This is a genomic window from Streptomyces sp. NPDC058685, from assembly GCF_042714725.1.
Classification (GTDB): domain Bacteria; phylum Actinomycetota; class Actinomycetes; order Streptomycetales; family Streptomycetaceae; genus Streptomyces.
In genome coordinates this window covers 1-57671 of record NZ_JBHXSL010000005.1, presented here as the reverse complement: position 1 = coordinate 57671, position 57671 = coordinate 1, and the positions used below count along the sequence as shown (strand labels likewise).

Below are 57671 nucleotides of genomic sequence, written 5' to 3'. Positions count from 1 at the left end.
CCGTGGAGCACTGCCCGCAGGGTCTTCCACAAGATCACTGTGTCCAGGGCGAGGGACCAGTCCTCCACGTAGCGCAGGTCGAGGCGGACCGCCTCCTCCCACGGCAGGTCGCTGCGTCCGCTGATCTGCCACAGCCCGGTGAGTCCGGGCTTGACCAGCAGCCGCCGCCGGATGTCCGGTCCGTACGCGGCGCACTCCTCCGGCAGCGGAGGCCGCGGGCCGACGAGCGACATCGAGCCCGTGAGCACGTTGAAGAGTTGCGGGAGCTCGTCGATCGAGTACCGGCGCAGTACCGCTCCCACCCGGGTCACCCGCGGATCACGGCGGAGTTTGAACAGCAGCCCCGCCCCCTCATTGCGGCCGGCCAGCTCGGCTCGTGCCCCGTGGGCTCCGGAGACCATCGTGCGGAATTTCAGGATGGTGAACTCGCGGCCGTCCTTGCCGACCCGGCGCTGGCGGTAGACCGCCCCGCCCCGGCTGTCCACCATGACGAGCAGCGCGACGAACACCATCAGCGGCGCGAACAGCATCACCAGGACCGCCGCTGCCAAGCGGTCGACAACCCCCTTGACCGCCCGGCGGCCTCCGGTGAAGGTCGGCATGCTGACCCTCAGGAGGGGGATTCCGAGCACCGCGTCGACGTGCAACCGCGGGCCGGCCACCTCCATGAGCACGGGGGCCACGACCATCTCGGCATCGCTGCCCTCGAGGTTCCAGGCCAGCCGCTGCAGCCGGTCCGGTGACCAGTGTGGGTCCGGGGTGACCGCGACGACTCGGTAGCCGTCGCGGCGGACGTGGCCCGCGACGTCCGACAGCAGTCCGACGACCGGCACACCGTCCAGTTGGTCACCGTCGATGCCGAGACCGTCCGTCGTGCACACCGCGTCCACCCGCCAGCCGAGGTGCGGGAACTTTCGGGTCCGGGTGATCAGGTCGCGCACGGTGGCCGGGCTCCCGGCAGCGAGCACCGGTCTCAAACACCGTCCCTCGTAACGCTGTTTGTGCAGCCCGAGGCGGAGCAGATAGCGCGTGGTCATCGTGACGAGCGCGATCGCGGGGATCGCGACGAAGATCCACAGCTTGATGTTGCGTGAGGTGAGGGCGATCCCGCCGAGCGCCAGTACGACGGTCGCCGTGAACAAAGAGCGTCCGAGCCGGCGGAACTCCTCGGCGCCCTGTCCGAGCACGGCCGGGGCCCACGACCGGTTCACCGCAAGTGCTGCCAACACCAGCAGTTCGGTGCCGAATGCGAGAATGCCCCACTTCTCGTGCCAGTTGGCCGCGTCTCGGGATCCGAAGAAGTTGCCGATCGCCGCCACCACCGATGAGGTGGCCACGGTATCGCTGATGATCACGGTACGGCGGTATCGCTGTTCCCAGCCGTTCACAGGCCGGCCGATGACCCCATCCGCCAGACGCCCTCGCGTCGACGGAACAGGGCCGACTAGTCCTCCCTGCTGCACAGAACCCCCCCAGGCTCCCAGTGGTTCGACGTGCTCGCCTAACACCGTTCCTCCCCCCGGGAGGCCCCCGCCCCCCCGCACGCATCCACCCCTCGGGAGGCACATCGCCCCCCGCGCCGCGCTGTTCCTGACTGTGGGAGGGCCCCCGCCCGCCCCTTGCACGACATCACGGCTGCTTCAGGGCACGGCGAACAAGCCGCCCTGGCAGCAGTGGACTTGCATGTCTTGCCGAACTCTCGCGGTGCACTCGAGCCCGTCGAAACCTCGGGTGCTCCCCGCACCCGAACCCCCCTGACGGGACCCGAGATCGATCATCCCCACGTCTGACACCGGGGACATGACTGCATGCTGTGCGTAGTGCCGGACTTTCAGATCATTGTTGGCTGCCTCGTGCCCGAGCGGTTGAAGCACGGTCAATCTAGACCAACTGGGGCCAGTATGTAGAGAGAACGTGTGCAATTTGTGCTCAAGCTTTGAGGCTGAACCGATCGGCAGGTGTTCACGGGGGTCTTGACGCCGTCGGGTACCTGTGGAGCGGGAGGTGAGGGCGCTGGTGTCCGGCGACATGGTCGTTGCCGCTTGTCCGGCAGCGCGCGGAGACCCCTTTGGCCTGCCTCGTAGGGCACCTGGCCTGGGGCTGCGGGGTGTTGGCCCCGTAGCCGGCCGCCCTGCGGGCTTCGGTCGCGGCTCCCCGACGTGCGGCAGGCGCAGTGAGCGCCCCGTGGTGCTCCGTGAATGACAAGTTCCCCCCGGTCTGTGCAGCGGCCCGTCGGGCGATCAGTGACGGACACCGAGGGGCATCGTCCTCGGCCGGAGACAGGGCCGCCATACCGCAAACCCGTACAAGGGGCGCATGGACGTGCTCCGGGCGCACAATGACCGAAATCCGCCTGCGCGAGGGGGAGTTGGAGATGCGGGCCGACGAGGACGTAGGCGATGAGCGCGCTGCGGGTGCGCCCCGCGGCCGCGGGAGTGAAGACCGCCACGGGCGTCACGCCGACCGGTGCGGGCTGCGGGGCATCCGGCACGGGGATTTCACGGTCGACTTTGAGCTAGGCAAGGCGATTTCTGATCGTGTATTTCCCTTCGGCTCAACCTGTTGAGGTGCCCGAAGTGTCGTGCCAATCTAATGGGTTGACGGATGTCAAAGGTTGGCATGGCCCTTCGTCATGGCGAAGGGCCGCGGATGAATTCGGGGAGCCGGCGGTCATTCCGAAGCATCCGGCCGTTCTCTCGGGAGGAGTTCCTATCGTGGCGACACACATAGGCAGCTGGGAACAACTGATCAACGTGGACGAGCAGCAGGAGCCTCTGCTGCACAGGATGGACGGCAAGGACGCCGGCGCTGGAGCGAGTAACCGCATCGTGCTCCACAGTGCAGAACCCATCGAGAAGTTCGTCGCCTACCTGACCACCTATGAGCCGACGTTCCGGTTGGTCAACATGTACCCCGGCTCGAGAATCTACCTGTCCTACGGGAGCTACCTCAAAGCCGTTGGTGGTGAGACCAAGCAGGCGAGCGCCCTGAATCCCATCGACATGGGTTGGGCGCAGAACACCATCAGCCCGGAACTTGCGGTGCCCAACAAGAGCGGCAAGACGAAGATCAAGGCGTTCAACTTGTTCATGAAGGGGAGCACTGCGGTTCTTTCCCCACCGAGCGCCGCAGCGATGGCCATCGAAAAGGTTGTTCTGAAGCGCGACTACTACGTCATGATCTCCGGCAGGCAGGACATCATCGGCCTGAAGGGGGAGGTGACCCGCATTGTCCTGCACGAGTGGTCGCCGGACAGCAAAGACGATCAGGTGACCTTGACGTTCAAGGACATCGGTGACGCGCTCAAGGAGCATGAGGAAGAGGTGGAGGAACTCAACGAGAGTGCGGTGCAGGCGTTTCTGCGAAAGATCAAGGAACACTCCGATCATCACCACCACCATGAATTCTTCCACGGCCTCTTCCATCACAAGTAGGGAGGGTTGTAGAAGGCCTTTGCGGGCATCGCCTGTGCCTCAGGAGGCTGTGGGCATCGAGCGGCCATGGTCGACGTCACCTCGCGGCGCTCGCGCAAGGCCGGCGAGGCAATTGGGCTCTCGACCGGCCGGAGCGGGATGCTGATCCGCTGTTTCGCGCCGGCGCAGCTGAACCACCCTGGTACCTGATGCGCCGGATGGCGGCGATGCGGCAGGTGTCGGTGAAGAGAGCTTCCTCTTCTCGCGAAGGCCGCCGAGCCTCTGCTGCGTCTTCGACGCCATCCCGAGCCTCGCGGTGGCGCGGTCCCTCGCGCCCCGCTGGTGCACCGGGGGAACGCCATTCACTTGCCCCTTGCCCGTGTGCGTGGTGACCTGCCCAGCTGAGAATTCCCTGCCGGTTCCGGAGTCTTGAACGGTGCCGGGCCGCCCGCATCACACCACACGGGCCATGTCCCGGGCTGCGCCGTGGCGCATCTGCCCGTCGGCGAACGGAGATGCACACCACGGGGGTGCCGGATCCGTCGCTCCATACCGGATTCCTCATTGCCGCAGGTGATCGTCCCGTTACGGGCGGCGATCCGCTGCGTCGAATACGAATGGCCTATACCGTGGGAATCGGCGGCTTTGCAGTCCCGCTCGACGATCGCTTCTCCGCAGCAGGCCGCCGCAAGGGATCGAGAACGAGTGCCTTCGGTGACCACGTCCCTTGGCCGACTTCCCATGTCCCGCGTCGCAACCGCTGGCCCGATCGGCCGGCTGTGCCTCGTCCGTTCGACCGCCCGCGGATCGTGGGCGCAGGCACGGTCGCCATTCCAGCCGTTCTTCAATCGAGACATGACATCTTCCGCGGGTGTCGAAAGCTCCCTCCCACGCGATGAGGTCTGACCATGACTGAGATTTCCGGGACGCGCGTCCTGGTCACCGGAGGGCAGAGAGGGCTCGGAAAGGCTCTCGTCGACGCGTTCCTCGATGAGGGTGCGTCGACGGTCTACGTCACTGCGCGAGAACCGAGGCCCACGAACGACCCGCGGCTGGTTTCCCTGCCGCTGGAAGTCACCAACGACGCGTCCGTCGCCGCACTGACCAATGCCGTCCCCGATGTGAACATCGTAGTCAACAACGCAGGCGCAACGGTCGCACGCGGCCTGCTCACCAACCGCATCGACGACGTAGCGGCACTCTTCGACACCAACGTTCTCGGGCCACTGCGCATGGCGCAGGCTTTCGCCCCCGCTCTGAGAAGGAACGGAGGCGGGGCCCTCGTCAACGTGCATTCTGTGATGTCCTGGGTGGCCGGCGCGGGCGCCTACGGGGTGAGCAAGGCGGCCCTGTGGTCCTTGACGAACTCCCTCCGCCTGGAGCTCAAGGACCAGCACACTCAAGTCCTCGGAGTCCATCTCGGTTACACGGACACTGACATGATCAAGGCGCTGGACGTACCCAAGAGCGACCCGAACGACGTGGCGGCGAAGGTGATGGTCGCTCTGCTGGACGGAGAGTCCGAGGTCTTGGCCGACGATGTATCGGTGCGGTACAAGCAGGCTCTGTCGGGGCATGTCGACGGCCTGTCCATTGCATTCTGAACAACGTCGGGCTTCGTCATGGCCGGCGGCCGCGCCGGAATGCCGCTCGAGGACAGCGGGATCCACCTGCCTCGTGGAGAACCGGAACTCCGCCAACCACGACCCCTTCTACGGCAAGGACGGCGACCTGACCGGCTCCGAGTAGGAGTCCCAGGAGGTCAGGTCTCCATGCTCGCCCTGCACCTGCTTCAGTTCTCTCTGGTGCACGTCAACACCCTGTTGCTTCAGGACATCCTGAGCGAAGAGAAGTGGCAGAAGCGGCTCACCGACGCCGACCGGCGGGCTCTGTCCCCGGACCTACGTGAGCCCTTACGGCCGGTTCGATCTCGACATGAATCCCACTTCGCCCTCGTCGCCGCGGCGTCCATGGTGCCTGACCCTCGCACCGCGCCCGAGGCGGAAGCCCTCCGATCGGCGGCGGACAGTGGGTCCGGGGCGGCATCCCGAAGACCCGCCCGTCCGGCGTCGCTCCCGGTCGGCTGACTCGTCGACCAGGTGAGGCGCCGGGCCCGGGAGGGGCCCGAAGCCACCGCGCTCGCCGGCGGCTCGATTTGGCTACGCGTCGCGCCTGTGCAACAGGAGGCTGCCGATCAACAGCGCGGCCGCAGCCCACGTGGCGAGCACACCCAGCCCGGCCCGCGGGCCGATGGGCAGTTCGTGCAGATGGACGGTGGCTTGGACCGTGAGTCCGGCGGTCATGGGCGAGATCTGCTGGAGGCGGTGCTGCCACTCCGGGTCGCTGACCACCCGCGTGACGACTGGGAAGAGGTAGAGCAGCCCGAGCACGATCCCGATGGCGCTCGCCGTGTCCCGTACCGCCGCCGCCACGCCGAGGCCGATCAAGGCGATCAGGGCGAGGTAGAAGACCGTCCCCACGGCCGCCCGCAGGGTCGGGCCGTCTGACAGGGAGAGCGGGGCATAGCCGTGCGCCTCGGTGAATCCGTTGCCGGGCAGGATGTAGCGGCCGGCGAGGAGGGAGGCCAGGACGGCAGCCGTCCCGGAGGCGAGGACGACCGTGGTGAGAATCGTCGCCTTGGCGGTGAGGACGGTGATCCGGCTCGGCACTGCCATGAGCGTGGTGCGGATGATCCCGGTGGCGTACTCGCCGCTGACGGCCAGCACCGCGAAGACGGCGATGACCGCCTGTCCGACGGTGACGCCGGTCAGGGCGAGCTTGACGGCGTCCTGGCCGCACCCCGTGTCCGGGCACTTCACGGCCTTGGCGGTGCCGCAGCCGACGGCCACGGTCAGCGCGATGCTGAGCAGGAGCAACCTGCCCATTTCCCCTGCGGTGCGCAGTTTTGTCCACTCCGCACGTAGGGCGCGGCCGAAGTCCCCTCGCCACGCGCCGTCAGCCGCGCTCGTGAGTCGTGCATCGCTCAGGAGATTCATACGTCCCTCCCGCGCAGCCGCACAACGGCCAGGCCGAAGGCGAGCGCGGCGTAGCCGCACAGCATGGCGAGGCCGGCCCACGGCGTCAGCGGGTAGTAGCCGGTCGACGGCTCGTACACGCTGAGCACCTGCGTGTACTGCGGCAGGGTCTGCTGGATGGCGAAGCCCGCAGCTGGGGTCACCCGCAGCAGCCACTCCGAGACGCCCGGGGGTAGTACTCCGGAGGTGGCAAGCAGGAAGGGCAGCACGATCGACGCGATGATCAGGGCGACCGCCGTGCCGCTGCGCCGCAGCAGGGCACCGACGCCGAGAGCGAGTACGGCGGCGGCTGCGCAGAGCAGGCCGGTTCCGACCATGACGCGCACTTCGGTCGCCGACGTGACGGGGAAGACATGGAAGCCCCTGCCACGCGCGCTGCGTTCCCCGATGGGAATGGTGATCGCGGCGGCGAGCAGGCCGATGGCGAACGCGACGCCCCCGGCTACCAGCGCCTTGGCGCCAAGCACCCGGCTCCGCAGGGGAGTTGCCGCCATGGTTGTACGCAGCAGACCACGCCGATACTCGCTGGTGATGAACACCGTGCCCACGGCGATCACTACGATCAGCCCGGCGAATGTGCCGACGAGGAAGTTCTCGACGGAGAAGCCGACGCCCATGGCGGGCCCGCCGACGACCGGTGCGATGTCACCGGCCCCGGTCACGGTGAACCCGCCGCCGTCGGTCCGGGTAAAGCCGCCCTTGGTGGTGTTCGTGTAGCTGCCGGAGGTGCCCGCGTCGCCGCCCACCTGTGTGCCGCTCCACGTCCCCTGGGACCAGTCGCCGGTGAGGGCCGGGCGGCCGAAGGTGCCGGTGGCCGCGGCAGGGCTGAAGCCCGTGCCCGCCGCGGTGTCCTGCTTCGCCTCCGGTGACGTGGCGAAGAGCCCGGCCTGCACAGTGCGCGCAAGCCCAGGCAGCTTCGCATGTCCGACCTTGGTCCAGTTGGAGCCGCCGGTGGAGGTGTAACCGGTGAGGTTGTCGCCGGAGCGGACCAGGCGCAGCCAGCGCGGGGACTCCTGGGTGACCTTGTCGGAAGGGCCCGCCGTGTCGTGTGTGTAGTCGTACTGCATGCGCACGCCGTGACCGCCGGTGGCCATGACCGCCGCGTACGGGGATCCCTGTGTGAGGCTTTCCTTCACGATGATCCCTGCCTTCGCCCAGGGCTGGGCGCCCTGGGCCGTCTTGCCGATCCCGGTGTCCGCCACCCCGGTCAGGGACCGCAGGGGAACGGTGAGGGCGCCGTCGCCGGTGAGCGTCCTGTGGACGAAGTAGAAGCTGTCATTTACGGCCTCGCCGCCGGGGCCCTTCGGATACGAGGCGGAGTCGGCGCCGCGACCGCCGGGGGCGGGGGCGGCGGTGCCGAGCAGGCCGACCACGATCGTCACCAGGAGCGCCCCCGCCATGGCGAGGACCCAGCCGCGTACCGTACGGAACTTCGTCCACTCTGCGTGCAGCGTCCTGAGGAAGCCGCTCCGCTCAGCGCGCCTCGTGGCCGGGGCGCGAGGGGTGAGGGTGGCTGTCATCGCGTGACCTCCCCCGCCGGGATGCCCCGATACTCCACCGCGTCCCGGGTGAGCTCCGTGTACGCCTCTTCGAGCGTCGCCCGGTGCGCGGACACCTGGGAGAACGGCACCCCGTTTCGGGCAAGCAGGGCCACGATCTCCTCGTCGGGCAGGCCCGTGACGCCGAGGGTGTCGGGGCCGGTTGCGAGAACGGTGGCGCCCGCGCCGTGCAGGACCTGGGCGGCGCGCGGAGGCGCGGAGGTACGCAGGGTGACCCGACCGCTGGACGCCTCAGCGAGCAGCTCGGACACGCTGGTGTCCGCGACGACCCGGCCGCGACCGATCACCACGAGATGGTCCGCGGTGTCTTCGAGTTCGCTCATCAGATGACTGGAGACCAGGACGGCGCGACCCGACCGGGCCAGCTCCGCCAGGAAGCCGCGCATCCACACGATGCCGTCGGGGTCGAGGCCGTTGAACGGCTCGTCCAGCATGACCACCGGCGGGTCACCGAGCAGCGCCGCCGCGATCCCCAGGCGCTGGCGCATGCCCAGCGAGAAGCCGCCGGCCTTGCGCCGGGCCGCCGTGCCCAGGCCGGCCTGTTCAATGACCTCGTCCACACGCCGGGGCTGCACGCCCTGTGAGTGGGCCAGCCACAGCAGGTGGTTACGGGCGGTGCGGCTCGGCTGCAGCGCGGAGGCGTCGAGCAGTGCCCCCAGATGCCGAAGCGGGCGACGCAAGGTGCGGTACGGCACCCCGCCGACCAGGGCCTTTCCCTCCTCAGCCGCGTCAAGGCCCAGGATCACGCGCATGGTGGTGGACTTGCCCGCGCCGTTCGGGCCGACGAAGCCGGTCACCTGTCCGGGCCGCACGGTGAACGTCATCCCGTCCAGAGCCAGCTGTGGCCCGAAGCGCTTACGCAAACCGATGACCTCGATCGTCGCCTTCGTACTCTCATCGCTCATGGGCCCCACCCTGTGACGGAGCGAGTTACAGGGGCCGAACGGTCACTGTCATCTCGCTGTTAGGCGCCTCGGCTTAGCCTGGCCCGGTACGTGTCCTGGTGCGGTGGCGAGAGGGGAGCATGCGGATGAATTGGGGTCCGTCCCGACGGCTCGCGGGCCTGACTACCCGGCTCGCCCTGCGCCGTGGCACAGCCCGCACCCGCTTCACCGCCTTGTACGTGACTCTGTTCCTGCTGTCGGGAACGGCGCTGCTGGCCATCGCGGCCGTGGTGGCATCCGGCGGATCGCGCTCCAGCCAGACCGCCCCCGATGGCGGCACCGATCAGCCCCCCTCGGCGGCGCAGGCCCAGGGCCGCATCGACGAGTTGGAGCAGCAACTGGCCCAGGCGCACGACACCCAGTCCCGACAGATCCTGCTCGGCTCCGCCCTCGCCCTCGGCATCATGGCGGTGATCTCGGTCGGGCTCGGTTGGTTCGTCGCCGGCCGAGTGCTGCGCCCGCTGCGCGTGATGACAGCGGCAACCCGCCGGATCACCGCCGACAGCCTGCACGAACGCCTGGCCATCGGCGGCCCCGGCGACGAGGTGAAGGACCTCGCCGACACCATCGACGACCTCCTCGGCCGCCTGGAGGGCTCCTTCGACGCACAGCGCCTCTTTGTCGCCAACGCCTCCCACGAGCTGCGCACCCCGCTCACCACGATGCGGGCCTCCCTGGACGTGGCCCTCGCGAAACCGGGCCCGGTACCCGAGACCACGGCCACACTGGCCGCCCGGATGCGCGCCGAACTTGACCAGGTGGACCGGCTGCTGGAGAGTTTCCTCCTCCTGGCTCGCACCCAGCACGGCGAGTTCACCGACTCGGCGCTCCTCACCCTCGGCCAACTCGCGCTGACCGCCCTGACCGGAAGGGCAAAGGACATCGCGGCCAAGGGCCTGACCGTGCGTGAAAAGCGGATGGACGACTCCGCGTGGGTGTGGGGCAGCCAGACGCTGCTGCGCCGCGCGGTCGACAACGTGGTCGACAACGCGATCGCGCACAACGACCCCGGGGGCTGGATCAGTGTCGCGGTACGGGCCGAAGGAGACGACGCAAGAGCAGTGTCCCTCGTCGTCGAGTCCAGCGGACCGGTCCTCGACCAGCGCCGGGTCGCGGACCTCGCGCAGCCCTTCCGCCGCCTTGGCGCCGACCGGACCGGCACCGGCCAGGGCAGCGGCCTCGGCCTCTCCATCGTCGCGGCCATCACCCAGGCCCACCACGGCACCCTTGACCTGCGCGCCCGTCCCGACGGCGGCCTGCGCCTCACCATCACCCTCCCCGGTACGGACGGCGGGGCGACGGCGGAAGCTCCCAACACAGAGACAGGCCTGACGCATTGAGAGTCCTGGTGGTCGAGGACGCCCGCCCCCTCGCCGAAGTCATTGCCGAGGGACTGCGCGACCAGGGCATGGCCGTGGACGTGGCTCACGACGGGCTCGACGCCGCGGCCAAACTCGACGTCAACGCGTACGACGTCGTCGTGCTAGACCGCGACCTGCCAGGCATCCACGGCGACACCCTCTGCCAGATGATCACAGAGCGGGACGGCCGCGGGTTGGTCCTCATGCTGACCGCCGCCGACTCACCCAGCGACCGCGTCAGCGGCCTGACCTTGGGCGCCGACGACTACCTTGCCAAGCCCTTCCACTTTCCCGAACTCATCCTGCGCATCCGCGCCCTGGCCCGCCGCCGCCCCGCCGCCCGGTCCCGCACCCTGAGCACGGCGGGCATCGAACTCGACCCGATGCGCCGCACCGCCAGCCGCGACGGCCGCCAACTCGACCTCTCCGTCAGGGAATTCGCGGTACTCGAAGCCCTCCTTGATGCAAGCCCCGCCTTCCTCAGCACGGAGAACCTCCTCGAACAGGTCTGGGACGAGCACGCCGACCCGTTCACCAACACCGTCACGGTGACCATCAGCCGCCTGCGACGCAAACTCGGCGACCCCCCGGCCATCGCCACCACACCCGGCGTGGGCTATCGGATCATCGACACAGGCGCCCCACTCGACTGAGCATGGCGCCAGGGGCCGACGGCCCGCGAGCGGTGGCCGCGCTCAGTGCACCCGACTCCAGTCATCTGCGCAGCCGACTTCGCAGACTGACGCACGCGGTCACTACCGCAAACGGTCCCTTGCGCGGGCAAGATCACTTAGACGTCGTTTCTTATGGTTTGATCGTTCGTTGAGCCGTGCCTGATGGATCTCGTGGAGCGTCTGGTGCTGGACGAACTGTGGGTGCTGTTTCGGCGGGTGGTGCCGCCGACGGTGGTGATACGTCCGCAGGGTGGTGGCCGGCGCCGAGCGGGTGACCGCGAGGCACTTGCGGCGATCATCTTCGTGGCGACCTCGGGCTGCAGGTGGCGGCAGTTGCCACCTGTGTTCGGCCCCGCCTGGCCCACGGTCTAACGCCGGTTCGCTCAGTGGAGCCGGGATCGAGTCTGGGCCAGGCCCTACCTCTGATCTTGGCCAGTGCTCCGCCGTTCAGGGCGGGGGTGAAGGCCATCCTTGGCCCGGAGGCGCGGAGCGCCGGAGTGCACTTCGCGCCTTCTGCGACAGTCAGACGGGCCGCTTCTGGTTCTCGATGTACTGCTTGACCACGGTCAGCGGTGCGCCTCCGCAGCTTCCGGCGAAGTAGGAGCCGGACCAGAAGTGTCCTCCCCACAGGTACCGGCGGACGTGGCTGTCGTACTCCTTGCGCAGCATTCTGGCGGACACACCCTTGAGGGAGTTGACCAGCTTGGAAAGCTGGACCTTCGGCGGATAGTGCACGAGAAGGTGCACGTGATCGTCCTCACCGTTGAACTGCTTCAGCTCGGCCTCGAAGTCCCTGCACACCTCGCGCATGATCTCTTCGCACCGCGTCAGCATGGCGTCGGTTATGGCCTTGCGTCGATACTTGGTGACGAAAACCAAGTGGACGTGAAGGTTGTAGACGACGTGACGGCCGCTGCGCACATCGGGATTGGGGTTCCATCGTGGTGACATAAACCAAAGGGTAAGGTGATCGTCATGCAGCTTCGGTACAGCTTCCGCGTGCACCCGAGCGCCGGTCAGCGTATGGCGTTGGCGAGGGCGTTCGGGTGTGCTCGGGTTGTCTTCAACGACGCCCTCCGGGCCCGTGAGACCGCCCGAGCCGCCGGGCTTCCGTTCATCCCCTCCGGCGAGTTGTCCAAGCAGCTCACCGCCGCGAAGAAGACTCCCGAGCGAGCGTGGCTCTCCGAGGTTTCCTCGGTCGTGTTGCAGCAGTCGCTGCGGGACCTGGACATCGCCTACAAGAACTTCTTCGACGGACTCAAGGGCAAGCGGCCCAAGATGGGACCGCCACGCTGCAAGTCCCGCAAGGACACCCGGCAGTCGGTCCGCTTCACCGCCAACGCCGGATGGAAGATCACGATCGGCGGAAAGCTCCGGCTCCCCAAGATCGGTGACGTTCCGGTCAAGTGGTCCCGTTCTTTGCCGTCAGTGCCTTCCACGGTGACTCTGGTCAAGGACAGTGCGGGTCGGTACTTCGCGAGTTTCGTGGTCGAGGCCGAGCCCGAGGCGCTGCCGCAGACGGACGCCGTGGTCGGCATCGACTTGGGCCTGACCCACTTCGCGATCCTGTCCGACGGCACGAAGATCGACAGTCCCCGCTTCCTGCGCCGGGCAGAGAAGAAGCTCAAGAAGGCGCAGCAGGCTCTCAGCCGCAAGGCCAAGGGGTCGAAGAACCGGGCGAAGGCCCGGACCAATGTTGCACGCGCCCACGCACGGACCGCCGATGCGCGGCGCGAGTTCCACCACCAGCTCTCCGCGAAGATCATCCGTGAGAACCAATCGGTTGCAGTGGAAGACCTGGCAGTCAAGGGACTCGCCCGCACCCGCATGGCCAAGTCCGTGCACGACGCCGGATGGTCGGCGTTCGCCACGATGCTGGCTTACAAGGCCGCCCTGTACGGCCGGACCTTCCACCGGATCGGCCGCTTCGAGCCCACGTCCCAGGTGTGTTCGCAGTGCGGCGTCAAGGACGGCCCCAAGCCCCTACACATCCGAACGTGGACGTGCGGGGCCTGCGGGGCACACCTTGACCGGGACATCAACGCGGCGGTCAACGTCGCCAAGACCGCCGGACTGGCGGTATCAGCCTGCGGAGCGCGGGTAAGACCGGGACTCGTCCCGGCACAGCGCGAAGAAGCAGGAACCCACCCGAAGGCGAGCCGGGCATCCGGCAGCCAGGCGGGAATCTCCGTCCTTTAGGGCGGAGAGGATGTCAAGTGCCCGACAACGCATACAAGCACCTCACCGGTGACGAATGGGACCGCAGCACCCGCTACAGCTACGAGTCGTACTCCAACACAGCCGGGTGGACCGCCGCATAGGCGCCCGCAGTCGCTCCTATCCTCACCATCTGAAACGACCTCTTCAGGGCCGGGAAGGCCGTCCGGAACCCGGATCGGTTCTCAGAACCCGTTCCCCTCGGTGGCCGGCATCTACCGGGCGCTCGTCGAACACGCCAAGCGCGAGGCGTACCCAGAAGCCGTCGAGCAGGCTCACGCCGATTTCGTCACCCTCACCGGCACCGAAGTTCCAAAACCCCGTACGGAAGCCAAGGCCCTGACGACACCCTGAGTTGCTTGTCGGTCGTGGCAGCTTCGGGAGTACAGGGCCTATAGGTCGGGGCTGTGTCGGCGCGGAAGACAGGGAGACTCAGGTCGGCGCGGCTGCTGATTGCGGTGCTGCTGTCGGTGCGGAATCGTGTTCCATCGTCGGGAGGTTTCCGCCGCGCCGGGGAACACTCCGGTGTGCGGCCTCGTTTCACGTCAGGCCACATGCCGTGATCCGTGAACTGGGGGACTGCCTTGCCCGATACCTCATCCGCCGTCGTCGTGCCTCCTCTCCCTCCCCTTGCCATCCAGGCAGAGCGCCTGATCGCGCTCGGGGTGCACGAACTCGCGGGCGTACCTGCCGACGTGGTGCGCACGTTCGCCGAAGGCGCCGAGCACGGAAACGGCGGTGCGCTGCTCGCCGTCCACCCCGACCACGCGTGCGCCTCCGCCCTCGCAGGGATGGTTCGCCGCGACGACAAGCCTGGCTTCGTGGTCACCGACATGCCCGACGTCGACAGCTTCGCCCCATGCGCCGTCGAGGTGCCCGACGCTCCTCTCTACCTCGTCACAGGCCTCGATCGCGGTGACCACATGGCCAACTGGAGCCCTGAGGAGGCATTGCCCACGCTCGCCAGGGGCGGTCGCACCCCGCTGCTGCTCACCGAAGGCATCCACTGGCTTCTCCAGCAGCCGACGGTCCTCGAGCGCAACCGCTGCTTCATGACCATCGGCTCCCGGTTGCGCAAGCCCGACGGAACCCTGGACGCCCGCACGCCGGCTATCTGGATCAGCAACGGCATTGGGCGAGACGGCCGCGAGCGTCGCAACGCCCCGAAGGTCGGCTGGTGCTGGTGGGGCAACCGCCACACCTGGCTGGGTTTCGCCTCTGCCACGGCCCGCAGGGTCCATTAGTAGGTGACCGCCGAGCTGTTCGCCTTGTCCCGCACTCCGGACCGCACCGGCGGCAGCCCGGGCGGGGAGTGACACGACGGTGCGCGATCAGTGGCCCCTCGCGCGACCGTGTATGAGCCCACGTGGGGGATAAGGTGTGCACCGTGAAACAGTTCGTTGTTTCATTGTCTGGATGCGCTAGGTTGGTGCCATGGCACCCGGTCCCCGGCACATAGCTCACGAGCGCCTGTCCGCGCTGGCAGATGCCCTCCCGGCGAACAGTGATACAGACGCGGGCCGACTTGGACAGGACGCTGCCCTGGTGGGACGGCTGCTGGCGACGGCTGCCGGCGGCAGGGACGGCGTTGAGCACGCTCCCGAGGTCCTCGCGGACGACGTGGGTGCGGCGCTCGGTCTGTTCGAGGAGATGCGCGTGCAGCTCGACCGGCTGGAGACGCAGGTGGTGATTGAGGCGCGACGGCTTGGCATGGACTGGCGTCTGATCGCCCAGCATCAGGGTCTGAACTCGTCGCAGGCCGCGTCACAGCGCTATCAGCGCTTGATGACGCGGCTCGAGGAGATCCGGCAGGGCATCAGGTGAAGGAGGCATCGCAGATGACGGACCAGCCCGGTGAGCGGTTCTCTGCCGTCGACGCGCTGCTCGCCGCTGTCGACGGCGGCACGGTGCTGCCCGCGCCGGCTGAGCGGGCGCGCCTGCGGGAGGCGGCGGGCCTGACGCAGGCCGCGGTTGCTCAGGCCCTCGGGGTGCGGGTGCCGAGCATCGACGCGTGGGAGGCGGGGCGGGCCGAGCCCAAGGACGAGCGTCTGGACGCCTACCGGCGGCTGCTCGACGGTCTGGCACACCGCTACCCCGCACCGGCGAACGCCTCCGGCGACGAGGCAGATACTCTGCCCACGCCGGACGCCGCTCGCCAGGGCCCCGCCTCGGACCAGGTATCAGAGCCAGTAGGCACGACAGCGCCGACGGCGCCCGACCGTGCCGGCGGAAGGTCTGCTCCGTCGCCCTCTCGGCGATCGGGTCCGAAAGCGGCGAGGAGGGCCGCGCACTCCACTGCCGGCGTGGACGCGCGGTTCGAGAACGGGCCGCTCGCGGTCGTCGACGTCGAGGACGGGCAGGCGCTGGCGTACTGCGTCGGCGGGCTGGTGCTGGACGTGCCCGTGAAGTCGCTGCCGTCGCTGGTCGAGTGGACCCTCAACGAGGCGCACCTCGGGCAGGCCAAGCTGTCCGGGTCCGGCAAGGACGCCGACCCGCTGATCGTCCTCACGGAAGCGGCGCTGGAGCGATTCGGCCTCCCGCCGCGGCTGAGCGACGAGGAGCGTCTCTCGGGTCGCCTGCCCGAGAGCCACATGGCGGTCAAGCAGCTGGTGCGCGCCGAGTGGAAGCTGACGAAGCGCGGGTTCGGGCCATGGGCCCGGATCTACCGCCCGGCAGAGGGCGGCAGGCGGCAGTGCGTGCAGCTGTGCGTTCCGTCCTGGAACGCGCTCGACACCCGTCACTGGCTGGACGCGGCGCACCTCCCGCCGGCTGATCTCGCCCGGGTCCTGGGCACATACGCGACCCGGGTGATGACGCCGCGCGGCTCCACCGCGGTCACCGGCCTGGAGCTGATGACGGCCCTTCACCCGCCCACCCGGGCGTCGGAGCGGGACGCGGACGGTCAGCGGCACAGCGAACACAACCCCGGCTCCCTGGGCAAGGACCCGGTGGACCCGGCGCCCTGTGAAGTACCCGACGGGCACCCGCTCCTGGCCCATCTGCCGCGCTTCCATCAGCGTGGCCCGGCCGAAGTGCTCGTGGAGGAGGCCTACGACTGGGCCCGGCCGCTCACCGATGACGAGTGCATGAAGCGGCACCTGGTCGGCATCGACGTGAACATGGCTTTCGCGGCCGGCGCGAACGGCACCGTCGTCGGCCTCGGCGCCCCCACCCATGTCACCCATCCCGTGTTCGATCCGAAGCTTCCCGGCGCGTGGCTGGTCGACCTGTCCCATGTCGACCTGTCCCGCGTGAAGTCCGGCAAGGAGTGGGTCGACCTGGACGGTGACCTGCTGCCGTCTCCGTTCACGCCGAAGGGCGACCGGCCCGGCGGGCCGGCCTGGTACGCGACACCGACGGTGGCGTACGCGGTCGAGCTGGGGTACGACGTCGCCCCGACCGAGGCGTACGTCCGCTACGACAACGGCCGCTACCTGGACGGCTGGTACAACCGGCTCCGCGACGCCTACGTCGCGACGATGGCCGACCTCGGCGTCACCGCCGATCTGGCGCCGGACGCGTTCCTTGCGGCGATGGACGGCTACCGCAACAACGACCCCGACATGGCGATCGTCGTCTCCGCGATCAAGGCGACCGTCAAGGGCGGCATCGGCAAGCTCCGCGAGAGACCGCGCGGCGAGGGCTGGAAGCCCGGCCAGCCGTGGCGAGCGCTCGCCCGGCCGACGTGGCGGCCGGACATCCGCGCCGCGGTCATCTCCAAGACTCGTATCAATATGCACCGCAAGATGCTGAAGCACGCAGCGTTCACCGGCGAATACCCGGTCGCGGTCCTGTCCGACTGTGCCGTCTACGCTGCCGACGGCCCCAGCCCGCTCGACTTCCTGCCCTACCGGGAAGGCAAGCCGCTACCGGGCGGCTTCCGCCTCGGCGTCTCCCCAGGGATGGTCAAACACGAGGGCACCCAGAGCGTGCTGTGGGGCGAAGGAGTCCGCGAGGAACACGGCCCGGGACTCAACCTCGCCCGCTACATCAAGGACGGCAGCATCATCCACTCGGACACGGGGGAGTAGCCGGTCATGCCCACGTTCCAAGACGGGCTCGAGCAGGCAGTCCAGAAGGCCTTCACGCGCCCCATCCCCAAGTCGGCGGGTGCGCAGATGCGCTATCTGGTGAAGCAGTACAAGAGCACCAAGCAGGTCGCCCAGATGCTGCGTATCTCGCAGCGCACCGTCGAACGCTATGTGAAGGACCAGATCAAGAAGCCGCGGAAGGATCTGGCGCAACGGCTGGAGCGCGAGGTGAAGAAGCGCTGGCAGCCACAGATCAGGCAGAGAGCCAAGGAGACGGCTGCCACGAGTGAGGGCATCGTCATCGACTTCCGCGCCCGCCTCGGTTATACCGCCCCCATCGGCTCCACCGATCAGGACCGCATCCGCCACCTCACCGTCGCCCTCCCGCCCCAGTACGCCGCCCGCCTCTTCACCGCCCAGGAACAAGGCGCAACGGAGCGGCAGTTGCAGGAGATCGCAGCGGACGCCCTCAAGGAGGTCTACTTCCAGGACGGCGGCCGCCGCGCCGGCAGCCTGGAAGAAGTCCGCTTCACCGATGTCGAGCACATCGAGTTCGAACTCTAGGCAGCGGGCTTCACCCCTGGCGCCGCAACTGCCAACGATGTGTTCGGGTGCCCGTTCGCAGAGATGGCTCCCTTGACCAGCGGCGCTGCGGTTGCCTTGCGAAGCCGGAGCCTGGCTCTGTTCACGAGAATGGGTTCTGGCCCAACTTCTGTGGAGCGGTGACGCTCAGTGTTGGTGAAGGCCGCCGTGCAAGTGCGTGTGACGGCCCTGTGCTCCCGAAGCTTCGGCGTAGTGACAGCCTCTCTCTGTAGCAAATGACAGGTCCGCGAGCGGCCGGTCGATCAGTGGGGCAGGATGCGCATTACTGCCTCGCGTTCGCCGCTGAGCCGCAGGCCTTGCTGTACTGCGGCGCTCAGATCGAGGTCGCCGAGCAGAGTCGCGGCCAGCAGGTGCGGCGGTCCGGTCAGTGACGCGGTGGGGTGGTCGACCCGGCCGGCGTGTGTGTGCACTGAGCCGTCCTTGACTTCGATGACCAGGTCCTCGCTGCCGTCGGCGTGCAGTTGCAGGGCGATTGCCGGCTGGTCGGGGCGGTGGTCGGTCAGGGCCCGGGCGGGCATGTCCAGCCAGTGGGTGCGGAAGGTGTCGTTGCCGCCCGGCTCACGCAACAGCGGCACGCCCCACCGGCTCAGCTCCTGCAGCACCGGCTCCAGCGCGCGGCCACGCTCGGTGAGGGAGAACAGGGTGGTGGCCACCGGCGGCGGGGCGGCCTCGCGGTGGATCAGGCCGGCTTCCTCGAGTTCGCGGAGCCGGTCGACCAGCAGGTTGCTGGCGATCCCGGGCAGCCCGTTGCGCAGGTCGGTGTGCCGGCACGGACCCAGGGCGAGCAGTTCACGGACTATCAGCAGGGTCCATCGGTCGCCGATGGTGTCCAGTGCTTTCGCGATGCCGCAGTACTGCCCGTAGGTGCGCATGCCATCACCCTACATCGCGGCGTTGAGATTCAAAACTCTCTTGTTGACTTTCTCAACAACGTCGGTCTAGCGTCGCTGCCCATGACCCCCACCCTTTCCGTGCGTCGGCTGGCCTGGGCCGGCATCGAGATCCGTCTCGGCGACACCCGCCTGCTGATCGACCCGCTCGAGAACGTCGCTCCGCTGGCGCCGGTGATGGGGCCGCCGCACCGGCCGGTCGACCCGGTCGATACACCGCCCGGCACCCACGCCCTCATCACCCACCTGCACCCCGACCACTACGACCACGACCTGATCGCCCGGATCGCGGCCACCGGCACGATCGGCTGCCACACCCCCAGCGCGGCGGCGCTGCACGAGGTGGGCATCACCCCCGCCGCCCAGGACCTGGGCCAGTCACGCCGCATCGGAGAGCTGACCGTCACCCCGGTGACCTCGCTGGACTGGCGCGGCAACGACTGTGACCAGGTCGCCTGGGTCGTCGAAGGCGCCGGCCGGCGGGTCATCCACTGCGGCGACACGCAGTGGCACGGCAGCTGGTGGCAGATCGCCCGCGACCACGGCCCGTTCGACGTCGCGTTCGTCCCGGTCAACGGCGTCATCGCCCACTTCGAGGGCTACGCGGCCAACGTCCCGGCGACCATGACCCCCGAGCAGGGCGTCGAGGCCGCCGTCGCACTCGGCGCCGGCACCGTCTGCGCCATGCACTACGGCCTGTTCCACAACCCGCCGTTCTACACCGAACAACCCGACATCGAGCGGCGCTTCCAGCACGCCGCCGACGAGCGCGGCATCACCGCGGCGATCATCGCCGACGGCCAGCCCGTCCTCTGACCATCAGAAACAAGGAGCAACACATGAAGATCGTCCTGTTCGGTGCCAGCGGCAACATCGGCCGGCCCGCCACAGAGGAACTACTGCGTCGCGGCCACACCGTCACCGCGGTCACCCGAGCCGGCCACATCGACGGGCTCAAGCACAAGGCCCTGACCGTGACCACCGGTGACGTCACCGACCCCGCGGCGGTCGCAGGCCTCGCCGCCTCCCACGACGCCGTGCTCTCGGCCGTCGGCCCTCGGATCGGCCAGGAAAGCGACCGCGCCACGATCGTCGGTGCCGCCCGTGCGCTGATCGACGGACTCCGCCGAGCCGGCGTCACCCGTCTGGTCACCATCGGCGGTGCCGGTAGCCTGCGCACGCCGACCGGCGCCCGGGTCATGGACGACCCGGACTTCCCCGCGCTGTGGAAGGCCAATGCCGAGGCCCAGTCCGAAGCGCTCGACCTCTACCGCGGCGTGCACGACCTCGACTGGACGTACGTGTCGCCCGCCGCAGTCATCGGAGCGGGCGAGCGGACCGGCGCCTACCGCAGCGCCGGGGACACCCTGCTCACCGACGACGACGGCAACAGCCGCATCTCGTACGCCGACTACGCGATCGCCTTGGCCGACACGATCGAGAGCGGCACCGCGATCCGCCGTCGCATCACCGTGGCGTACTGAGCCATGAGCAACGACGCCGCCGGCCGGCAAACCCGATTCATCGTCCTGCTCGCAGCGCTCGTGGCCCTGGGGCCACTGTCCATCGACGGCTACCTGCCCGGACTGCCGGAGCTCGCCGGCGACCTGCGCGCCAGCGCCGCGGCCACCCAGCTCACCATCACCGCCTGCCTGGCCGGGCTGGCCATCGGGCAGCTGATCGCCGGGCCGCTGAGCGACACCTACGGCCGGCGGCGTCCGTTGCTGGCGGGCCTCGCCCTCTATACGATCGCCAGCGCGCTCTGCGCGGTGGCGCCCGACGTCCGGACCTTCGTCGGCCTACGCCTGGTCCAGGGCATCGGCGGGGCGTTCGGCATCGTCATCGCCAACGCCATGGTCCGCGACCGCACCTCCGGAACCCGCACCGCACGTCTCTTCTCCGCACTGACCTTGATCACCGGCCTGGCGCCGGTGTTCGCGCCGGTCCTCGGCGGCCAGCTACTGCGCGTCACGGCCTGGCCGGGGATCTTCGTGGGCCTGGCCGTACTCGGCGCCGTGATGCTGGCGGCCTCCGCCGCAGGACTGCCGGAGACCCGGTCCTCCGCGTCACGCCAGCCGCTGCTGGCTGTCGTCGGGCAGCTGCTCAGCGACCGGGTCTTCACCGGCTACGTCCTGGCCAACGGCCTGGTCTTCGCGGCGATGTTCGCCTACATCTCCGGCTCGCCGTTCGTCCTGCAGGAAATCCACGGCCTGTCACCGCAGCAGTACAGCGCCGTGTTCGCCGTCAACGCCGCCGGACTCATTGCGGCCGCCCAGATCAGCGGCCGGCTGGTGGCCCGGGCCGGCGCCCGCGTGCTGCTGCTCGCCGGTCTGCTGGGCGCGACAGCCGGTGGCACCACGGTCCTGGGCGCGGTGCTGACACGGGCACCCCTGCCCGCGCTCCTGATTGGCCTGTTCGTCCTGGTCTCCAGCGTGGGCCTCGTCATGCCGAACGCCGCGGCCCAGGCCCTGGCCGACCACGGCGGACACGCCGGGTCGGCAGCCGCTCTGCTCGGCTTCAGCCAGTTCATGATCGGCGGGGCACTTGCTCCGCTGGCCGGCGCGGGTGGCGCCACCGACGCCTTGCCGATGGGAATCATCGTCGCCGTGCTGCCGGCGCTCGCTCTGCTCACACTCGGCGTCCTCACCCGGTCGATGCCCGGTGAGCGCACTCGCAGGCCCGCTCGCCAGGGACGTGCCGGGCACCGGCGACCGCGCCGGCACAGCGATCGCAGACGCGGCAAGGTCCATTAGCAGCTGAAGGGTCGGTGGCCGAACGTCGCGAACCGCGCCTGCCTGGTACACCCTCCGCCAGGCCGAAGTTTGCCGCGCGGTGGATAGAACACCGCCGACATTCGGACTGACACTGCTGAAGAACGGTGTCGTCTGCGTTGAAGATCAGATGTCGTTCAACAGGAACGAGCCCCCAGGACCCTCAACAACTCCTTCAAAGAACCCGCCTCTTCAAGAACCTCGCAACACCCTTTGATGAGGAAATCCCGGGACAATCGGGCCGCGAAACATGACCGAGCGTCACCTCAGTTACAGAGCGCTACTTGTCACGTCGCCGTAGCTTCGGGAGGACAGGCCGTGACCACAGTCTGACGTTGGTGTCGGTGGGACGGTCGACAATGCCGGTCATGGCGGATCGCAGTCCGGTCCTCCGGATCATCACCTCGGCGGCGGGGGCGTCGCTGAAGCCGCTCTGCCTGGCCCACCTCCGGAGCCGCCAGGAAGAGCAGCTTTAACAGCCGGAGCAGTACCTCGCGCACAGCCCAGAACCATCAGCCCGGACGAGGTCGGCACTGGCAGCTTCCAGACGGTCTCGCGGGACGAGTCAGCAAGATCAGCGGCCACAGAGAGTAGGCACACCACAGGAGTTGGACCAGAACCCAAACTCGTGTACAAGGCCACGGAGCCGGTCGGCCGCTGCTTCCGCGACGCCAACGCAGTGAGGCCGGTCAGATCATCATGTTCGGGGTTCCGCGGACTGCGTACGCCGGCAGGCGTGCCTCCCGCAGACAGGCGGGTGGAAGGTTGAGCCCGAAACGCCGTTCGATGACGCTCAGGGTGCGCCGGTAGGTGACCCTGAAGTCTTCGTAGTCTTCGTCGGCGGGGTCTTCGGGAGACAGAAGCGTCTGCCCATCGGGGCTGAGTACCTGTCCGGCAGCGAGGTCGGGGATCAGTAGATCGGGCTCCTTGCCGTAGCGGTGGTTCTCCTCGTGCAGGCCGAAGCCGCACAGGACCAGTCCGTCGCGGGCGTACTCCACGGTGGCCGGAGGGTGCTCTTGCATCGGCACGTAGCGGATGGCCTCGACTCCGTCGCGAGAGATCTCCGCAAGCAGGTCCCCGCCGGTCGAGTCGCCGTACTCCAAGGCGAAGGACCAGCCGGCGCATTCACCGACTCGCACGACACCGTCCCCGTCGGCGCCCGGACGGTAGCCCTCCATCTCCAGGCTCCATGCCTGGGAGTCGGTCATCGGCTCGGTTGCCCCGTGCGGGTCGGCTCCCATGCGCACCGCGAGCTCATGGGCGGATATCCCTCGTGCGAACACCACGCTGGACATCCAGTTCTCCAGGCCGACCAGCCACTGAATTCCGTCACTCACGCGTTTCCCCCTCGCTGTCGATCGGTGATCTGGCTGTACGCACCCTAGACAGCACCGCTGACACCGACTCAGCATCACGTGTCCGTCGGGAGGTCAGGCTTGCGTGTGCCCAGCCCGCCTTGCAGGCGACGGCGCGGGCGGGGCTCTGGTTCGGCGGCCTGGCCGGGGTTTGATGCGGAACGGGCCCCTGTTGCGCAGCCCGACGGGCTCACAACCAGTCCACGCCCAGGTCGGCGAGTGCAGCCTGCTGGCGTTCGGTGAGTTTGTCGCGGCGTTGTTTCTGGTTGGCGTACCAGATGCCGAGGGCGAGTTCGTGCTCTTGGCCGTCGACGAGGATCGTCTCGCGGTGCGGCCGGCGAACCGTTGTGGTGCCCTCGCGTGCGACGTATTGCGCGAGGGCGGTCACGCCGCGCTGGAACGCCGCCGACATCGACCTCGTCGCGGGAGCCTTCGCCCGCGGCGCGGGGGAGGGCTCGATGCCCAGTCGGGTGAGGCGCTGTTGCTGCACGAGGGTGAGGTGGGTCCAGTCGCGGGACTGGCGGTTGATCCATTTGCCGAGGTCGTCGCCGTCGAAGAGGACGCCCGGTTCGATGAACGGCAGTGTGCCGTCGGCGTAGAGAAGGTCGGCGAGCACCTTGTAGTGGCGTTGCCAGTCCAGTGGCCAGGGGCAGTTCCAGTCCGGGTCGATCGCGGTCAGCTGCGTCGCGCGGCGTTCGGCGCGGTCGGTGTCTTTGCCGAGGCCGCCCTTGCGGCGGAGGTTGGCCATGTGCTGCCCGATCGGCACGAGTTCGCTCCCGCCGCTCTCGACGTCCTCCCAGACGGCGTCCTGCCGGGGGGCCAGGTGCCCGTGGGCCCGGTGGAAGGAGCGCAGCGCGGACAGCTTCTTCTCCCAGGCTTCGTCGCCCGGTTCCCACACCGTGCCGGCCTCGTCCAGCAGTTCGCGGCGGTGCTCATCGAGGAGACCCGCGCGGTAGTTGCGGCGCTGTTCGTGGATCCATGCCCCGAGGTTGAACAGCCGACCGTTCATGGTCACGGTCGTGTCGTAGGGGACCGCGTGGCGGCCGGTGATGCCGTGTTCGGAGCGCCAGGTCCGCAGGGCCTGCCAGCCTTCCAGCCACACGGTGGCGTCGGGGCGGATGACACGGGTGCGCACGAACGCGGCGATCGTGGACGGATCGCGCGGGGAGGCGAAGTTCATCATCACGCTCACCGGCTCCGGCTCCTCACCGCCCGTCTCGCCCGCGGTGACGTGGTGCTTCTTCTCCCGGGGCTGACGGGTGAGCGAGCGGGAGGCGAGTTGTTCGACGATGCGTTCGTCGTGGGAGCGCAGGCCTTGGAGGATGTCGACGAGGGGCTGGAAGCCGGCGGAGGCGACCATGTTCGTGGGGTCTTCGCCGGGCTGGAGGAAGACGGGCACGATGATGCGGCAGGTCTTGGCGGTGCCGTCCGGGTTCGGGCGCAGACCGCGGCCGATGTTCTGCACGATCTGCACCATCGACCCGCGGGCGCCGACGATGCACACGGCCTCCACGCCCCGCTCGCCGACGATGTCGACGCCCTCGCCGAGAACCCGCACGGAGGCGAGGAAGGCGCGGTGCACGCGCCGGGTGTCGGCATGGATGCCGTTCGCGAACTGGCGCAGGACCTCGCGGCGGTGGGCGATGGGGTGGTCGCCGCACAGCCAGTTGGCCCACACCCGGTCCGCCGGCACATGCCGCTCCCGCGCCAGGTCCTCCAAGCCGGTCGGCTCGGCGTGGATGGGAGATGAGGGGCGGGCGTCGGCCTCGGCCAATGCATGCTCGGACACCTGCGTCTCGTACAGGTCGGCGGCAGTGGCGGGCAGGTTCGCCGCGAAGGCCTTCGCTTCCTCGACCTGCTGGTGAAAGGTGAGCACGGTGCGCAGGTTGAGTTTCGCCGCGTGCTCCAGGAGCGCCGACTGCAGCAGCGCCAGGCGGCGGCCCCGCAGCGCGTCCTCGGACAGGCCGACCGAGAAGTCGGGGTCTTCGATCTCGAGGACGTCGATCTCGAACGGTGCGAGGATGCCGCGTTCCACCGCTTCGGACAGGCCCAGTTCATAGATCCGCTCGCCGAAGACGCCGTCGGGGTCCGAGGCCATCGTCGCCAGCGCCACCTCCTCCCCGTCGCGGCCGCGCGCGGGCCGCGCCGGTGCGAGGATCCGCGGTGTCGCCGTCAGATACAGGCGGAAGCCGGCGGGGATGCGCTCGTCGTCGTGGATGGCCGCCCACGGCTTGCCCAGGTCACCGGCGGTACCGTGCGCCTCGTCGATGACGGCGAGGTCGAACGGAGCCAGCTGCTGACCGTACAGGGCCGGGCCGCCGGCGAGAGCGGTCTCCAGCGGGCCGCGGACCCGACCGGACGGAACGTGCGGGTCCTCGCGGTCGACGAGGGAGGCGTACGTGGCGAGCACGACGACCGGCCCGGCCCCGGCCCACAGGGCCAGCTGGATCGGGTTCGTCGTCGTCCGCACCCCGAGCCGGTCGAGAACCTCGTCCTTCTCGATCGAGCACACCGCGACCATCGGCGCCGTGTGGCCGACCCGGCGCCACGACTCAGCGGTCTGCACCAGCAGCTCGAGCGTCGGCACCATCACCAGGACTCGCCCGTGCCGATGGAGGTCCAGAGCGGCGGAGGCAGCGGTGTAGGTCTTGCCGGAGCCGGTGGCGGAGACGACGGTTGCGCGAACACCCTGCTCTCGTGGGGCGAGGCGGGCAGCAGCGGCACCGGCTTTGACGATCCGCCGTTTCGCCTCCACCTGGTGCTCACGGAGCTTGATCACGAGTTGTTTCCTCTCCTGAACCAGACAGTCCAGGCTATCGGCATCGGACTGCTCGGAGCGTGCGGATCGGCTTCTCGGTGGCGGCGCGCTCGTGTGTCCATCACCGAGTCCTTCCCCTCTGCGGGGGCGTCCGAGGAGTGGTGATCTGAGAGCCATAGCGCCGTCCGGAGGACCGGTGCGGCGGTGAGATCGGGGCACAGCCGGGGTTTCGCGGGCCGGCTGCGCGGGCGGGCCACGTGCCCCGCGGCCCGGTGCGGCGGCCATGGTGCGCGGTGGAGGGCTACTGATCGGGCCTCCCCGTCGCGGAGCAAGGTGCGCGTCGGCTCGAGTAGTTCGACCTGGTGAGCGCGGGCCAGTTGGAGAGCGCACTCAACTCCTACCAGAGCGCCTTCATGGTGGTCAGCCACGATGAGGAGGTTCGACTGGCCGCTGAGCACGAGCGCAGGTGATGCGCCATCAGGTTCAGGACTCCGGACGAAGGCCGGGGCCCCCGCGCCTGTCGTCACGGCTCCGTGGTTGGCGCGGCGTTGACCGCCGCGGGCCGCGGCGTGATGGCGGTCGTCGGACGGGTTGTGGCCGGAGTCCTTGCAGGATTCGGGGGAGGGCACCCAGCTTCCCGCCTGCTGAGCCCCAGAGTAGACACTGTCTACGGAAGTGGTGTAGACAGTGTCTATGAGCGATCGGGACATGAATCTGCGTGACCGTCTGGTGGATGTCGGCGTCGGTCTTGTGGCCACGGAGGGACTGCAGGCCCTGTCACTGCGGGAGATCGCCCGTCGGGCCGGGGTCTCGCACGGCGCGCCGCGACGCCACTTTCCGACGCATCTGGCCCTGCTCTCGGCGATCGCCCGCCACGGCTTCGAGGATCTGGCGTCGCGGGCGAGAGAGGCTGTCGCCCGGGATCTGCCGGACGCGGATGCGCGGGCGCAACTCAAGGTGTTCGGGCGGATCTACCTCGACTTCGCGCGCAGTGACCGCGGCATGTACGAGCTGATGTTCCGTCATGATCTGTTGGAGAGCAACGAACTGGGTCTGCGCGAGACGAGCCTGCCGCTGTTCGCCGCCCTGGTGGACATGGTTACCCGGGCACGCTCCCGGCCGGGTGCGGAACCCGCGGTCGTCGCGGGCGCGTTGTGGGCCAATCTGCACGGCATCGCACAACTCTGGGGGTGGGGCAGCCTGCAGGTCGCGGCGGGGGTCGATGACGTCGAACCGCTCCTGTGCGCAGTCATGGACGCGCACCTCGGCCCGCAGCCCCGGTGAACCCCGCACGCGGGCAGCGCCTGACGCTCGCCGGCAGCATCACCGGCGCTGTGATCGTCGCCCTGGACGGTTCCGTGCTCACTGTCGTACAGCCCGTCCTGCAGCGTGAACTGCATGCCTCGGTGACCCAGGTCCAATGGACCAGCACCGGCTATCTGATCGCCGTGGCGAGCCTCCTCGTGTTCGCCGGCCGGCTGGGCGACCACTACGGACACAAACGGATTTTCGCCACCGGAGTCCTGGGGTTCGCCGTCACGTCGGCGGCCATCGGCCTGGCGGAGAGTATCGGCCCGGTGATCGGACTGCGCATCGCGCAGGGAGTGTTCGGAGCACTGCTCCAGCCGGCCACCCTCGGGATGCTGCGCGCCGCATACCCGCCCGGCCGACTCGCGATGCCCATCGCGCTGCGCACCAGTGCCATCGGCGTCGCGGTCGCGGCCGGCCCGATCCTCGGCGGCGCGCTCGCCGCCCACATGGGCTGGCGATCGGTCTTCTTCCTCAGCGTGGTCCCCGCAATCGCCGCGGGCGTACTGGCCCTGTACGTGCCGATACCCGAGACCCGGCGACCGGGCCCAGGGCTCCGGGGGCTCAACCTGCCGGGCGCTTTCCTTCTCGCCGCAACCCTCGGGTGCCTGGTCCACACGCTCGTGGGACTACCCGACAGCGGCTGGACGCCGGTGTCGAGTCTCGCGGCCGCCGCCGCCGTGACGGCGGGCAGCGCCTTCGTCCTGCACGAACGGCGTACCGCGAACCCTCTCGTCCCGCCCGCCGTGCTGCGCTCGGTGCCCGTCATCTCGGCGCTGGCCGTCCTGGTGTCGGCGTCGGCATCGCTGTTCGGGGTCCTATTCCTCGGTACCTACCTGCTCCAGGACGTCCTTGGTCTCGACCCTTTCACGACTGCCCTGCACATGCTGCCCATGGCCGTGATGATGGTGCTGGGTGCCCCCGCCTCCGCCGTACTGCAACGGCGTCTGGGGTACCGCGCGACCACCATGACGGGCATGTTGCTTCTCGCTCTCGGCATCCTGCTGGTATCCCGCCTGGACGAAGCCTCCGGCTTCGGACCGGTCAGTCTGTGCTTTCTCGTCATGGGCGCCGGTTTCGCGCCGGTGATGGTCACCGCGACCGCCGTGATCGTGCATCAGGCATCCGTGAACACGGCGGGGGTGTCCGGAGGGCTCCAGCAGACCGCGATGAACATCGGTCCGGCGCTGGGTGTCGCGGCGACGACGATGCTGATGGGCCTGGCGACGCCCGGAACCGCGGGAGTCGGCGGGTCCGGTGCGGCCTTCGTTCAGGCCATGGGTCCCACGCTCGTGGTTCTCGCTGCCCTCGGGGTGGCCGGCGCCGCCATGGCTGTGGGCCTCCCGGGCCGCGACCGCCAACCGGCCCGGTCCGGCTGTCGAGCCGCCCGAGCCCAAACCGGGATGCGCTACCGCACAGGACGCGAGTCTTCTTCCGGCCCACCGTCCGCACGATGATCAGGTGACCTCCCGTCGCTCCCGTGGCGCCGGTCCTCAGGCCGCGCAGAGCATCCACGCCGCCCTGACTGACCTTCTCGACTCCCAGCCGGGGGTCAACCTCCCTGACGTTGCGGAGCTACTCGCCAGCAGGGTTCTCGATACACGCGAGGCGCCGACCCGACCTCATGGCGAAGTCTGGGCGCCGGCGGTCGCGTTGACGAGGAACCGTCCACCTGCCCGGCCGACTGGTGCCCGTCGCAGGTCGATAGCACAGTCGCCGTTATATGGTGATTTGCGGAGTGATGGCAGTGTCCCAACACCAGCTTTTCCGCCGTCGAAACGCGGAGCTCTGGCGACGGTCGTAGCTTGCAGACCGACATGCCGTGAACCGCGAAGATCAGCTACAGAGAGGTCACCGATGAAGGCGATTGTGGTGACGGACGAGGCCGCCGGAACGGCTGGGATGACGTTGGCGGAGCGACCGCAGCCGGAGGCGACGGGGAACGACGTTCTTGTCGAGGTGCATGCGTCGGGATTCACCCCAGGTGAGCTGACATGGCCTGACACCTGGACCGATCGCCTTGGGCGGGACCGCACGCCGTCGATCCCAGGCCACGAGGTGGCCGGCATGGTCAGCGCGCTCGGCTATGGCACGCGAGGGCTGTCGGTGGGGCAGCGGGTGTTCGGCCTCGCGGACTGGGCTCGTGACGGCACCCTGGCGGAGTACGTGGCTGTCGAGGCGAGGAACGTCGCGCCGCTGCCGGGTGATGTCGATTTCACGGTGGCGGCGAGCTTGCCGATCTCGGGCCTGACCGCGTGGCAGGGACTGTTCGTTCATGGCCGCTTCCAGGTGGGGCAGAGTGTCCTCGTGCACGGTGCGGCCGGCGGAGTCGGTTCGATGGTGACCCAGCTTGCACGTGAGGCCGGCGCCTACGTCATCGGCACCGGCCGCGCCGCCGACCGGCAGACGGCACTCGACTTCGGCGCGCAGGAGTTCGTCGATCTCGACAGTGACGCCCTGAAAGACGTCGGCCGGGTCGATCTGGTTTTCGATGTCATCGGTGGGGGCCATCGGGAAGAGTTCCGCGGGTCTGGTTCGAGCTGGAGGAATGCTGGTGACCATCGCCGGCCCTCCCGAAGTGCAACCGGTGGACGGCCTGGCGGTTGACTTCGTCGTCGAGGCGGACCGCGCGCAGTTGGGCGAGATCGTCCAGCGGGTGAGGGACGGGCGGGTGCGGACGAACATCGGCAAGGTCGCCACCCTGGATGACGCTGTCGCCGCCTTCAACCCGACAGAGCGGACCAAGGGCAAGACCATCATCCGCGTTCGTTCCTGAGAACGCGGGCCGTAAACATCGACCCCGTTCCCTCGGTTTCCGGCCGGCGTGTCTCGCCCTGCTCCGCAGGAGGCCCCTGGGGCTGGCTCGTCGGGGTCGCGGTCCTCTGCCGCCATGGTTACGGTCCGCTCCAGGCCGAGCCCGTCCTCGCTTTCCGGTGCCCCGGCTTCTGCCTTCTGGCCGCCCTGCATGACCTGGTCCTCGCGCTGGTCGCCTCAGTTGAACCCAGCGCCGCGCCCCACCAGGCATGGCTCTGACTTCTCCTCGCTCCCGATCGGAACGCAGCCCGGACACGCGGTCGGCGACGACTCAGAGGTATGCCAACAACGCGGTGAACTCGATGGACAACCCGAGGGTCCCCCAGAGGAGGATGTCACCAACCGGCCGGACCGGACGTCCTTCGTCTTCACGCAGCACGGCCATGTGGACGGCAAGGGAGGCCGGGGCCGAAGCGGCCCAGAGCACACCCGCAAACAGCAACCCGTCCATGGCGAGTTGTCGCCACTCGTGGATCCCGCTTTGCGACATTCGGGCCATCGTGGGCAGGCCGACTGCGGGCAGAAGCCCCACTGCTGTGCCGACCGCCACCCACCACCACCTTCTCCCGTGCCCTGCGCGCCGCCCGAACCAATGCCCCAGAGCCACAGTCGGCAGGACGTATGCGGCGGTCAGCAGCGCGCTCACAGCCAACAACACCGGCAGCCCGACCACCGGCGTGAGGGGATGCAGCGCTATGCCCGCCGGGGGGCCGGCAAGCCGTCCGGTCCACGCCAGTGCCAACGCGGCGATGACCACACAGAGCACAGCCATCGATACCGACGAGGGCGCTGCCCCCACCCGGTCGGCTTCGCGTCTGCCCCACACTTGCGCCATCTCGACCCCCGCCCCTGCCCGGCCCCGCCCACGCGAGTCGCGCTACGAGCATCGGCAGGCATGCAGCCACCACCCTAGGCCCACTACTGAACGCGTTCAAAGACGGGCCGGACGCGTGTGCCCAGCATCCGGTGGAGAACCCACCGCTCAAGTCCGACCCATCGGACACGCCCTGGACCCGATGCTGTGCCGGTGGGCGATGGAGTGCGGGGCCGGCGGGGGCAGGTGCCGGCCCGCAGGGTCTGGGTGGGCTGTGCCGTCGAGGCGGGCCACGGCGTAGTCCGGTGGTCGCGAGGCCGCTTACGCGGCCGGCGTGCCGCTCTGTGCCGCCTTGTGGTGGCGGGCGGTCAGCCGCGAGCCGGACTCGCGGCGGGCGGCGCGGCGCAGGAGCGGTACCGCGAGGAGGAACCCGAGGACCGCCCAGGCCGTGAGGACGAGGGCGACCATGGGCAGTTCCCAGGAGCCGGCCGCCTCGGCGGTCCGTGCCGAGTCCGGGAGCAGCGCCGAACGCAGGCCCTGCGCCATCCACTTGAGCGGAAAGACCGCGGCCACCTGCTGGACCGGCACGGGCAGTGCGGTGATCGGGAACACCGTCCCCGAGGTGAGCAGCAGCCCCATCGTCGGCAGCATGATCAATGCCAGGGCCTCGCGGGGGTTGGGCAGTACGGCGCCTATGGCCGCGCCGAGCGGTACGACGGCGAGCAGCCCGAGTGCGGTGACCCACAGCAGCGTCAGCCAGGCGCCCGGCCCGTGCGGCAGTGGCCCGTCCGCCAGCAGCGCCCCGGCGACCAGGAGGAGCGCCAGGGTGCCGACCGCCAGGACGACCACCAGGAGGCACTTGGCGATGAGGTAGGCCGGTATCCCGCCGGGCGTGGCGCGCAGCCGCAGCAGGGTGCCCTCCTCCCGCTCGGTCACGAGGATCTGCGGGAGGTTGATCAGCCCGACCTGGAACAGCAGGTAGGCGGCGAAGCCCGCCAGCACCAGATGAGTCATCGGGGTTCGGGTCCCGGGCACGTCGTCGCTGACGTAGGCGGCGACGAGCAACGCGACGACCACGTTGGTCAGATGGCCGGACATCTCCTTGCCGTTGCGCAGGAGGTGCCGCAGCTCGATTCCGCCGCGCTGGAGCCCGGCACGCCGGCTGTTGGTCCTGTTCGTCATGTGTGCCCCCTCATGCGGCCGGAACCTCCTCGTCCGCGTCCCTGTTCGTGCCGTCGGCCCCGTCCGTGCCGTCAACTTCCCGGTGCACCATGTGCAGGTAGGTGTCCTCCAGCGTCGGGCGGCGGATCTCCAGGTCGGCGATCGGGCCGTCCGCGTGACGGTGGAGTTCCCACACCAGCCGTGAGGGGTCCTCTGTGCGTTCGCGGCGGGGCGTCCCGTCGTCGGCCATCCAGCGGACCACGGCCTGGGCGGCGGCTCGCCGGGCCAGTTCCGCGGGTGTGCCACAGGCCCGGATCCGGCCGCCGACCAGCATGGCGATCCGGTGGGCGAGGCGCTCGGCCTCCGCCAGGTCGTGGGTGGTGAGCAGGACGGTGACGCCCTCGTCGCGGGCCAGCTGTTCGACCAGGACGTGGAACTCGTGACGCGCTTGAGGGTCGAAGCCGGTGGTCGGCTCGTCGAGGAAGAGGAGTTCGGGGCGGCCGACGATGCCGAGCGCGACGTCGAGTCGCCGGCGCTGGCCGCCGGACAGCCGGTCCACCTGCCGGCCGGCCTGGTCGGTGAGGCCGACCAGGGCCAGTAGTTCGGCCGGGTCGCGCGGGTCGGGGTAGTAGGTCGCGAAGTGGTTCAGCAGCTCGGCGACCCGCCAGCGGCGGTGGTCGCGCCAGGACTGCAGGACCAGGCCGATCCGGGCCCGCCACGCGTCGCCGCCCCGTTCGGGATCCGTGCCGAGGACGCTCACCTCCCCGCCGGAGCGCTGCCGGAAGCCTTCCAGGATCTCGACGGTGGTGGTCTTCCCCGCGCCGTTGGGCCCGAGCAGTGCGAAGACCTCGCCGCGGTGGATGTCCAGATCGACGCCGCGCAAGACGTCGACAGCGCCGTACGCCATGCTCAGATCGCGGACTCGGACCACGGGCTGGACGTCGGCGCGCCCGGACGTCGTCATCGGCCCGCCTCGGCGTGGGGCTGCTGTTGTGCGGCTCCGGTCGTGGGTCCGGCGCCGTCGACGATGGCCCGGAGTGCCGCCACATGTCCCTCGAAGGCGGTGCGACCGCGGTCCGTGAGCCGTACCTTCGTACGGCGGTTACGGCCGCCGCCCTCCTTCCGGGCCTCCAGGTATCCGGCCCCCTCCAAGGTGTGCAGCTGCTTGGAGAGCGCGGAGTCGCTGAGCGAGAGGCTGTCGCGGACGAACGCGAAGTCCGCCCACTCGGTGGCGGCGAGCAGCGCGACCACCGACAGTCGGGTGGCGGGGTGGATCAGCTCGTCGAAGCCGGCGGGGGTGCTCATCGGCCCGCTTCCTCGTCGGCCGCCGGTTCGCTGCCGCTCCGCACCGAGTCGGCCGCCCAGCGGTTGGCGGGGCCGAGGGAGAGCAGGTACACGGCCACCGCGGTCGTGGCCTGGATGAGGCCGGCGTAGATCGGCTCCAGCGGCTCGGTCAGGTGGTCCGACAGCACGATCGTCCCGCCGACCAGCACCGCCACCGCACCGAACGCGGCCCAAATACGCCCGGGGTAGCGAGTGTGGTGCAGTTGCATCCGGCCCCTGCGGCTCCTCACCACGATCAGCACGCTCAACAGACCGACGTAGGCGGCCACGGACAGTCCGACGCCCCACTGGGGCAGCTCCATGCCGACGCCGGCGAGGAACACCCACATGAGCGCGGCCATGCCGTAGGTCATGCCGCGCCCGCCGGACGCCGAGCGCTCGAACTCGTCGTACACCCGCTCCTGCGGAACGCGGATGCGCTGGAGATCCTTCCATGCCTGTTCGGCATCCACCGGCATGTTCACGGCCATCCCCTCCCGTCCCCGATTACTTTCCTATGAGGAAAGCTACTCAGGACTTTCCCGATAGGCAAGTCGGGGGCTCGCCGGTACCGGGAGGCGGGAGCCACCACGGTGGCGGCGGTCAGCAGTCGCTCGCCCCGCAGCACCCGCGCCAGGACCAGGCCGAGCGCGACGGCCGCGGCCGTCGCGATCGCGCCGCCGACCACCAGGCATCCCGGACGGTCATCGACCAGGCGATCGGCGTCATCATGGCCCCGCAGTGCTGCGGCTCCGAGGGGGCCTTCATGATCCTGCGGACCGCCTGACGGCACAGCAACGTCGAGCTCCGCGATGTGTGCGCCGAACTCCTCACCAACCTCGCCGGCGAGCCGCCCACCGAACCCGAGAAGCCCCGGCCCTGACACATGCGCGGACAGTCCTCCGCCGGGACGGCCGGTGTGAGCGACTCGTATTGCCGCCTTCCTCGTCGAGCATGCGGGACGCTTCGTCAGCGCTGTTGTGACAGGGTGCGCAGCCCGTCGATGAGCAGGCGCAGGCCGAACTCGAAGTGGGTGGTGAAGTCCGTGCTGCTGAGGACGGGCAGGGTGGCCGTGAGGTGCGGGTACGCCCCGGCCGTTACGGCCTCAGCCAGGCGGCCCGGGTCCGCGGGGGCCTCTGTGTCCGGTTCCCGAGCGGCGGCTTGTTCTTCCAGGGTGTGGCCGACGGTGAAGTTGGCCACCGTCATCAGGGCGCGCGCGGCGTCCGCGTCGTCGAAGCCTGCCTCGCGCAGAACGCCGATCACGGTGTCGGCGAAGTGCAGGGTGTGCGTCCCGGTCGAGTGTGTGCCGGCGAAGACGCGGGCGCCGTCGCGGTGGGCGAGCAGCGCAGTGCGCAACGCTCTGGCCAGGCCAGTCAGCCGCTCGCCCCACTCTTCGTCGGCTGGAATCGCGGACGTGCCAACGTCGGACAGCATCCGCTCCGCCATGGCGGTCAGCAGCGCCTGCTTGGTGGCGAAGTAGCGGTACAGCGCGCCGGCTTGGACGCCCATCGCATCAGCCAGACGTCGCATGGTCAGCGCGTCGAGCCCAGCCTCGTCCAGCAGATCCAGGGCTGTCTCGACGGTGCGCGCCTGGTCCAGCCGTGGGGGGCGCCCCCGTGTGCGGGTTGACGGATTGCTCATGGGCGCCACTATAGTGAACATCGTTCACGTGAACGATGTTCACTAAATAGTGGAGGTCACATTGACGGACACTGACGTGCTGGTCGTGGGCGCTGGTCCAACCGGGTTGATGCTCGCCTGTGAGCTGGCGCTGGCGGGCGTACGGACCCGGATCGTGGAGAGGCGTACCGCGCCGCAGCGTGATTCACGAGCGCTGACCCTGCACCCGCGCAGTGTGGAACTGATGGACATGAGGGGCCTCGCGCCCCGCTTCCTCGCCCTCGGGAACCCCGTGCCCGGCTGGCACTTCGCCGGTCTGGACACCCGTCTGGACTTCGCCGAGCTCGACTCCCGCCACGGCTACACCCTCTTCCTGGCCCAGGCCCGTACCGAGGCGCTGCTGGAGGAGCGGGCGGGAGAGCTGGGCGTCCGCATCAGCCGCGGACACGAGACCATCGGGCTGCGCCAAGACGCCACGGGCGTGGAACTGGAGGTGCGCGTGCCTGACGGAGCCGTCGGCACCGTACGGGCGCAGTACGCGGTCGGCTGTGACGGCGGGCGCAGTCTGGTGCGGCACGCTGCCGGCATCGCCTTCCCGGGGACCGACGAAACACTGACAGGCATGCTCGGTGACTTCGCGGAGGTCGACGCAGATCCTGCGGTTCTTGCTGCTCTACGGGCCCGCGGCGTGCTGACCGTACCGCTGGAGGGCGGGCTCACCCGGTTCGTCTGCATCGATCCGGAGCGGATGCGGATTCCGGCCGGGCAGCCGGTGACTCTGGAGGAGTTTCGTACCTCGCTGACGAGGATCTGTGGCTCCGACTGCGGGATCGCGCAGCCGCGCTGGCTTTCGCGCTTCGGCAATGCCACCCGCCTCGCCGCCTCCTATCGGTCCGGCCGCGTCCTGCTCGCCGGGGACGCCGCTCACATCCACTTCCCCGCGGCGGGTCAGGGACTGAACACAGGCCTGCAGGACGCCATGAATCTGGGCTGGAAGCTGGCTGCCACGGTCAACGGCTGGGCTCCTCCCGGTCTCCTCGACACATACGACGCCGAACGCCGACCGGTCGGACAGGCAGTCACCGAGAACACCGAAGTGCAGACCCTGCTCGCCGAGTTGCCCCTCCTGCCGCAATATCAGCGGCCCGCCGTTGCCCTGCGCAGGCTCCTCGACGAACTCCTGTCGCTGAAGGACGTCAACCGTCTGCTCGCGGGACGGATCTCCGCGCTGAGTACCTTCTGCCCGCCCGCGACCGCCGACGCCGACCCGCTGGTGGGACAGCGGATGCCCGACATAGGTCTGGCCGTCGTCGGTTCGGAGGCGATACGTCTCTACGAACTGTTGCCGCGGGGCCGCTTCGTCCTTTTCGACCTTGCCGGCGACGCGCATCCGGCGCAGGCCCTTGGGCCCGGGTGGCGCTCACGGGTCACTGCTCATGCCGTCACGAAGTACGACGAGCGTGCGGACCTCCACGGCGTGACCGAGGTGCTCGTTCGCCCCGACGGGTACATCGCCTGGTGCACCCGTGCCACCGATGCTGCGATCCGCAGCTCTGAGCGGACCGCCGCCCTGGCCGCTTGGGCAGGTGCACCCGGGTGAGGGTGACGCCTCTTGTGCGAGACCGCTCAGCGGGCCGGGCGATGGAGTCCGCACGTGTGTTGATCTTCCGATCGGTGGCCAAGCGCCGCCACAGACGGTGCGGGCGACCCCCACGAGCCGGGGCCGCCCGGCTGGCGAACCCGTCACCACAAAAACTGGAGATCACGCAATGGCTGCTCAGGAGCCTCTCGGCTACGACGCCTTTGTGGAAGTCGCCGCTGGTTCAGCTGTCGTCGGCCTTGTCCTCAAGGGTTCCCGGGCCCACGAGGGCAGTGCGTAGACAGCGACATCGGCCGGATGGGTGTGCAGGTGGCTACCAGGGGATCCGCCCGTTGGTGTCGAAGAAGCCGCCCGTGGGACCGTCCGGGCCGATCTGGGCCATGCGGACCAGGATTGAAGCGCCCTGCTCGACCGTCTGTGTGCCGGCGTGGCGGTTGAGGTCGGTTGCGGTGAACCCGGGGTCCACGGCGTTGATCCTGACCCCGGGGTAGGCCTTGGAGTACTGGACCGTGAGCATGTTCACTGCGGCCTTGGAGGACGGATAGGCGATGTCCGGGTAGAAGTGCGCGGGCGAGTCGGGGTTCACGAGCTCGCGCATCAGCGAGGTGCCGCTGCTGACGTTGACCACGACGGGGGCTGGTGAACGCTGCAGCAGCGGGAGCAGCGCATGCAGCATCCGGACCTGGCCGAATACGTTTGTCTCGAAGACGTCTCGCATCGAATCGGCGGTCAGCTCGCCGGGAGGGACGAATCCTCCGTCTGCCGTACGGGGCTCGATTCCGGCGTTGTTGACCAGCACGTCGAGTCCGCCGTCGGCGTGGAGGGCGCGTGCCGCGGCGGTCACGGAATCGTCGTCGGTGACGTCCAGCTGGACGAAGCGTGCTCCCAACTGCTCAGCGGCGTCACGGCCGCGCTGGGTATCCCGCGCTCCGACGTAGACGGTGTGGCCTGCCGCCACCAGCTGGCGCGCGGTCTCGAACCCGAGGCCCTTGTTCGCTCCGGTGATCAGAGTCGTCGTCATGGGAGGTGTCCTCGCACTTGTGTCGGTGGACCGTCGGCGGATGCGGGAGTCAGGTGTCGATCGAGGCAGTCAGTTCCGGACGAGCGTCGGTGCCCGCCGCGGCGCGGCCCCGGGGTGGTACCCGAGAAACACCTGGCTCTGTCCAGTTCACAAGCGTGTGGACATAGGCATGCGGGCCGCTACTCGGCTTACGCCTATTGGTCTTCCGGCTTCCGTAGTCCGTGGAGTGGGGCCTCGGGTGTGTCGGTTCGGGGGCCTCGCCGTAGGGGAGGGGGCAGTGCCGTCGGTGAACCTCGCACCGGTGAAGTCTCCGCCGTCGAAGACGACGCCGGTGAAGTCGAGGTCGTGGCCTTGCCAGGAGTGGGCGTGTTCGGGGGCGCGGGGCAGGTGGTCGCGGATGAGCCGGATGACCGTGTGCCTGACCTTCCGCAGGGCCATGTAGTTGTGCCGGGCCTTCGCGCCGCCCGACGGTGGTCGGGTTCGGCGGTGCAGGGCAGGCGGAGACAGGCGCACTGCCCGGCTTTCTCATGGCCCGCCCCTACGCAGGCGACCCCACTGACCTTGCCGAGCTCCAGCTGCATGTGCCGGACCTCACGATCTCCGCATCCGCATCGCGGTGGACCGGGACGCCTCGGTACGGCTGGGAGCGGCCGTGCCCCCGTGATGAGCCACAGTGGCCGAAAGGCGGCACCGGCCCACAGGCCGCCGGAGCCCGCTCGGTTCAGGCCTGGGTCGGGTCACTGGGGATCGGGTGCACTTCCACCGGATCGTTGCTGGGCTTCCCGCCCGCTCCCGGGCACGCCGATGCCCGTGCGGCGATCTCCAGGGCCCGGTCCTCGCTCTTGACGTCGACCACCCAGTACCCGGCCAGGACGGGCCCCGCATGGGCCGGCCCGTCGGTCACCTGAGGCCGCCCGTCGCTTCCAGCCCGCACCGTCCTGACCAGGGAGGGGCCGCCGAGGCCCTGCCCCTCCACCCACTCTCCGGCGGCGGTGAGGTCTTCGTTGAGGGCGTTCATGTGGGCGAACATGGCCTCCATGTCTTCCTTGGAGTACCCCGACATGACGGCGTCCCACTGGTCGGCGGGCACGTTCATCTGGATCATGTACTTCACTTTTCCTCACCCTTCCAGGGCGGCTGATGGGCTTCTCGGGCTTGCAGAGAGTTAGACGGCCGGACGCCGCAGAACTCATCGGCGTCCCCGGCCCACCGCTGAGCCTGTGCGCTACGACCAGCGCATCCCGATCGCGGCCTGGTTCGGCGGTCGCCATGACCGGGACGCCGTCGGGGCCGGTGTTTGGACCCTGCTGATCGGCCTCTGGCCTTGAGTGGCAGGGGTTTTGCGCCATTTCCGGTCATTGGGGGGTTGTTGTCGGCTTGGGGCGGCTAGGTTGGGGGTGCAGTCTCCCCGTGCCGTTCGGGTGTGGTGGTTGGGATTGCTTTCCGCAGCAGAGCGAGCCTGCGGCGTCTGGATACGCCGGGCCCGCCTCGACTCCTGCTGAGGCTGACAGACCCGGTGCGTCCCCCGAGAGCAGGTTCGTAGCCCGGGTGTCCACGCCTCCGGGTTCCGCTCTGAGGGAGTGCTCGATCGTGATGGCACGGCATCACGCAGGGCATGCGGCCGTCGCCCGAATCGGCGGCCGCCGCCCTGTGCCCCGACTCAGGTGGTCACCGGCGGTGCGTATGACCAGCATTCAGGTATCCAGCGCGCGTACTGCAAGGCCGGCCCGGGCCAGGAACGTTCGGCATCGGAGGCCACCGCAGCCCTCACCGCCGAAGATCCCGCTGCCCTGATCGCTGCGGCTCTCTGCGCGCTGGTCCAGACGCAGCCAGTCACGCGGGGACGCGCACTGCGTCGTCGTCGGATGCGTCACGCGTCCTGATGGGTCGCGGGAGTGTCCTGCAGGGGCTCCGGTGGCCGCGCGCAGCAGCCTCTCCCGCGATGCAGCAGCAGGCGTCGACCGCATCCTCGACGACCAGCGGGGGTATCCCGGAATCCCGGAAAACACCACCTGAACCAGCTCGTTGACGTTCTTCACGACGCCATCAACGTCACTTCGCCACCCTCCGTCTCCGCCGAATGTGAGACAGAGCCGAACGTCTTACCGTCCCCTGCACGGCACCTCGACGCTGTCAGCCGCTGAGCTGGATAGAGGCCCGGCTCACGCCGACGGGGCGTCGTCGTGGTGGGCGACCGTGATGACGCGGTCGGTGCCGGGGGCCTCGAGTTCGTCGACCACGGCGACGGCCAGGTCCTCGGCGCTGATCCACGACTGACCGTCGGCGCTGGTGAGCAATGTGTCCGTACCGCGCCGATAGAGGCCGGTCCGGGTTCCGGGCTCGAGCTGGGCCGGCGGGCTCAGGTAGACCCAATCGGCACCGGCATGGGCCTGGCAGGTCCGCAGCTGGGCGATCCCGGCGGCGGCGACAGTCTTGAACTCGGCAGGCACATAGACGGGGTTGTCGGCGACCGGCAGTTCGCGGTCGTCGGGGCTGCGCAATGCACCGGCGCCGCCGACCACGAAGACGCGGATGCCGAGCTGAGCGGCGGCATCCAGCACCGTACGGGTGGCGCCGACCAAGAACTCCTGGTCGACCGGAATGGTCCGCACGGACAGTACGACGGCGTCCGCGGCTCCGTTGGAGGCGGAGCCGGCAAGGGTCTCGCGTACGGCGGTTGAGTCCTGCGCATCGACCGCGATCGGTGTCACGTTCGGGTGCTCGCTCGCCGGCTTCCGGGACAGGGCAAGCACCTGGTGTCCGCGTGCACCGGCCTCGCTGATCACCCGGCTGCCGACCATCCCGGTGGCGCCGAGTACAGCGATCGTCATGCCCCTCTTCATCGCATGCTTCTTCATCGAGTTCATCGAGTCCGTTCTCCTTGAATCCGGTCTTCGCGTACGTGATCCACTGGTGTCCTGCTTCGAGCAACACGGCCGAGCAGGTTCGGGGGACGGAGCTGAGCGGCGAGCAAGGCGGCCAGGGCGAGGACGAAGCCAAGGGTCTGCAGCAGGCTCAGGGACTCGCCGAGCATGATGCCGATGACGGCCGCCACCAGCGGGGACAGCAGCACCAGCGGTGCGGACGCGCCGACCGGCAGCTTTCCGATCCCGCGGAACCACAGGGCGTACGCGATCAGCCCGCCCACGCTGGCGAGCCACAGGTAGCCGCCGACAGCTCCGGCGTCGATCCGCCGTGGCACTCCCTCGATGGCAAGGGCGAGGGGAAGCAACAACAGACCGCCGAACGTCAGTTGCCAGCCGGCCAGCGTGAGGGGGCCGACCCCTGCGGGACGGCCCCAGCGCTTGGTGAGGACAACCCCACCCGCCATGGCGGCCGTACCGCCGAGCCCGGCGAGCACTCCAACCGTGTCCAGCCGGGCCTCCGGCCCGAGCACGACGAATCCGATGCCGACCACGCCGAGCACACCCCAGGCCCATCGCCAGGCCGTCGGCCGGTCGTGCAGCACCGCGATCGCCAACCCGGCGACCAGCAGCGGCTGGGCGGCGCTGAGTGTCGCCGCGACGCCGCCGGGGAGTCGTTCGGCCGCCAGGAACAACAGAGGGAACAGAGCGCCGATGTTGAGTACGCCGAGGACGGCAGCCTTCCACCACCAGTCCCCGCGCGGGAGCACACGGGTGATCGCCAGCGCGAGCAGCCCGGCGGGCAGGGCGCGCATCAGCCCGGCGAACAACGGATGCCCGGGCGGCAGCAGTTCCGTGGTCACGGCGTACGTGGTGCCCCAGGACGCAGGGGCGAGTGCGGTCAGTGCGACGGTCGCCGCCTGCAGCGGGGGCGAGGTACGCAGCGGGGCCGGTGACCGCTCGGTCAAGGTAGGCATGCGATGCAGTCTTGGCCCCGATTGCCATGAATCCAAAGCATGCTTGTCATGCCAGCCATGAACCATAACGATGGTTGTGTGGATCTCCAGCAGATGCGGTACGTCGTCGCCGTCGCCGAAACCCGCAACTTCACCCGCGCCGCGGAGCGCTGCTCCGTGGTGCAGTCGGCTCTCAGCCACCGGATCGCCGGGCTGGAACGGGAGCTCGGGGTCAAGCTGTTTGCCCGGTCCAGCCGCCGCACCGAGCTGACCAGCGCTGGAGCAGCGTTTCTCGTCGGCGCGCGCGAGTGTCTGGCCGCCGCCGACCGCGCGGTCGCCGACGCTGCCGCCGCGACCGGAGTAGTACGCGGCCGGCTCGCCGTCGGCATGATCGTGACCTCGGCCGCCGTCGACGTACCCGAGCTGCTGCAGCGGTACCGCTCCCAGCACCCGCACGTCCGCGTCGCCCTCCGTGCCGGTGGCAGCGACACACTGGCGGCGGCCATCCGGAACGGCGAACTGGACATCGCCTTCCTCGGCCTGCCGGAGGGCGAGCGGCCATCCGGTGTGGAAACCGTCGTTCTCGATCATGACGAGCACGTGCTGGTGGTGCCGGCCGGGCACCGTCTCGCGGGCACTTCCCGGGTCACGCTGCACGAGGTCGCCGAGGAGACGTTCGTGGACTTCATGGACGGGACGCCGGGACGGGCCCAGTCCGATCAGGCATTCGCCGCTGCGGGCCTGGTCCGTGACGTCGCGTACGAGGCCGGAGCCGCGCTGGTGATCCGGCTGATCGCGCGCGGGCTCGGCATCGCGCTGCTGCCGTCGGCGTTCATCCGGCCGCTGGCCGAGGAGGACCCCGAACTGGCGCTGGTCCCGGTGGTCGACGGCCCGCGCCGCATCGAGTATCTGGCGTGGAGCCGATTCAACCCCAGCCCGGCAACTCGGGCGATGCTCGATGTCCTCGGGGTCGGACGACAGGTGTAGGCCCCGGAGTCGTTCATGGAGAAGTCCCGCAGCCCGCCATGGAGTACGTCGCTTCGGTCCGGAGGGTCTAGTCGGGCATGATCTCCCGGACCTCTTGCGCACAGCGGCACGCAGCGGCGATCTTGGCAGCCCACTCCAGCGCCTCTTCGCGTGAGGGCACATCGATGATCGAGAACCCGCCGAGCACCGCCTTGGTCTCCGGGTACGGGCCATGCGCAACGGTCCCGTCGGTCGACACGATGCTCGCCCGCTGCCTTTCCAATCCACCACCGAAGACCCACACACCGGCGTCTTGAGCCTCGCGCACCACCTTGTGCGAGGCCTCGGCCACCTTGGGCAACTCCTCCTCCGGGAAGGTCATCGAGCCGTCATCGAACGAGATCAAATACCGCGTCATACATGGCTCCCGTGGTCGTTGGCGTATCGGCCGCCTCTCACCCTAGGAGGAGTGCCACTGACACCGCTCTCGAATCCGACCTGCCCGTGCTGCTGGGCCGGTCCCTCGTCGAGGGCGTCGCCCCCACGGCGGCTAGGGGCTCGTCCTGATCCGCCGGCGGCCGCAGCGCTCGCCATCAAGGGCATCCGCCCCAAGCGCGGAGAGCACTGGCATGCGGAGACCGTCGCCGGATGCTCACCGACACCACCGGCTGGCCGGCCACGTTGCGGAAGCGGTCGACGTATCGCCGTCCGTCCTGCACGAGGGCGGCAGGTCCCGCACGCACCGTTGGTCACTACGCGGTGGGTGTGCGTCAGGCTTCTCGTACCGTGACCGCGGCTCCGCTCCGGTGCGGGCCGTGATGGTCCGCATCGGTGTGGGCCGTGTGGCTCAGGTTCCGGGCCCTCCGGCTGGTCGGGTAAGCCCGCGAAAGTCGCCAGCCAAGGGTCAGCTGCCGCTCGGCCCGCGGCCGGGGGCGCCGGGCCCGGATCGCCGGGCTCGGACTGTTGCGTACTGCCAGGTCCGTACGGTCATCTCCGGCTCATCGCGGCCATGGTGCGCACCCCGAGCGTGGCCGCTGGTGGAGCAGGCCCCGATCCTGGGAAGAAGAGGAGACCTGACCGTACCGCCGGCACCTGATGGCGGGGCCAGCGTGTCACGCCGCGCCGACGTTACCTCCGGGGCATCCTGTGGGCACTTGCGATCGTGGGGGTGGCCGAAGCGAAGGGTCCAAACATGCGGGTGCCGTCTGAGGGCGTCACGGTCGTTGCTCTCCTGGCGGATCCCGATGCGCCCACGGAGATCGCGCAACGCATGGCCCGGATTCTTCCTGCTCGGCTCGCCGACATGTCAGGCCAGGGGCGACGGTTCGATGTCGAGGTGGTGAGCGAGCCATTCACCTCTGGGGCCGAGGACCTGTCCACCTTGATGCGCCGGATCATGGATCGCGGACGTGCCGAGAACTGGGACATCGTCATCGCCCTGACTGACCTCCCCCTGCTTTCACACGGGCGCAAGCTTGTTGTGGACCTGAGTCACGAACACGGCCTGGCGCTGCTGTCTCTGCCTCCGCTGGGGGGCTTGCGGTTGCAGACGAGAGCCAGGCGGGTCGTCGAAGCAGCCGTGCTCGGCTTGCTGGGTCCGCAGGCCACACAGGCTGAAGGACCTGCGCCGTGTCCGCCGCCTCTGCGACCCTTTGCCGGTCGTCTCACGCCAATCCACCCGAGCCCGGTCGGTGAGGAGGAGACCGCCGATCTGCGATATGTCGTCAGCGGGCTGCGCGGTTACCTGAGAGTGCTCTTCGGCATGGTCCGCGCCAACCGTCCGTGGCGATTGGTGCCAGGCCTGTCGAAAGCCCTGGCGGCCGCACTTGCCACGGGGGCCATCGCCACCCTGGACTCCACCGTCTGGAGCCTTGCCGGGGCCCTGAGCGCGCCGCGCCTCGTGATCGCCATGGTCGGGTCACTCGGGATCATGATCGGGTGGCTGATCGTAGACGGGGAGCTGTGGCACCGATCAACAGAGCTCTCGCGGGAGGCCAGGCAGAGGGCAAGGCTCTACAACGCCTCTACGGTCATGACGGTGGGTATCGGGGTGCTCGTCTGCTACGTGGGCTTGGTCGTCATCAACTTGCTGTGGGCGTTGTTCATCCTGAACGACCGAGTGTTCGCATCCACAACACGAACTTCGCTGCACGCCACGGATTACCTGACGTTGTCATGGTTCGTCGCGTCGATTGCCACAGTGGGCGGTGCGCTGGGCTCAGGCTTGGAAAGCGACGAAGCGATCCGGGCAGCGGCCTACTCCAAGCGCGAACAGGAACGTCGCACCATGCTCCAAAACGACTACAGCGGAGAACCCTCGCAGTGAAGCGATTCCCGCGCAATTGGTTCCCGGACGTGGTGTGTTGGCATTACCGCAGTGCCGCAGTGCCGCAGTGCCGCAGTGCCGCAGTGCCGCAGTGCCGCAGTGCCGCAGTGCCGCAGTGCCGAGGGGCCCGGGCAACACGCGGCGGTCCTTCGGATCAACCCGCGCCCGCTGAACCAGGCCGCGTTGCGCATCATCGGTCGGCGGCGCCAGCCCTGCACTCCGCCCCTGACATCCGTCAGCGTCCGTTCGCAGCAGGCTGTTGAGCGGGACAGTCTCCGCGACGCTCGCCCCCCTCCCTTTCTCCGCCGACTTTCCTACCCCGTCCCGGACTGAACGGGGGACGCCTGGCGCCAAGGCGCCTGTCGCGCTCGATCGTCACCTGGGAGGGCGTTACAACGGAACCTCGGGCCGAAAGGCCGCCGCGCCCACCCCGACCGGATGGAGACCGTGACAGATTCCCTGCCGGCCACTGCGGCGCACGCGGTGCGGATCGTGCTGGTCGCCGACCCCGGAGTGGCGGCGGAGGTCGCCCAGGAACTGGCCGACAAGCTGCCGCAGCTGCTGAGGCAGCGGGTCCGCCCGGACGTCGACTGGCGGGTGACGGCGCGCACGGCACCCCTGGTCGCGGACGAGCAACTGGACGTCTCCTCCGCGGTCGACGTGGTACGTCCCTTCCTCCCTGAGGGGGACTGGGAGGCCGCGGTCTTCCTCACCGATCTGCCTCGACGAGCCGGCCTGCGCCCGGTCAGCGTCGAGGTGAGCCAGGAGGACCGCCTCGCGCTGGTGTCCCTGCCGGCGCTCGGCTCCTGGCGGATGCGACGGCGCGCCCGGCATGTCGTCGCGGATGTCATCGGCAGACTCACCCGCGAGCGGGCCGATATCACTCCGGCGCCGGAGGAAGCCGGCCGGCTCGAAACTTCAGAGACCAGCGAGGATGGCCTGCAACGCTTCATCGTGCCCGGGCTGCGCGGCCATCTGAGTCTCGTCACCGGCATGGTGCGGGCCAACCGGCCCTGGCGGCTCTTCGCGACCCTCTCCCGGGCACTGGCCGGTGTCTTCGCCACCGCCGCCTTCGGCCTGGTCAACACCTCGGCCTGGACCATCTCCTCGGGCATGGACGTGGGCCGACTGCTCGGGGCCTGCGTCTTGTCCTTCCTCGCTCTCACGGCATGGATCATCATCGATCACGAGCTCTGGGAACGCCCTCACGATTCGCTCTCCCGCCCCTTCTCCCGCCTCTACAACACAGTCACCTGCGTGACGATCACCCTCGGTGTGCTGTCCCTCTATCTGGTCCTGTTCCTCGTCCTCTTCGGCGTCACCCTGCTCATCCTGAACTCGTCGGTCCTGGGCAAGGTCGTCGGGCAAGACGCGACAATCCACGACTACGCCGTGCTCGCCTGGTTCGTCAGCTCCATGGGCATGGTCGGAGGTGCGTTCGGATCCGGACTCGAAGACGACGGCGCTGTCCGCAACGCGGCGTACGGCGAGCGTCAGCGCCAGCGGTGGCAGAAGCTGCGGGAGGAGAAGAAGGAGCGGGAAGAGCAGCCGGGGGAGACATAGAGCGGTCGGCCCTGTCCATGAGAACAGACTGGCGCAATGTCCCCGCACAACTTCGTCTGTCACAGCAGTCACAGTCTCGGCGGGCGCGGGTCGAGCCCTCGCTCATGGCCGCCCTGGGGCGCATGCTCGCGACCTGAGGCGGAGCCGCCGGGGCGAGTACTCCACCGGGAGGCGGACCACCCGCGCTCACCGAAGGGCGTCGGCAGGGGCAAGCGAAGGCCCCGACTGGTTCGGGGGATCCCCAGCTGGGGCCGATCGACAGTGGGCGAGAAGGGCGGTCGCCTCGCGGCGGGGGCTCCATGAGGCTTCAGCCGAACGATCGTCCTCATGGGCGAAGGGTGAGGCACGGGGACACAGTTCCCTTTACGTCCACATACGGTCCAACGGTGAAGCACCCTCGAATGTTCCCTGGGAGCGGCTCATACCGGGACTGTCCGGATGCTCATGTGAGCGGGATCCGGTGGCGGTGCCTGTCGCGCGGTTCCCGGCGCGATCAGGTAATCAGGAACGGTGAACAAGGACGCGAGCGACCCTTTCGTGCATGTCCGGGGCGCCAGTGAGAACAACCTGCGGAACGTCGATGTCGACGTTCCGCGGGACGCGATGGTCGCCTTCACCGGCGTCTCCGGTTCGGGCAAGTCCTCGCTTGCGTTCGGCACGCTCTACGCGGAGGCGCAGCGGCGCTACTTCGAGTCCGTAGCACCGTACGCCCGAAGGCTGTTGCAACAGGTCGGCGCACCGCACGTGGAGGAAATCACCGGACTGCCACCTGCCGTGGCCCTGCAGCAGCGACGTGGGTCGCCCAGCTCGCGCTCGACGGTCGGCACCATCACCACGCTGTCCAATCTTCTGCGCATGCTGTACTCCCGCGCCGGCACCTATCCGCCCGGGGCCGCACGGCTGGAAGCCGAGTCGTTCTCACCCAACACCGCGGCCGGCGCCTGCCCGGAGTGCCACGGACTGGGCGTCGTGCACGACGTCGCCGAGGACCTGCTCGTCCCGGACCCCTCGCTCAGCATCCGCGAGGGGGCGATTGCCGCCTGGCCGGGCGCCTGGCAGGGCGCCAACCTGCGCAGTGTCGTGAGCGGCCTGGGGATCGACATCGACAGACCGTGGCGCAGGCTCAGGAAGAAGGACCGGGACTGGCTGCTGTACACGGACGAGCAGCCGTCCGTGTACATCGAGCCGGAGGAGGACCGCGTCGACTACGGCTACCAGGGCAAGTTCTGGAGCGCCCGCAAGCACGTCAGGCACGTCCTCGCCGACTCCAAGAGCGAGAAGATGCGCGAACGGGCGCTCCGGTTCGTCAGGAGTGTGCCCTGCCCCGAGTGCCACGGCAGCGGACTGCGGCCCGAGGCGCTCGCCGTCACCTTCGCCGGACGTTCCATCGCCGAGATCAACGCGTTGCCGCTCACCGAGGTCGTGGCGCTCCTGCGTCCCGTCGCGGGACGGTCCAAGGTCGACGCCACCACATCGACCGCCCGATCAGGGGAGACGACCGAGGTCGCGGTCCGGATCTGCGGCGATCTGGTCGCGCGGGTCGACGTCCTGCTCGACCTGGGCCTCGGATATCTCAGCCTCGGACGCCGCTCGACGACCCTGTCGCCCGGCGAGGCGCAGCGCCTGCGGATCGCCACCCAGCTGCGCTCGGGGCTGTTCGGCGTCGTCTACGTCCTCGACGAACCCTCCGCGGGCCTGCACCCGGCTGACGCGGAACCGCTGCTGGACGTGCTGGACCGCCTCAAGGCGGCGGGCAACTCGCTGTTCGTCGTGGAGCACGACATGGACGTCGTACGGCGGGCGGACTGGGTGGTCGACATCGGCCCCGGCGCGGGCGAGGGCGGCGGACGCGTGCTGTACAGCGGCCCGGTCGCCGGTCTTGAGCGGGTCGAGGAGTCGGCCACGAGCCAGTACCTGTTCGGGCGCGCCCAGCGGCTCGACCACCGCCCGCGCACACCGCACGGCTGGCTGCACCTGCGCGGCGTCTCCCGCCACAATCTGCACGACGTGTCCGTCGACGTACCGCTCTGCGTACTGACGGCGGTGACGGGAGTATCCGGTTCCGGAAAGTCGACGCTGGTGACGCAGGTGCTCGCCGAGGTCGTCCGCGGCCACCTCGGACTCGCGCCCGAGGAGCCCGACGAGGCGCAGCTGGAGGTCGACGTCCAGGACGCGTCGGGGGTCGAGTCGTTCGACCGGCTGGTCCGGGTCGACCAACGGCCCATCGGCCGAACTCCCCGGTCCAACCTGGCCACGTACACGGGGATGTTCGACGCGGTGCGCAAGCTGTACGCGGCGACGGACGAGGCCAGAGCGCGCGGCTACTCGGCCGGGCGGTTTTCCTTCAACGTGCCCGAAGGGCGCTGCGAGACCTGCCAGGGTGAAGGATTCGTCGCGGTGGAGCTGCTGTTCCTGCCCGGCACCTACGCGCCGTGCCCGACCTGCCAGGGCGCCCGGTACAACGCCGAAACGCTGGAAGTCACCTACCGCGGCAAGAACATCGCGGAAGTGCTGGCGCTGTCCGTCGACGCCGCCGCCAAGTTCCTGTCCGCCGTCCCGGCCGCCTCCCGCAGTCTGGAGACGTTGCGCGAAGTGGGCCTGGGGTACCTGCGGCTGGGCCAGCCCGCGACGGAACTCAGCGGTGGTGAGGCGCAACGCATCAAACTGGCCACCGAGCTGCAGCGAGCCCGCCGCGGGCACGCGCTCTACCTGCTCGACGAGCCGACGGCGGGGTTGCACCCCGCGGACATCGCGCTGCTGCTGCGACAGCTGCATCGGCTCGTCGACGCCGGCAACACGGTCGTCCTCGTCGAGCACGACCTGGACACGATCGCCACCGCCGACTGGGTCATCGACCTCGGGCCGGGCGGCGGCGACGCGGGCGGGCGGGTGGTCGCGGTGGGCCCGCCGGCCAAGGTGGCGAGGGCCCGCCGCAGCGCCACAGCGCCCTATCTCGCGGCCCGGCTCGAGCGCCCCTGACGACGGCGCGAGGGGGGGCTGAGGTCCGTACGGGAATTGGTCCTTCAGCCCGGCGGCATCACGGAGATGCACCTCGCCGGTGACACGCTGGGCGACCGGCACCTCGACGAGGTTGCCTACACCGACTATCCGAGCACCAACGTCAGCCCCTACGCCTTTCGCGTCTCGCGGATGGACGCTCATGGCGGCTGGCTTGCCACCGCGGAAGCTCTGGTGCGTTTCCTCGTGCACGTTGACGGGTTTCCGCAAGAAGGGGACATTCTCTCGCCTGCCTCCCTGGCCATCATGTCCACTCGTGCCAGCACGCCCGACTCATTGGGCACAGGAGCCAACTACGCCAAGGGGTGGCTGATCCACGCCGAGGGGAACCGTTTTCACAACGGCGACCCCGGGCACGATGGCCCTCGTGGTCACCACCGTCGACAACCGCTGCTGGGCCGTGCTCCTCAACGCCCGCGACTGTCCCAACCCAGCTCGCTTGGACGAGATGCGCGGGGTCCTCGATGCTCTGATGTGGCAGCTCGGCAATCTCACGACTGACTGGCCCATCCTCTCCGCTTTCCGCGACGAATGAAGCAAGGGCAGCTCCAACAGGCTCGCGTCGTCGCCAATAGCCGTAGTGACGTGGCTCGCAGGGCGGGTGGACGGCCGGGTTCGCCCATGGACGTGAGGTCCGGCGGGAACCGACCGCCGCAGCCCCATGCCGGCTGCCTCTCGGCGTGGCCTCGCGCTCAGTGCACCAGGCGCGCCGAGCGCCGCGGCGGCAGGAGGGGCGCGAGCGGGCTCGGGCGGTTCGGCGGAAGGGCAAGGATCAGTCCTCTTGCGCGATTCTGGTGCAAGGTGCCGGGAAGCCGCCGAGGCTCCTCGGTGGTACGGCCGCGGTCTCAGCGGCCTGGCAGAAGCTGAAGCCAGAGCGCTCTGCCACGGCTGCCCGGATGAACGAACCGAAAGGAGCCGTAGCCGCCTCCAGGTACCTGCTTGCAGGCTGTCTACCTGCGTGGATGTGGATTCCGGTACCTCGGAGTACCTTAGAGGCATGGCGGCACTCAATGTGGAATTCGATGACGACGAGCTTGAGGCGATTCGCCAGGCAGCTCGAGACGCGGGTATGACGATGAAGGCTTTCGTCCGGCGATCCACCGTGGAGGTCCTTGAGCACAACCGTGCCCTCAAGGAGGGCGCCGCCGAGTTGCGGCGCGTCTTCAACGACCCGGGTCTGGCGGACGCCATTGCCGCAGCTGGCATCGACGACGGACCGACTCCGACTGCAGCAGGACGGGCCGCCTGATCCATGGCGCCCATCGTTCACGTGGACGTCCGCTGGCTCTTGCAGCAGTACGAGCAAGTCCTCCCGCAGGAACACATGGTGTCCGACTTCTCCGCGCTCGTAGCGTGCGTCGCTCGACACCGCGTCGACCCACCTCGACTCGGGATCGACAGCGACCCCGCGTGGCGCGCCGCGGCCCTCCTGCAGACGCTGCTGCTCCTCAAACCCTTGCCGGCTTACAACGTTCGCTTTGCGTGTGCCGTGACCATCGCGTACATGCACGCCAGCGGCGAAGGACTGGACACCCCCTACGGCGAACTCGTCGAGCTGTGCAAAGAGCTGATCGCCGGCAAGGCCGATGTCTTCCACGCAGCGGATCAGCTCCGTGGATGGCGGATCTGACGCACGCCGTTGCCCCATTGAATTGCCCCCGCTTGTCCGGGTGGTGGGGCTCCGGCCCGCCCCGCCCGTCAGTGCCTGGCTGACACCCTTGGCTGTACGGGTGCAAGGTCAACGTCTGGTCCGGCGAACCTGACCATGGTGCGGCGAGCAGAAGACAGAGTGAGTAGGGGCGCCTTGTCGAAGTCTCCTACCTGGCCCTCTTTTCGTGGAGGAAGGTGACCCGCGGGTTCATGGTCTTCATCCTGTGGCTTCCAGGCGCGGATCTCCAGGCGAGGGAGGGGAGCTTCGGGCTCCAAGCGGTTGTTGGCGACGAGACACTCCTGCACGGCAGTGGTGTCGTCTGAGCCGTGGGCACCAGCGGGCGTGCTTCTGGTTGCTTGGTTTCACTTGAACGGCTCTTGTGCACGGGATCCGTGATCTTGGACTCTCGTTCTGACTGGCTTCCCGCGTCGAGGAGGATTTCGTGCCGTCTGAACCCGACATCCTGGCGCCGCCTGTGCGGGTGGCGGATCGTCTCGCACGGTGGGAGGCGGCGCTTGACGAGTCGGTCGAGCCGAAGAAGGCTGGATCGCATCTGCGTATTGCGACGTGGAATCTGCGGGCCTTCGCCGGTTTGACCAAGGCGTGGACCACACCGGAAGGGGCTTCACCGAAGCGGAACTTCACCGATGTGCGGGTCATTGCCTCGGTGGTGCGCCGGTTCGACGTGGTGGCGGTGCAAGAAGTGCGTGGCGATCTTCGGGCGCTGCGCTACTTGCTCAAGGCGCTGGGGGAGGACTGGGCGTTCGTCTTGACCGACGTAACCGAGGGGAAGGCCGGCAACAACGAGCGCCTCGCGTTCCTGTTCGATACGCGGCGGGTCAAGCTTTCGGGTCTGGCGTGCGAGCTGGTCGTCCCGCTGGAGCAGGAGGCGGGTGTTCGCGCGGGTGATCTGGACCGGCAGTTCGCCCGCACACCTTACGCGGTCAGCTTCCTGTCCCAGGGGCAGACCTTCACTCTGGTCACGTTGCACGTTCTGTTCGGTCAGAAGGCTGCTGACCGGGTGCCGGAGCTGCGGGCGATCGCCGAGTGGCTGGCCGGCTGGGCGGAGCGGGAGTTCGGCTGGGATCACAACCTGATCGCCCTGGGTGACTTCAACATCGACCGGGCGGGCGACCCGTTGTTCGAGGCGTTCACTTCTACTGGGCTGGTGCCCGCACCGGAGTTGGAGGGGCTGCCGCGGACCATTTTCGATGATCCGGGCGCCGAGCATTTCTACGACCAGATTGCCTGGTTCACTCACGGTCAGGAGCGTCGGCCGGTGTTGACTCTGGACGCGGTCGGCGGCGGTCATGTCGACTTCGTCCCGGAGTTGCGTGGGAACGGCACGCTCAACGACCTGTCGTGGCATGTCTCCGACCATTACCCCCTTTGGGTGGAGTTCGCCGTTCCCAGTGGCTGAGTTTGGTCCGTTGGTGCGGCGGGCTGTGTCTGGTCGGGCGATGTCTCGGCTGGGCTCTTCGGCGTGGTCAACGATGCTGACTAGCGTGCCTGCGGCCGCGGTGAGTGCCTCGTCGCTGTCCCCTTCGGGTCTGCCAGGGCGCACGACGCTGTGGCTCGTCAACACCGCATTCATGCCTATCGACGAGAACCGAGTGGGTGGAGGCGGTGAGATCGGCAGCCACGCGGTGTGATGGTCGGTGGCATGCTGCGGTTGGTGTAATGGCGCCTGTGAGCTCATTGGCCGCCCAGGGTTCTGCACCGTGGTGCAAGATCACGGCCAGTCCGAACCGTGGGGTCGAATCGCCACATACGGGTTCTTGCGGACAAAGGGCCCGGCGATCATAATCCGCGTGTCAGGTTCGAGTTCTGCTTCCGGCTTCCGGCCGCCAGCCTGATCGATCCTGCGGTGCTGCTCGGGGTTTCGGTTCGCCACGCTCGAGCCCGTCCTCCGGCGTCGGGAGGAGTCTGCGGCGGCCATACCAGTACAACCGCCCGCCGCGACGCCTTGACCAAGGACAGGAGCTGACCGTGGTGTTGAGCAGTGGTGGGTACTCGGCGAAGCTGAAGGCTGCCTGCGTGGCAGCGCTGCTCGTTGCCGGTTTCGCCGCCGTCTCGTGTGGCGGCGACGGCAATGCGGCCGGCGCCGGCGGCAAGGTCACGGTCGTCTACGAGGACGCCACGATCAAGCCGAAGGACCGGCGTGCCGTGGCGGTTGTCCGGAAGTCCGCCGTGCTCGAACAGGTCGCCGGCTGGGTGAACACGTCAGTCGCGCTCCCGCATGACATGGTCGTGAAAGTCACCGACAAGGTCCCACCGGGGGTTACGGATGCGGTTACCCAGCCCGACGGCAGGACGATCTTTGTGCCCCCGCCGTTCCTGACCCTGATCGAAGGGGTTCTCAGCAAAGTGGTGAAGACCGTCGAGCGTCCCGCCCTGTTCCCCAGGGCCAGGTTCAACGCCGACGACCTGACCGCGTTGTCGACTCAGTTCATCTTCGGCCACGAGATGGGCCATGCTCTGCAGCGTCAGCTGTTGCTGGCGAACCTCGGCCTCGAAGAGGACGCCGCCGACGGGTTCGCTTCGTTCTATACCGTCAACGAGGTTGGACCCGGTCCGTCGTTGGCAGCTGCGATCCTTTTCGACGAGCTCGCACGCGAGGAGGGCAGGCTGACGCTGGAGGGGTTCTCAAGCGATCACCCCGTCACCCAACAGCGGGTCTTCAACTTCCTTTGCTACCTGGAGGGGAGCGATCCGAAGAGGTTCCACGGCCCCCTGGTCGATGCGGGATACCTGCCGAAAACCCGCGCCCCGTTGTGTCCGCAGGCATGGGCGATGCTGGACTACGGCTGGTGGACCCAACTCAAGCCACATTTCCGTGGGGCATTCAAGGATCAGGGCGACAAGGCGCAGGAGAACGCACGCGACCACCTGATCGCGGAGACGAAGGCTTTCGAGAAGCAGATCGACAAGCTCCGCAGCGGGCAATGAGCATGAACGGTCGATGCTCGGGCAGGTCCGTCCAGGGAGTTCTGGTGCGGTACTTGGACACGATCGCGTCGATCACCTGCCGGTGTTCCCGCCGCCCGCCACGCCTCGGCGTCTGATCCGGCAGCAACGGCTCGATCCGCGTTCACTGCGGGCCACTGAGCGACATACCTCCACGAACGACTCGCATCTGCCGTGGGAACGGCTGCCCGCTGCATGGGTCAGACCGGCCGCAGGACCTGATCAGGCTCGGCGGCAGCTGCCTCGGCGAACTCGGCGAAGTCGGCGAAGTCCAGGTTGCCGAGCGTCAGGTTCGCGTGGACGTCGTGCACCGCGGCGGGCGCGGCGCGGAACTCCCTGGGTTCCGGCGACTCGATGAGCTCTTGGTAGTAGACGGGATCAAGGTCGCTCTCGTCCTCCCAGGTGGTCGTCAGAGCCAGCAACGCCCACGCCGGCGACTGCATGGTCTCGCGGTCGGCGAGGAATACGACGCTCAGATCCTCGTCCGCGTCCACTGCGGCAAGAACCTCGTCAGCCGTTGCTCCCGACCAAGCAGGCACGTCGACGATCTGCACCCGTGCGGGAAATTCACCGGCCGGCCCATACGGCCGGCGCAGTTCCCCGACCACGGCTTTCCAGGACTCGTCGTCGCTGAAGTCGGTCCTGATGACGAGAGCGTCGAACATGTCGCGTCCGACGATCTCAGGCAGTGCTCGCTCAAGGCCCTCCGGCATCGTCATGCCCAGGACTCTCCCACACCGCACTGGGCGGGCACCCACCCATCAGCCGCGTCAACAACGCTCCAGGTCAATGCACCTGACGCGGTCTGTCCGCTGGCAGCGGGAGTATCCACGCAGAAAGTGCCTTCCTGCTGTGGTGACAGAGCCCTGGACCCTCCGGGCGGAAGCTGCTGACCATGCGGGTCGGGTGTGGGATCGCTGGCAGGAGGTGGTTTCCCGCCACCTGGCGCCGGACGACGGGTCGGTGTTCTTCTACCGTCACCTGGCCGCCGGAGGGACCAGGGACTCGTACGAGACATCGCGGGAGGCCGCCGAATACCGGGCGCAGCCAGCCGTCCGTGCCTGGGTGGATGTAGCGCCGGTACTGGCCCGGCCCGACATCGCGGACCACTCTTCTTTTGGCTGGGATCCTGTCGGAATCGGACAACGCAGCCGCGAGGAGTACGTCGCGACCTACGAGTTCAGCCTTCTGCCACTGCGCAACGTGCTGACGCTCAGTGGATGGTGGTACGAACCTGGCGATGCTCCCCTGCACGGCGCATGCCACGCTCCCCTCGAATGCGTCCACGAGCCGGACTTCGGCATGGAGCACGTGGGGGTTCAGTCCTATCTCATCGCCGTGCCCGCCGAGACTCTGCTCGTCAACGTGCACTGCCACGTCTGATCCGTCCCACCCGTATGGCGGTTCGACGCCACCTTGCACTGGTGATCACGGGACCACCTCTAGCGACGGCCGGGCGGTGACGGGCTGTTGGTTACCCGGTCGATGGCGTGCCCTGCCCGGAGTTGACGCAGGAACGGTAGGACAGCTCAGGTCGCCCGGCTGCTGGACCGGCGGGCTTCGAGGTACGCGGTCCAGTCAGCTGGCGGGGAGCGTCATTCGAACCGTGCGGAATTCCCGGCTCCGGAGCAGCTGACAGGCACAGGCGGAATCGTTCAGCGGCCGTCGCGGCGCCATTCGTAACGCCACACCGCGTCGAGGTAGCCGTCCTCTTCCAGAGAACCGCGCTGCGGCGGGCCGAGAAGGCGTGCTGCTTCCACGCACCGTTCGTCGTCGTGGAGGGCAAGTCCGTAGACGGCAGCCAGCTGGACCAGACGGTCCGTATCGTCCAGCACAGCTGCCATGGCGTCCGCGAACACGGGATCGTGGTCCCTGCCCTCGGCAACCACGCGGCAGGCGGTCTTCCGTACCACCGCGTCCGGATCGGCCATCAGCCCCAGCAACGCCGTGCGAGCATCGCCGGAAAAGGCCGGCGGCGAGGACAAAGGACTGAGCCCTTGCGCCACCGCACGCCGTACCCGGGCGTCGGGATGGCTGGCGTGCGGCAGAAGGGCCGCCTCCGCGCGGGGGTCACTGTGTTCTCCAAGAGCGACCAGCACCTCGGTGAGGACGGCGATGTCCGTCTCTGCGGCCGCCCAGCCGGTGAACAGGTCCAGAGCGGGACCAGCGAACGCGTCCTCGTCGCTGTCGTCGAACAGATGAATAAGGCGGAGCACCTCGGCACCGAACAATCGGCGGGATGGGTCCGGGCTCGTACGCTGTACCGCCGCAGCGGCCCAGGTCGCCTCCTCTCGCCGTCCACTCAACTGGAGGCTGGCACGGCTCCACGTTGCATGGTCCTGCTGATCGACCTGGGCCAACGCGCGGTCCATTAGCTCCTCGAACGAGGTTCGAACCCCGAGCAGTTCCTCGACGTACGTGAGGATCGCCCCATGGCCGTCCCGCGCACTCATGCCACCAAGGGTGAACTCGACGACGCTGTCGTACTCGCCGTCTTGAACCCGCTTACGACCGACAGCGTCCCGGGATCCGGTACGGCGTCGCAGCTCGGCCTCGACCCCCGTCTCGTGCCAGCGGCGCGCGAGGTCCCGGGCCTCCAGGAGTGCGATCTCGGGATACCTGCCGCGGATCTCGTGGTCCAGGAGCGCCTCGAACAGGGCGGGCGAACCCGAGTCGACCGCCTCACTCATGGGGATGAGGTCATCGGGGCGGCTCCGGCCTGAATCCGCACCGTACTGAAGCAGCAGTTGGGCGATGCGCCCGGCGTGCATCCGGACGGCCAGGCTGAACGCGGCGTCCAGGTAGACGGAGTCGCTGTGCTCGTGGAGAAGGATCCTCACCAGGTCCGTGTCTCCAGCCTGGACCGCGGAGATCAGGGAGGACTGGCCGTCCACCGCATTGCTCGTACCCGTACCCACGCCCATGATCCTGTTCCCCCGTAGCGTTCTCGCAGCTCAGTGTAGATCTGCCGAATTCGGCCCGACGGGGCGGATAACAGCTGGCACGGCCTCGTGGACTTGCCTGACGACCGAATCAGGACCGGGGTATGGAGGCCCGGCGGCAAGGGCACGCTGGCGTGCTTGGAGTAGGCGGTCCAGTCGGTGGCGGCGCGGCGGCGCCACTGGACGGCTGTGATCGGGTGGAGGCCGAGCATCGGGCCGAGGACCGCGGGCGGCAGGTCGCCAGCGAGGGCCACCAGGGCGGTTCGCGCTACTCGATCTTGATGTGACGACGGTCGATAGCTGGCCCTTCCGGGCCGCAGTTGGCCAGCATTCGGCCGGACGCGTGATCGGGCGGACGCTGGTCTCTGGCAGCATGGGCCTGTGAACAGCGCGAACGATGCGGCCGACGGACTCCAACTGCTGGCGGGCTTGGAGGTCAGCGCCGTGTCTTTCGTGCGCGACTACGTCGAGCTGCACTTCGATGGGCCGGTATTGCGGGCCTTGAGCAACCCTCTGGGCATGTACGGGGGTCGCGAGTGGCACTTTCCCGAACCGGGGTCGCTGGACCTCATGCGCTGCTACATCGGTAAGACCGTCGATGCATACGAAGAGGATCCGGAACGGATTCTCACTCTGCACTTCGGGGAGCACCGCTTCGGCATCCCGCTGGACGACGGCTCAAGCCTGGGACCCGAGTCGGCCCACCTAATCGGCGTCGACGCGAGTGGTATGCCTTCCCCCCTTGGCGGGATGTGGATCTGGTAGGCAAGGGCTGCTCCCACGCTTGGCGGTACGGAGCTTGCGGTCCGTCTCACTCTGTGCCGGTGTGTATCCGGGCGAGTCGGGATGTGCGATGGTCTCCGTGCGCCCGCCCATCAAGGGCCGCTCGTAGGTCTGGCCGATCATTCTCTCCGCGCTCTACGCTAGCCCGCGGCAGTGCAGCTCATATTCGGCACGGCACGGTTGAGCTCAAGCTGCTTGGCTCTCAGGTCATCAGGAAAGACGTACGCACTCGCCGCTCTCGTTCGAATGTTTCGTCGCACGCTAGGGGCCTAGGACGAGGGCCGACATGGTCGGACCGTGGCGGTCTTCTCGTCATGGGCGGCCAGGCCGCGCCATTGCGATCGATGACCGGAACGAAACGCC

The 57671-nt window shown here is 68.8% G+C and carries 50 protein-coding genes and 3 pseudogenes (1 of these 53 running past the window's edge); 31 read left to right on the top strand and 22 right to left on the bottom strand.

Annotated elements, in window-relative coordinates:
• Window positions 1-1463, bottom strand: the 5' portion of a protein-coding gene (locus ACFWU3_RS06155) for a sugar transferase (protein WP_384431868.1). The gene continues 16 nt to the left of window position 1, outside the view; only the first 1463 of its 1479 coding nucleotides appear in the window; the start codon lies at window positions 1461-1463; its stop codon lies off the left edge, out of view.
• A 1251-nt stretch (window positions 1464-2714) separates the two neighbouring features.
• Here ACFWU3_RS06155 and ACFWU3_RS06150 point away from each other — a divergent pair.
• The gene (locus ACFWU3_RS06150; protein ID WP_384431865.1) at window positions 2715-3434 is read left to right on the top strand and encodes a hypothetical protein; all 720 of its coding nucleotides are present in this window, start codon (window positions 2715-2717) and stop codon (window positions 3432-3434) included.
• An 887-nt stretch (window positions 3435-4321) separates the two neighbouring features.
• Window positions 4322-5017: an SDR family oxidoreductase gene (locus ACFWU3_RS06145; RefSeq protein ID WP_384431862.1), complete on the top strand. Its 696-nt coding sequence runs from the start codon at window positions 4322-4324 to the stop codon at window positions 5015-5017.
• Window positions 5018-5572: 555 nt separating this feature from the next.
• Here ACFWU3_RS06145 and ACFWU3_RS06140 read toward each other — a convergent pair.
• The 3 genes from ACFWU3_RS06140 to ACFWU3_RS06130 all read right to left on the bottom strand — a co-directional run bounded on the left by ACFWU3_RS06140 (window position 5573) and on the right by ACFWU3_RS06130 (window position 8912).
• The gene (locus ACFWU3_RS06140) at window positions 5573-6298 is read right to left on the bottom strand and encodes an ABC transporter permease subunit (RefSeq protein ID WP_384431858.1); all 726 of its coding nucleotides are present in this window, start codon (window positions 6296-6298) and stop codon (window positions 5573-5575) included.
• A 107-nt stretch (window positions 6299-6405) separates the two neighbouring features.
• On the bottom strand, window positions 6406-7968 hold the full coding sequence (locus ACFWU3_RS06135; protein WP_384431854.1) for an ABC transporter permease subunit: 1563 nt from the start codon (window positions 7966-7968) through the stop codon (window positions 6406-6408).
• Complete coding sequence (locus ACFWU3_RS06130) at window positions 7965-8912, bottom strand: ABC transporter ATP-binding protein (protein ID WP_384431851.1); 948 nt, start codon at window positions 8910-8912, stop codon at window positions 7965-7967. Before ACFWU3_RS06130 ends, ACFWU3_RS06135 begins: the two co-directional genes overlap by 4 nt.
• A 218-nt stretch (window positions 8913-9130) precedes the next feature.
• On the opposite strand from ACFWU3_RS06130, the gene ACFWU3_RS06125 reads away from it, so the two are divergent.
• From ACFWU3_RS06125 to ACFWU3_RS06115, 3 genes and pseudogenes are all read left to right on the top strand, one after another.
• A complete protein-coding gene (locus ACFWU3_RS06125) occupies window positions 9131-10291 on the top strand; it encodes a sensor histidine kinase (protein WP_384431848.1) in 1161 nt (386 codons plus the stop codon).
• A complete protein-coding gene (locus tag ACFWU3_RS06120) occupies window positions 10288-10965 on the top strand; it encodes a response regulator transcription factor (RefSeq protein ID WP_384431845.1) in 678 nt (225 codons plus the stop codon). Before ACFWU3_RS06125 ends, ACFWU3_RS06120 begins: the two co-directional genes overlap by 4 nt.
• Before the next feature lie 183 nt (window positions 10966-11148).
• Window positions 11149-11355, top strand: a pseudogene (locus ACFWU3_RS06115) (transposase); the annotation flags it as partial.
• Between the two features lie 153 nt (window positions 11356-11508).
• Here ACFWU3_RS06115 and tnpA read toward each other — a convergent pair.
• Complete coding sequence (gene tnpA / locus ACFWU3_RS06110; protein ID WP_384431842.1) at window positions 11509-11937, bottom strand: IS200/IS605 family transposase; 429 nt, start codon at window positions 11935-11937, stop codon at window positions 11509-11511.
• 24 nt (window positions 11938-11961) lie between these two features.
• Here tnpA and ACFWU3_RS06105 point away from each other — a divergent pair, with 24 nt between their 5' ends.
• The 6 genes from ACFWU3_RS06105 to tpg all read left to right on the top strand — a co-directional run bounded on the left by ACFWU3_RS06105 (window position 11962) and on the right by tpg (window position 17798).
• Window positions 11962-13185: an RNA-guided endonuclease InsQ/TnpB family protein gene (locus tag ACFWU3_RS06105; protein WP_384431839.1), complete on the top strand. Its 1224-nt coding sequence runs from the start codon at window positions 11962-11964 to the stop codon at window positions 13183-13185.
• Between the two features lie 222 nt (window positions 13186-13407).
• Window positions 13408-13557, top strand: coding sequence for a hypothetical protein (locus ACFWU3_RS06100; protein WP_384431836.1), 150 nt, complete (start codon window positions 13408-13410; stop codon window positions 13555-13557).
• A 230-nt stretch (window positions 13558-13787) separates the two neighbouring features.
• On the top strand, window positions 13788-14447 hold the full coding sequence (locus ACFWU3_RS06095) for a DUF5701 family protein (protein WP_384431833.1): 660 nt from the start codon (window positions 13788-13790) through the stop codon (window positions 14445-14447).
• A 301-nt stretch (window positions 14448-14748) separates the two neighbouring features.
• The gene (locus tag ACFWU3_RS06090; protein ID WP_384431830.1) at window positions 14749-15027 is read left to right on the top strand and encodes a hypothetical protein; all 279 of its coding nucleotides are present in this window, start codon (window positions 14749-14751) and stop codon (window positions 15025-15027) included.
• A 14-nt stretch (window positions 15028-15041) separates the two neighbouring features.
• Window positions 15042-17234 carry a telomere-associated protein Tap gene (gene tap, locus ACFWU3_RS06085; protein WP_384431826.1) on the top strand — a complete coding sequence of 731 codons (2193 nt, stop codon included), beginning with the start codon at window positions 15042-15044 and terminating at the stop codon, window positions 17232-17234.
• A gap of 6 nt (window positions 17235-17240) precedes the next feature.
• Window positions 17241-17798 carry a telomere-protecting terminal protein Tpg gene (tpg, locus tag ACFWU3_RS06080; protein WP_384431823.1) on the top strand — a complete coding sequence of 186 codons (558 nt, stop codon included), beginning with the start codon at window positions 17241-17243 and terminating at the stop codon, window positions 17796-17798.
• A 281-nt stretch (window positions 17799-18079) separates the two neighbouring features.
• On the opposite strand, the gene ACFWU3_RS06075 is transcribed toward tpg, so the two are convergent.
• Window positions 18080-18709 (bottom strand): winged helix-turn-helix transcriptional regulator, encoded by a 630-nt coding sequence (locus tag ACFWU3_RS06075; RefSeq protein ID WP_384431820.1) that lies wholly within the window; start codon window positions 18707-18709, stop codon window positions 18080-18082.
• Window positions 18710-18790: 81 nt separating this feature from the next.
• On the opposite strand from ACFWU3_RS06075, the gene ACFWU3_RS06070 reads away from it, so the two are divergent.
• The 3 genes from ACFWU3_RS06070 to ACFWU3_RS06060 are packed head-to-tail and all read left to right on the top strand — an operon-like array spanning window position 18791 to window position 21480.
• Window positions 18791-19543, top strand: coding sequence for an MBL fold metallo-hydrolase (locus tag ACFWU3_RS06070; RefSeq protein ID WP_384431817.1), 753 nt, complete (start codon window positions 18791-18793; stop codon window positions 19541-19543).
• Window positions 19544-19566: 23 nt separating this feature from the next.
• Window positions 19567-20211, top strand: coding sequence for an NAD(P)-dependent oxidoreductase (locus ACFWU3_RS06065; RefSeq protein WP_384431815.1), 645 nt, complete (start codon window positions 19567-19569; stop codon window positions 20209-20211).
• A 3-nt stretch (window positions 20212-20214) separates the two neighbouring features.
• Window positions 20215-21480, top strand: coding sequence for a multidrug effflux MFS transporter (locus ACFWU3_RS06060; RefSeq protein ID WP_384431812.1), 1266 nt, complete (start codon window positions 20215-20217; stop codon window positions 21478-21480).
• 707 nt (window positions 21481-22187) lie between these two features.
• Here the strand turns inward: ACFWU3_RS06060 and ACFWU3_RS06055 are convergent.
• Both ACFWU3_RS06055 and ACFWU3_RS06050 read right to left on the bottom strand, forming a co-directional pair.
• A complete protein-coding gene (locus ACFWU3_RS06055; RefSeq protein ID WP_384431809.1) occupies window positions 22188-22835 on the bottom strand; it encodes a DUF6461 domain-containing protein in 648 nt (215 codons plus the stop codon).
• 208 nt (window positions 22836-23043) lie between these two features.
• The gene (locus ACFWU3_RS06050) at window positions 23044-25632 is read right to left on the bottom strand and encodes a Helicase associated domain protein (RefSeq protein ID WP_384431807.1); all 2589 of its coding nucleotides are present in this window, start codon (window positions 25630-25632) and stop codon (window positions 23044-23046) included.
• Between the two features lie 672 nt (window positions 25633-26304).
• Between ACFWU3_RS06050 and ACFWU3_RS06045 the strand changes: the two genes are divergently transcribed.
• The 3 genes and pseudogenes from ACFWU3_RS06045 (at window position 26305) to ACFWU3_RS06035 (ending at window position 29695) form a co-directional block, all read left to right on the top strand.
• Window positions 26305-26895, top strand: coding sequence for a TetR/AcrR family transcriptional regulator (locus ACFWU3_RS06045; protein ID WP_384431804.1), 591 nt, complete (start codon window positions 26305-26307; stop codon window positions 26893-26895).
• Window positions 26892-28376, top strand: a complete 1485-nt coding sequence (locus ACFWU3_RS06040; RefSeq protein ID WP_384431801.1) for an MFS transporter — start codon at window positions 26892-26894, stop codon at window positions 28374-28376. Before ACFWU3_RS06045 ends, ACFWU3_RS06040 begins: the two co-directional genes overlap by 4 nt.
• A 400-nt stretch (window positions 28377-28776) precedes the next feature.
• A pseudogene (locus tag ACFWU3_RS06035) lies at window positions 28777-29695 on the top strand (NADP-dependent oxidoreductase).
• A gap of 309 nt (window positions 29696-30004) precedes the next feature.
• Here the strand turns inward: ACFWU3_RS06035 and ACFWU3_RS06030 are convergent.
• The 5 genes from ACFWU3_RS06030 to ACFWU3_RS06010 form a co-directional block, all read right to left on the bottom strand.
• Window positions 30005-30490: a hypothetical protein gene (locus ACFWU3_RS06030; protein WP_384431798.1), complete on the bottom strand. Its 486-nt coding sequence runs from the start codon at window positions 30488-30490 to the stop codon at window positions 30005-30007.
• 378 nt (window positions 30491-30868) lie between these two features.
• Window positions 30869-31729, bottom strand: coding sequence for an ABC transporter permease (locus ACFWU3_RS06025; RefSeq protein ID WP_384431795.1), 861 nt, complete (start codon window positions 31727-31729; stop codon window positions 30869-30871).
• Window positions 31730-31739: 10 nt separating this feature from the next.
• Window positions 31740-32672, bottom strand: coding sequence for an ABC transporter ATP-binding protein (locus ACFWU3_RS06020; protein WP_384431792.1), 933 nt, complete (start codon window positions 32670-32672; stop codon window positions 31740-31742).
• Entirely contained in the window at window positions 32669-33013 is a 345-nt protein-coding gene (locus ACFWU3_RS06015; RefSeq protein WP_384431789.1) for a transcriptional regulator, read from the bottom strand. Before ACFWU3_RS06015 ends, ACFWU3_RS06020 begins: the two co-directional genes overlap by 4 nt.
• On the bottom strand, window positions 33010-33510 hold the full coding sequence (locus ACFWU3_RS06010) for a hypothetical protein (RefSeq protein WP_384432407.1): 501 nt from the start codon (window positions 33508-33510) through the stop codon (window positions 33010-33012). The genes ACFWU3_RS06015 and ACFWU3_RS06010 overlap by 4 nt, the downstream gene beginning before the upstream one ends.
• 38 nt (window positions 33511-33548) lie before the next feature.
• Between ACFWU3_RS06010 and ACFWU3_RS06005 the strand changes: the two genes are divergently transcribed.
• Window positions 33549-33818, top strand: coding sequence for a hypothetical protein (locus tag ACFWU3_RS06005; protein WP_384431786.1), 270 nt, complete (start codon window positions 33549-33551; stop codon window positions 33816-33818).
• 182 nt (window positions 33819-34000) lie between these two features.
• Here the strand turns inward: ACFWU3_RS06005 and ACFWU3_RS06000 are convergent, their stop codons facing one another.
• A complete protein-coding gene (locus tag ACFWU3_RS06000) occupies window positions 34001-34672 on the bottom strand; it encodes a TetR/AcrR family transcriptional regulator (RefSeq protein ID WP_384431783.1) in 672 nt (223 codons plus the stop codon).
• A gap of 61 nt (window positions 34673-34733) precedes the next feature.
• On the opposite strand from ACFWU3_RS06000, the gene ACFWU3_RS05995 reads away from it, so the two are divergent.
• Entirely contained in the window at window positions 34734-36251 is a 1518-nt protein-coding gene (locus tag ACFWU3_RS05995) for a monooxygenase (RefSeq protein WP_384431780.1), read from the top strand.
• A gap of 313 nt (window positions 36252-36564) precedes the next feature.
• On the opposite strand, the gene ACFWU3_RS05990 is transcribed toward ACFWU3_RS05995, so the two are convergent.
• The 4 genes from ACFWU3_RS05990 to ACFWU3_RS05975 form a co-directional block, all read right to left on the bottom strand.
• Window positions 36565-37272 (bottom strand): SDR family oxidoreductase, encoded by a 708-nt coding sequence (locus ACFWU3_RS05990; protein WP_384431777.1) that lies wholly within the window; start codon window positions 37270-37272, stop codon window positions 36565-36567.
• A gap of 721 nt (window positions 37273-37993) precedes the next feature.
• Window positions 37994-38377: a YciI family protein gene (locus ACFWU3_RS05985; RefSeq protein WP_384431774.1), complete on the bottom strand. Its 384-nt coding sequence runs from the start codon at window positions 38375-38377 to the stop codon at window positions 37994-37996.
• Window positions 38378-39434: 1057 nt separating this feature from the next.
• Complete coding sequence (locus ACFWU3_RS05980; protein WP_384431771.1) at window positions 39435-40103, bottom strand: NAD(P)-dependent oxidoreductase; 669 nt, start codon at window positions 40101-40103, stop codon at window positions 39435-39437.
• A 32-nt stretch (window positions 40104-40135) separates the two neighbouring features.
• The gene (locus tag ACFWU3_RS05975) at window positions 40136-41113 is read right to left on the bottom strand and encodes an EamA family transporter (RefSeq protein ID WP_384431768.1); all 978 of its coding nucleotides are present in this window, start codon (window positions 41111-41113) and stop codon (window positions 40136-40138) included.
• A 78-nt stretch (window positions 41114-41191) separates the two neighbouring features.
• On the opposite strand from ACFWU3_RS05975, the gene ACFWU3_RS05970 reads away from it, so the two are divergent.
• Window positions 41192-42079, top strand: coding sequence for a LysR family transcriptional regulator (locus ACFWU3_RS05970; RefSeq protein ID WP_384432404.1), 888 nt, complete (start codon window positions 41192-41194; stop codon window positions 42077-42079).
• Window positions 42080-42146: 67 nt separating this feature from the next.
• Here the strand turns inward: ACFWU3_RS05970 and ACFWU3_RS05965 are convergent, their stop codons facing one another.
• The gene (locus ACFWU3_RS05965; RefSeq protein ID WP_384431766.1) at window positions 42147-42476 is read right to left on the bottom strand and encodes a YciI family protein; all 330 of its coding nucleotides are present in this window, start codon (window positions 42474-42476) and stop codon (window positions 42147-42149) included.
• A 774-nt stretch (window positions 42477-43250) separates the two neighbouring features.
• Here ACFWU3_RS05965 and ACFWU3_RS05960 point away from each other — a divergent pair.
• The 9 genes and pseudogenes from ACFWU3_RS05960 (at window position 43251) to ACFWU3_RS05920 (ending at window position 53565) form a co-directional block, all read left to right on the top strand.
• Entirely contained in the window at window positions 43251-44384 is a 1134-nt protein-coding gene (locus ACFWU3_RS05960; RefSeq protein WP_384432401.1) for a hypothetical protein, read from the top strand.
• A gap of 447 nt (window positions 44385-44831) precedes the next feature.
• Window positions 44832-45947: a hypothetical protein gene (locus ACFWU3_RS05955; protein ID WP_384431763.1), complete on the top strand. Its 1116-nt coding sequence runs from the start codon at window positions 44832-44834 to the stop codon at window positions 45945-45947.
• 510 nt (window positions 45948-46457) lie between these two features.
• Window positions 46458-48926 (top strand): excinuclease ABC subunit UvrA, encoded by a 2469-nt coding sequence (gene uvrA, locus ACFWU3_RS05950; RefSeq protein ID WP_384431760.1) that lies wholly within the window; start codon window positions 46458-46460, stop codon window positions 48924-48926.
• Window positions 48927-48944: 18 nt separating this feature from the next.
• Window positions 48945-49307: pseudogene (locus tag ACFWU3_RS05945) on the top strand (serine hydrolase); the annotation flags it as partial.
• A gap of 25 nt (window positions 49308-49332) precedes the next feature.
• The gene (locus ACFWU3_RS05940; RefSeq protein ID WP_384431757.1) at window positions 49333-49500 is read left to right on the top strand and encodes a hypothetical protein; all 168 of its coding nucleotides are present in this window, start codon (window positions 49333-49335) and stop codon (window positions 49498-49500) included.
• A 462-nt stretch (window positions 49501-49962) separates the two neighbouring features.
• Window positions 49963-50214, top strand: a complete 252-nt coding sequence (locus ACFWU3_RS05935) for a hypothetical protein (protein ID WP_384431755.1) — start codon at window positions 49963-49965, stop codon at window positions 50212-50214.
• A gap of 3 nt (window positions 50215-50217) precedes the next feature.
• On the top strand, window positions 50218-50595 hold the full coding sequence (locus ACFWU3_RS05930) for a toxin Doc (RefSeq protein ID WP_384431752.1): 378 nt from the start codon (window positions 50218-50220) through the stop codon (window positions 50593-50595).
• A gap of 463 nt (window positions 50596-51058) precedes the next feature.
• A complete protein-coding gene (locus ACFWU3_RS05925; RefSeq protein WP_384431749.1) occupies window positions 51059-52036 on the top strand; it encodes an endonuclease/exonuclease/phosphatase family protein in 978 nt (325 codons plus the stop codon).
• 569 nt (window positions 52037-52605) lie between these two features.
• Entirely contained in the window at window positions 52606-53565 is a 960-nt protein-coding gene (locus ACFWU3_RS05920; protein ID WP_384431746.1) for a DUF4344 domain-containing metallopeptidase, read from the top strand.
• On the opposite strand, the gene ACFWU3_RS05915 is transcribed toward ACFWU3_RS05920, so the two are convergent.
• Both ACFWU3_RS05915 and ACFWU3_RS05910 read right to left on the bottom strand, forming a co-directional pair.
• Window positions 53462-53692 carry a hypothetical protein gene (locus tag ACFWU3_RS05915; protein ID WP_384431744.1) on the bottom strand — a complete coding sequence of 77 codons (231 nt, stop codon included), beginning with the start codon at window positions 53690-53692 and terminating at the stop codon, window positions 53462-53464. The genes ACFWU3_RS05920 and ACFWU3_RS05915 overlap by 104 nt on opposite strands.
• A 91-nt stretch (window positions 53693-53783) precedes the next feature.
• On the bottom strand, window positions 53784-54302 hold the full coding sequence (locus ACFWU3_RS05910; protein WP_384431741.1) for a DUF6924 domain-containing protein: 519 nt from the start codon (window positions 54300-54302) through the stop codon (window positions 53784-53786).
• 133 nt (window positions 54303-54435) lie between these two features.
• Here ACFWU3_RS05910 and ACFWU3_RS05905 point away from each other — a divergent pair, with 133 nt between their 5' ends.
• Window positions 54436-54966: a hypothetical protein gene (locus tag ACFWU3_RS05905; protein WP_384431738.1), complete on the top strand. Its 531-nt coding sequence runs from the start codon at window positions 54436-54438 to the stop codon at window positions 54964-54966.
• 272 nt (window positions 54967-55238) lie between these two features.
• On the opposite strand, the gene ACFWU3_RS05900 is transcribed toward ACFWU3_RS05905, so the two are convergent.
• Window positions 55239-56501 carry a hypothetical protein gene (locus tag ACFWU3_RS05900; RefSeq protein ID WP_384431736.1) on the bottom strand — a complete coding sequence of 421 codons (1263 nt, stop codon included), beginning with the start codon at window positions 56499-56501 and terminating at the stop codon, window positions 55239-55241.
• A 405-nt stretch (window positions 56502-56906) separates the two neighbouring features.
• On the opposite strand from ACFWU3_RS05900, the gene ACFWU3_RS05895 reads away from it, so the two are divergent.
• Window positions 56907-57290, top strand: a complete 384-nt coding sequence (locus ACFWU3_RS05895; RefSeq protein ID WP_384431733.1) for a hypothetical protein — start codon at window positions 56907-56909, stop codon at window positions 57288-57290.
• Window positions 57291-57671: the final 381 nt, after the last annotated feature.

Excerpts from the sequence above, each read along its gene's own strand:
- tap (WP_384431826.1), top strand. The coding sequence starts at position 15,042 with ATGACGGACCAGCCCGGTGAGCGGTTCTCTGCCGTCGACGCGCTGCTC.
- ACFWU3_RS06045 (WP_384431804.1), top strand. The coding sequence starts at position 26,305 with ATGAGCGATCGGGACATGAATCTGCGTGACCGTCTGGTGGATGTCGGC.
- ACFWU3_RS06065 (WP_384431815.1), top strand. The coding sequence starts at position 19,567 with ATGAAGATCGTCCTGTTCGGTGCCAGCGGCAACATCGGCCGGCCCGCC.
- ACFWU3_RS06145 (WP_384431862.1), top strand. The coding sequence starts at position 4,322 with ATGACTGAGATTTCCGGGACGCGCGTCCTGGTCACCGGAGGGCAGAGA.
- ACFWU3_RS06005 (WP_384431786.1), top strand. The coding sequence starts at position 33,549 with ATGAGGAAAGCTACTCAGGACTTTCCCGATAGGCAAGTCGGGGGCTCG.
- ACFWU3_RS06020 (WP_384431792.1), bottom strand. The coding sequence starts at position 32,672 with ATGACGACGTCCGGGCGCGCCGACGTCCAGCCCGTGGTCCGAGTCCGC.
- ACFWU3_RS06130 (WP_384431851.1), bottom strand. The coding sequence starts at position 8,912 with ATGAGCGATGAGAGTACGAAGGCGACGATCGAGGTCATCGGTTTGCGT.
- ACFWU3_RS06010 (WP_384432407.1), bottom strand. The coding sequence starts at position 33,510 with ATGCCGGTGGATGCCGAACAGGCATGGAAGGATCTCCAGCGCATCCGC.
- ACFWU3_RS05980 (WP_384431771.1), bottom strand. The coding sequence starts at position 40,103 with ATGACGATCGCTGTACTCGGCGCCACCGGGATGGTCGGCAGCCGGGTG.
- ACFWU3_RS06015 (WP_384431789.1), bottom strand. The coding sequence starts at position 33,013 with ATGAGCACCCCCGCCGGCTTCGACGAGCTGATCCACCCCGCCACCCGA.
- ACFWU3_RS05960 (WP_384432401.1), top strand. The coding sequence starts at position 43,251 with ATGCGGGTGCCGTCTGAGGGCGTCACGGTCGTTGCTCTCCTGGCGGAT.
- ACFWU3_RS05930 (WP_384431752.1), top strand. The coding sequence starts at position 50,218 with ATGGCGCCCATCGTTCACGTGGACGTCCGCTGGCTCTTGCAGCAGTAC.
- ACFWU3_RS06135 (WP_384431854.1), bottom strand. The coding sequence starts at position 7,968 with ATGACAGCCACCCTCACCCCTCGCGCCCCGGCCACGAGGCGCGCTGAG.
- ACFWU3_RS06025 (WP_384431795.1), bottom strand. The coding sequence starts at position 31,729 with ATGACGAACAGGACCAACAGCCGGCGTGCCGGGCTCCAGCGCGGCGGA.
- tnpA (WP_384431842.1), bottom strand. The coding sequence starts at position 11,937 with ATGTCACCACGATGGAACCCCAATCCCGATGTGCGCAGCGGCCGTCAC.
- ACFWU3_RS05975 (WP_384431768.1), bottom strand. The coding sequence starts at position 41,113 with ATGCCTACCTTGACCGAGCGGTCACCGGCCCCGCTGCGTACCTCGCCC.
- ACFWU3_RS06075 (WP_384431820.1), bottom strand. The coding sequence starts at position 18,709 with ATGCGCACCTACGGGCAGTACTGCGGCATCGCGAAAGCACTGGACACC.
- ACFWU3_RS05990 (WP_384431777.1), bottom strand. The coding sequence starts at position 37,272 with ATGACGACGACTCTGATCACCGGAGCGAACAAGGGCCTCGGGTTCGAG.
- ACFWU3_RS06000 (WP_384431783.1), bottom strand. The coding sequence starts at position 34,672 with ATGAGCAATCCGTCAACCCGCACACGGGGGCGCCCCCCACGGCTGGAC.
- ACFWU3_RS05910 (WP_384431741.1), bottom strand. The coding sequence starts at position 54,302 with ATGACGATGCCGGAGGGCCTTGAGCGAGCACTGCCTGAGATCGTCGGA.
- ACFWU3_RS06105 (WP_384431839.1), top strand. The coding sequence starts at position 11,962 with ATGCAGCTTCGGTACAGCTTCCGCGTGCACCCGAGCGCCGGTCAGCGT.
- ACFWU3_RS05935 (WP_384431755.1), top strand. The coding sequence starts at position 49,963 with ATGGCGGCACTCAATGTGGAATTCGATGACGACGAGCTTGAGGCGATT.
- ACFWU3_RS06060 (WP_384431812.1), top strand. The coding sequence starts at position 20,215 with ATGAGCAACGACGCCGCCGGCCGGCAAACCCGATTCATCGTCCTGCTC.
- ACFWU3_RS06070 (WP_384431817.1), top strand. The coding sequence starts at position 18,791 with ATGACCCCCACCCTTTCCGTGCGTCGGCTGGCCTGGGCCGGCATCGAG.
- ACFWU3_RS05985 (WP_384431774.1), bottom strand. The coding sequence starts at position 38,377 with ATGATCCAGATGAACGTGCCCGCCGACCAGTGGGACGCCGTCATGTCG.
- ACFWU3_RS06140 (WP_384431858.1), bottom strand. The coding sequence starts at position 6,298 with ATGGGCAGGTTGCTCCTGCTCAGCATCGCGCTGACCGTGGCCGTCGGC.
- ACFWU3_RS05965 (WP_384431766.1), bottom strand. The coding sequence starts at position 42,476 with ATGACGCGGTATTTGATCTCGTTCGATGACGGCTCGATGACCTTCCCG.
- tpg (WP_384431823.1), top strand. The coding sequence starts at position 17,241 with ATGCCCACGTTCCAAGACGGGCTCGAGCAGGCAGTCCAGAAGGCCTTC.